Source organism: Acutalibacter muris, from assembly GCF_002201475.1.
GTDB classification, from domain to species: Bacteria; Bacillota; Clostridia; order Oscillospirales; family Acutalibacteraceae; genus Acutalibacter; species Acutalibacter muris.
The window spans coordinates 1299968-1354627 of record NZ_CP021422.1 but is presented as its reverse complement, the minus strand read 5'-3'; the positions used below and the strand labels follow the sequence as shown (position 1 = coordinate 1354627).

The window sequence follows — 54660 nt, the reverse complement described above, 5'->3', positions numbered from 1 at the left end:
CGGGTGCAGATATATTTTTTGCCCTGCTTGCTTACCACTCCGATGCGGCCGCCGGGGACACTGGCCATGCTCATGATCGTTTCATTGTCCATCAGACCAATGGCCCTGCCATCCTGGACTGTATAAACTGAGCCGCGAATGGCGGTTTCATCGGTGCGCAGCACGATCAGTTCCCTTATTCCATCACTATCGACGTCGTACAAGAAATAATCTTTGTTGCTCAAACCCTTGAGGATATCCTGGTATGCCGTGTCCTCCGGCTTGGGTGGTTTCACATCGGTGGCTTGCACATAATGACGGTATAGGAAAGTAACAATCTGTCCGCGGGTGCAGGTCTTACCGGGGCTAAAAGCTGTCTTGCTGGTGCCAGAGGTAATACCATTCGCAACGGCCCAATTCACTGCTTTCTCATAGTAACTTCCCGCCGCCACGTCTTTAAATGAATTTCCTGTAGCTGAGTTAGGACTCCCCGCAGCCCGCCATATGAATGTTACTGCTTGGCCACGAGTGCAGGAGTTGCCTGGGCCGAACTTGCCATTTCCAATGCCGGAAGTAATATTGTTCTCTACCGCCCACAAGACCGCCTTGTAATAGTAGTCTGAGGGCTTCACATCGGTAAATGGATTTGTAGCTGTTTTGGGGCTGGGACTCCCCGCAGCGCGCCAAAGGAAGGTTACGATTTGCCCACGGGTGCAGGAGCTTTCCGGGCCAAACTTGCCCGTGCCAATACCGCTGGTAATTCTATTCTCAACGGCCCACAAAACCGGCTTGCAGTAATACTCTTGTTCCTTCACGTCTAGAAAACCGCCGGTTTTAATAGGGTCCTGGCCGTCCTTCAGCTCGGTATTATAGTGCAGGGACCAGTAGCCCTGGCCGTCGATGACCTTCCACTCCACGATGGCGTAACGCGGGCGTCCGGTAGTTTCATACATACTCTTGAGGCTGTAGGTGACTCGATACTTCCCATCATAAGGCTGGATATTCGTGACAGACGCGCTGAATCCGCCGCCAACGCCGCCCAGTTTATTGTAATAATACCCATCCAGGTAATAAATCGTTGGGTTCTCTTTCAGCACAGAGGACTTCAGTGCGGCAATATGGGAGTCGGAGCAGTTGAATATATGGCTCAAGATCCATTCCATCTTTTGGGCGTTGGTTTTCCGATACCCATTCCACTTGCCCCAAGGGTCCTTTCCGTCCCATACTTCCTGGCGGGCCTCTCCTGGGTAGAGGGTATCATTGTAGCAGTAGCCGGAGCCGGTGGACAGCATGGCCTCAAAAATATTCTTGGCTCCATACTGGGCAGGGCTGCTTGCTGTGGCACGCTGGGCGTCGTAGGAGGAGCCGCCGGCCCACCAGCCAAACTGAGCCAGGAAGTTTTCCAGCGCTTTGATATCCGGCGTACTGCTTGGGGGTGGCGCGGTGGTGGGCTTTGCGGTGGGTGTGGAGGTTGGAATAGGCGTGGGGCTTTGGGTCGGAGCCGGACTGGGCGACGAGGTAGGCGCGGGGCTGGATTCCCCTCCGGCGCTGACATAGAAAACATAGGTGTTTGTGGAGTAGGTGTAAGAGCTATAGGGGGTGATTTTCACATAATAAGTCCCGGCAGCCAGATTGCTGGGGCCGAATAAATTGCGGGTGTCCGTACCCTTGGAGTCGTACTGGCTTATCTGCTTGAGCGCATTATTATACAGATAAACCCGCCAAACCGTACCGGAGTTGTCCAAATAATCATGCTTAAACGTAATGCTGACCGGCCCCTGTTCATCCAGTTCAAACCGGCAAAAATCTTCGTCTGAGTCGCTCATGATACTGCCGCCGACAGACTGATTCACTGGAATGACGTCCGCGTCGGCAAATTGGTCGTTGAACTCCGTTTCCCACGGACCCGCCTCCGGGCCTGATTGCGTGTAGTTTACGGTCAGGCGGTAGGGGATGGTCTTGTATGTATAGGAGCTATACGGTCGAACCCGCACATAATATGTTCCAGCAGGTAGTCCGATGATACCGGACTTACCGTCAACGATATCACCGGTACTGCGGTATTCATTCAATAGCTTATACTCGCTGTTACAGATATCTATATACCACAAGACGCTTGAATTATCCACATAGTCGTGGGCAAAGGACAGAATAACAGCGCCGTCAGAGGGCAGCTCAAAGCGGTAGAAGTCCTTGTCGCTGCTATTCATAATCGCGCCATGGACCATCTGATTTGTCTGTATGGCGTCAGCAAGGTCAAAGGCATCGTTAAACTCTGTTTCCCATTCTGCCGATGGGGTGAAATTAACTTTCATTTTGTACGGCTTTGTGGAATAGGTATTTAAACTATATGGGCTTATCCCCACATAGTATGTCCCCGCGGGCAGGCCCACATAGCCATATTCATTTTTTATGTCCTCTCCAGCGGCGCTGTAGCGATTGATCAGCCGGTATTCAGCGTTGTACAGATTGATGTACCAGAGGGTAGAGGAATCGTCTATATACTCGTGGTCAAACGAGAGGTTGATATACCCCGGTTGGGATAGGCTGAACTGGAATAAATCGGTATCGCTGTTGTGAATCATGCTGCCATTAACGGTTTCATTCACGTCAATCTGGTCCGCCCTGCTAAACTCCCCGTTGTCCTCTGTTTCCCAATCACCAGCGGGGGTGTAATTCACCGTCAGATTGTAGGGAACCGTAGAGTAGGTGTTATGGCTGTACGGCGCGACCTCTATGTAATAGGTTCCAGCGGGCAGGCCAACTGGGTCGTATGTATGGTTGACATCCTTGCCAGAGCCAGTCTTCTGATTGATGGCTCCGCAGTTTGCGTCAAATAGGGTGAGTTTCCATAGGGTTGAGGAGTCATCCACATATTCGTGCCGGAAGGAGAGGCGGATATAGCCGTCCCTGTCCAGCCGGAACGTGTAGAAGTCCAGGTCGCCGCCATCTGGTATTGCCCCCGTCAGAGCTGCATTGACGTTGATTTGCTGTGCGGTAGCAAAGGAGTTGTTCTCCTCCGTTTCACTGGCTGCAGACGAATAGACCGGCAATACACCTACTGTCAGGCATACTGCCAGCAAGATAGCTAAAACTTTTTTCATGTTTCACCCTCCTTAGCTCATTTTGAAATCAAAAGAGTAAAATGATAGCGTTTTCTGCGTGGCTTTTCACCTCCCAAATGCAGAAAAGTTTAACTTATTGATAGCATACATATTTTGTATATATTACCACAATTATCTTAATGTTGCAATAGGCTTTCGTTAAACTTTTCTGTTCTACTTCCACTTTTGCGGTAAACATCAGCATTTCTCAAAAGGAAACTTTTTGAGAGTATACACTTCTAGATTCTGTTCTCACTATAGACAACTCAAGGAAAAAGTGATAAAATAGGAATATGGAAATCACAAAAGAGCAATACAGGAAAATAGAGAAATATCTGCCGAAACAGAGAGGAAACGTGAAAATTGAGAATCTCCAACTGATAAATGCGATCCTGTATGTGGCCGAAAATGGGTGCAAATGGAGGGCGCTGCCGGAACGGTATGGGAAATGGCATACAGTATATGAGCGGATGAACAGGTGGAGTAAAAACGGTGTGCTTCAGCGGGTGTTTGAAGGACTGCAGGCAGAAGGCATCATCAGGATCAAGATGGAAAACGTGTGCCTGGACAGCACTGCAGTGAAAGTGCACCCGGATGGGACGGGTGCTTTAAAGCAAGTGGCCGGCAATCTATCGGACGCTCCAGAGGGGGACTCACCACAAAAATTCATATGGTCACCGCGTCTGACCGGGCTGTAGTCGGCTTTTCCTTGTCTGGCGGCCAGGCCCACGATGCGCCGGAAGGAATAGCGTTGCTCTCGGAGATCAGTCGGGCAGAGGAGCAAAAATACTTACTGATGGATCGGGCCTATGAGGGCGAAAACGTGCGTGTGGCGGCGGTGGAGATGGGCTTTGTGCCTGTGGTTCCGCCGAAGAGAAACCGCAAGGACCCATGGGGCTACGATAAGGAGCGCTACAAGCGCCGCAATGAAATTGAGCGATATTTCCTGCGGCTAAAGCGTTTTCGCAGAATATTTACCCGATACGATAAGTTGGACATCCTTTTCTGCGGCTTTATTTATGTCGTCATGATTTGTGATGCTGTTTTGTGAGAACAGACTCTAATACCACCTTTACAATTTGCAAATTATTGCGAAAAATGTTGTAAAATATCGGCAATCAATATCCATTGCGCCTGTGTGTCAGTTTGTCACACAGGCGCTTTTGTTTTTCTTTTAGACACTCTAAAACTTCTTGAATTTGATATTTTCCCACGGTGCCGCGCACCGCCTTCATTCGATTCGCCCATCACCTAAGACCTGTGAATCGAAATGGAGGTACATAATGCAGAAAATCAATCTTTCTGGTACATAACCCATGCACGAGCGAATCAGGCGCGCCGCCAAGAAGGACAAGCCAAGGAGGTGATGAACTGGCTGTCCTGAGCGATCAACGTAAGCCTGAAACCCGGAGATGGCACTCCGGGGCGCGGTGACTGCATGGGGGCTTAAAGATACTTCCTCACGGCCTCCTAAAGACTTTGGGGGAACCCTGCGGCGCACGAGAAAAACGACGCTGCGGAGTTATGACAGCCGCGCCAGCGGAGACCAGGAATGTCCCTATCGTCAGGGGCGCATGGCAAATGTGACGAAAGCAACGGAAATAATCTGAAAGGCTGCGTCCATTTGCTGTTAGCAATAACAAGGCATCATTTGGGTGCGGTCCTTTCTTTTCAAAGTCAGATACCATGAGCTGGCAGCTCCGGTTCTTGGCGTTGAACGCCCTGCTGTTGTGTTTCACCGAACCTTGCCCCACCATCGCACTAATCGTCCTTTTCAAATCAACTCTCCTTTCGCCGCGCCAGCGGCGGCCTTTGTTACTTTCTGCGAAAGTAACGCAAAAGCACTTTTGACGGCCTTGCGGCCATCAAAAGCGCATTTGCGCCCTACGGGGTGGAGCGGGGGCGTTGCCCCCGCCGTCTGCGGACGGCTCCCCCAGCAGGGCCGCCCTTTGAAAAGGACACCCTGCACCCCGCCTAAACTTTGACACTCGCCGTTGGGCAGGGGGGAAAGGCACAGCCTTTCCCCCCAACCGGCCAGTGTTTTCCGTGGGCCAAAAGTCAAGGGGTTCGGGTTGTATTGCCTTGCGGCAATCTCCACCCCCAGGTATGGCCCCTTGACTTTTGGCCCCGCTCCCCGTGACGCCTGGGGCGGTTCCAGGGTGAGGGTGATACTTCTCCCGGCGTGGCTCCTGCTGTTCTCATAGCGGATATGGTACTCCGCCGCCAGCCTCCCGGCCCGGACATTCAGCCGCATCGCCAGGGCGTTGGGCTTCATGTCGGTCTGGATAGCCGCCGCCAGCTCCGTGGCGGTGCCGCCCCAGGCGGGCCTGTCCGCCGTTACAAGGGCGGCAACGGCCTCCAATACCGGGTCGGGCGGTTCCACCCACGGCTCCGTTTCCAGCCGCTCCAGCTCCCACACAAGGCGCTCTCTGTCCTTGGTGAGATACATCCGCTGGTCTTGCTGGTCACGCCCTGCCACGTCCAGAATGGCGCTGCCGTCCGTCCGCTTCTCCTTTTGAAGAAGAAAGGCCCCGTCCGCCGCCCCCAACAGGCCGTTGGTGCCGGAAATCATGTCAAACTTATCATCTGCCTGTTGCTTTCGGGTGTGGTGTACCAGCAGGAGGCAGATACCGCAATCATCGGCAAGGCGTTTCAGCTTGCCCACTACCTCGTAATCGTTGGCATAGCTGTACTTGTCCCCGCCTACCTCCCGGACTTTCTGGAGGGTGTCAATGATAATCAGTTTGGTGCCTGGGTGTCGGTGGACGAACTTCTTTAGCTGTTCCTCCAGGCCCAGGCCGAGCTGTTTGGCGTAGATCGCAAAGAGCAGGTCGTTGGTGCCGTCCATGCCGAACATCCGATACAGCCGCCCCCGCAAGCGGCGGTGGTCGTCCTCCAACGCCAGATAGAGGACGGTGCCCTTGTGGACGGGGTAGCCCCACAGGGGGAGGCCCATGCTTACATGGTAGGCAAGCTGGGCCATCAGGAACGACTTGCCCACCTTGGGCGCTCCCGCAAAGAGGTATGTCCCAGGGTAGAGCAGACCGTCAATGATTGGCGGTCTGCTCTGGTAGACGTTCTGGTAAAGCTCGTTCATGGAAACCGTGTGGAGGTAGGCCGGGTCGCTTGTCCGTTGAAGCTCCCGAAGAATATCCTCCATACTTTCATCCTGGGACTTGTTTTCAGCTGGTTCCTCTGCTATACTTGGGGTGGTTGTTTGTGAAATGGGCTGTTCCCCGTCTGCGCCAACAGACGGAATCGGGACAGTCCTTTTCGTCTCTCTGGAATCCATCAATCTATCAATCCTCCTTCATGCCGTCCAGCGTCACGGCGATAAGGCGGATGGTGGCGAGAAGTTCATCATCCACCCCGCCCCCGGCCTCCATGCGCCGCAGCTCCCCCAGGACGGCGGCGAGCTGGTTACGCAGGGCCTTGTAGACCCTGGGATTGCCCTGCACCACAATGTCCCGGTTCAGCAGACGTCGGGTGATGTAGTCCTGTTTGGTCAGCCCGGACAGACGGACGGCAATCTCAATCTGTTCGTTTTCCTCCGGGGACACCCGGAACGCTATGGTCTTGCTTCTCCATCGGTTGTGGTTGTCGAGATTTTTCGCAGACATGATTTAAGCCCCCTTTCGCTCCATGTTCAGCTTGTCCGCCATCTCCGCCTGCCGGGTGGGGAACAGGTGAGCGTAGCGGTAGGTGATGTCAATGCTTTCGTGCCCCACCCGGTCAGCGATTGCCAGGGCGGTAAAGCCCATGTCAATCAGCATGGAAATGTGGCTGTGCCGTTACGGTATAATAACGACAAACGGAAAAAGCCTTTATTTTCAAGAGGTTTGAGCGTTTGCCGTCATTTATTCAATTCCTTTTCCAAGTTGAAATCTGACGAGAAAAATATCGAAAAAAAGGAGGCTGTTTCATTAACGACAAAATTTAATAGCGCCAGCGGTCCGGTGTATGCCTGGCCGCTGATTGCCGTGGGCGTTTCACTTTTATAGGTGGGCGTCCTTTTTTTGTACTCATTTTCAGGAGAAAGGAGATTCACATGGAACTGAACGAAATGGAAAAGCGCCTGATATTCCAGACGGAAGGCTATGGGAAATCAGATGTCACATATGAGCTGCGCATGTGTCTCCCCTATATACCGGACCCGGTAAGGAGGAAAACGGCGGCGGAGCTTGTGCGAAAGCTGGATGCCATGCCGGAAAAAGACTGCCTGGCTCTTATTCAGGATATTCGGAAAAACTACCGGATTCCGGCAGGCCCTAAGACGATGGGGGAACTACTGGCGGAGGCCAGGCAGAAATCCGGTGCGGAGAAATTGAAGGGGCATGACATCATGGCCCTGGAACGCTTCGACCCGGAAGTAAAGCACATGATCGTCTTTGACGTGCTTTCAGGTAATGCCCCTGTCGGGGATAAAGGAGATAAGATGCGCCTGTTCCTTACGGATGCCGGCTATCAGAAATTCTTAGACAGCCAGGAACGGGGCGAAGTCAAATTGAAAAACCATGCGAAGGTTGCGCCGGGCGGCCATCTGCACTATGACCGCAAGGACCGCGCCTTCTCTATTGTAGGTATCTACGAAATCAAGGAACCACAACTTAATGCGGGGCTTGTACCGCCACCCTCTCTTTATCAGAACCGAATTTTCATTGACGATTCCAATGGGGAATCAGGAGAATATCAGCGACTGGAATTTTATGTGAAAGATCCGGCTCAGCTTAGTAATACCATTGAATCTGCAAAAGAAAACGCCAATATTGCATGGGATGATTTTGCGGTAGAAACTGCCGATGAAGAATATCAGCGAACAGCGGCACCTTTGGAAAATATGTCTGTCCTGGTATCGTCCTTGTTGATCTGCTTAATTATTGGCAGTGCCCTGGTGTTGTCTTTAATTCTAAGTCTTTGGATTAAGGGCCGTATTCATGAAACAGGTATATTGCTGGCTATGGGATACCGAAAGACGCAGATATTTCTGCAACATTTTGCAGAGGTCATGATGATCGCTGTGCTGGCATTTGGCATTTCTTTCTTTGCTGGCCAAGTCGTTGCGGATGTAACGGGTGATCTTCTCCTGCAAAATGTCTCCGCGCAAACCGAAACAATCGCCAGCGATACCGCCTCTTCTCTGGAAGTGGAAATAACTGTTCGTAACTTTGCGGCTGTTTGTGGAATTGGAACCTTAGTTGTAGCCTTCTCTGTGGGAATGTCTAACATCCCAGTGTTTCGCTTACAGCCCAAAGAGATATTAAGCAAAATGAGCTAAATGGAGGATTTAAGATTATGAGCATTTCGGAATTACCAGAATTGTCAAATTCATTTGATAAAAAAAGCAGCTCCCAAATCGGAGCGGGAAAAAGGTATGCCGTTTCCGGCCTTTCTGGATGTGGAAAGACTACTATGAAGCGCACAAGAAGAATAGTTATGCTGCTTTGTTCGGCTCTGATTTTCACATTGATCTTATCTGCCTGTGGAAATTCCTCATATAATGATCGCAACTTGATCCTTTCTAATGAGGATAGTTATACCTACCAAAAATGTGTAGACACCGGAAGTACGGACACTTCTCTGAAAAGAGAATTTCAAGGGTTCAACGGAAAAGACACCATTTGGATGCTCAATGCAGCAGAAGATACATCTATTTCTATTGACCTTTCGGCAGATTTGTCCAGCGGTAAATTCAAAGTCCTGCTTGTTTCCGAGGACAATAAAATTACCACCCTTTTAGAAGGTGATGATACGCAAAGCACTTCCGTCGATTTGAAAAAGGGTACAGCAAGAATCATACTTGTTGAGGATGGCATAAGCGGATCGTGTGAAATCACTTTAAGCGATATAAACAATGTAAGCGTGGATTCTCCTTCTGGGGGCTTAGATTCCGAAGAATGGATGAACGATTTTTTTGATGACTGGATGTAAGGAGATGTATGTTGATATGAGCATTTTAGAATTTTCCAATTTGAAATATATTATTCCTGAAAAACGACCTAGAAAAAAGCAGTAGAAAGTGGTAAAATAGGGAGTATGGAATACATAGATTTACGAAAACTGAAAAGTGGAGAGCTCAAGCAGGTACGCCGTCAGGTCGTACGCCTCAAACAGATGGGAAAAGCCGGGAAAGAAATTGAGGAATTAACCGGAGTGCGGCAGAGTCGCGCCAGCGAAATATGGACGGCATATAAGCGAGAGGGAGACAAAGCGCTGGAACCGAAGAAACACGGATTCCAGAAGGGGACGCATCTGCTTCTGACACCGGAGGAGCAGGCGGAAATACGGGAAACGATTGTTACCCGCCGCCCAGAGGAATTCGGCATTCCTGGGAGTCTGTGGACGCTGAAGAAAGTGTGTGCATACGTCTGGAAAAGGTATTACCCCCGAACAAGAATATAGGAAATCTGATTATGTTGAAAGAAAGCGGAGACCTTATCAGGAGAATGTTGTAATGTTCGCATGAAGGAAGTAGTTTTATGGCGGATATCGTATATGGTCCGAGGTAAGTCGCCAGAATGGACCGAAAGTTTCAGCGCGTGATTGAGATATTCGTCCGGATTGCTCTCGGGAGCATAGGGCGGCAGAAAGAACAGCTCGATTTTATCCCGATGCTTGTCTAGCCAGGCTGCGGCTTTCTTCCCGTGGTGCACCTTTAAGTTGTCCAAAATCAGGAAAACCTTTTGGTTGGAGGTCCGAATCAACCGGTCCATAAATTGGATCAGGCGCTGCTGGTTCATGGAATCCTCGTACATCATAAAGCGAACGTCCCCCTGCCTGCTCAGGGCGGAAAGCATATTCAGCCTCTCTCTTTTCGTTTCCACCGACAGAACAGGAGGCTGTCCTTTGGGTGCAAACCCGCGCTCACAGTTCGAGCAGTTGTCGATTCCAGTCTCGTCTCCCCAGTAAATCACGGCATTTTCTGCCTTGGCCCGCTGGTCGATGGCCGGATATTCTTCCTCCCGCCACCTTTAGATACGGGAAGGATTCTGTTTCCGGGCACGCTTGACCGGACGCTGGCACGTCAAGCCCCAGCGCCGCATATAATCCGACACACTGCCGTCCGAGATCTTTTTCCGATACCTTTTCCAGACGTATGCACACACTTTCTTCAGCGTCCACAGACTCCCAGGAATGCCGAATTCCTCTGGGCGGCGGGTAACAATCGTTTCCCGTATTTCCGCCTGCTCCTCCGGTGTCAGAAGCAGATGCGTCCCCTTCTGGAATCCGTGTTTCTTCGGTTCCAGCGCTTTGTCTCCCTCTCGCTTATATGCCGTCCATATTTCGCTGGCGCGACTCTGCCGTACTCCGGTTAATTCCTCTATTTCTTTCCCGGTTTTCCCCATCTTTTTGAGGCGTACGACCTGCCGGCGTATCTGCTTGAGTTCTCCACTTTTCAGTTTTCGTAAATCTATGTATTCCATACTCTCTATTTTACCACTTTCTACTGCTTTTTTCTAGGTCGTTTTTCAGGAATAATAACCATTTGAATTGCTCGTTCACGTCATGATTCATGGTTCTTATGCTTGCTTTCTTTCCGCAGTACAACGCTGCTGATAACGCTGATGCCGCCCAATAACGCACAAGATTTTGACGGGAAAAGGATTCCTGCCGCCACAAGACCAGCGCCGACAACTAAGTTACATACCGCTGCCGTTTTTAACGCTTTCTTTTTCGGGTTGGGAAGCTCTACGGATATTCCCAGTGTGTCATTCAGCTTTTCGCAAGCCCTGTTTACTTCTTTAATCATTTTGCCCTCCTAAAATAATAACTGTATGCCGTGATTTGCAATGAGTAACACGCCAATGCCTATGACAACCCATAAGGCTGTGGCTTTCTTTTCTTTCCCTTTTTTCTTGTTCAGAAACAGGAAAAGCAATCCCACACCCACAAGGCAGATACCGACAATCAATGATACGATTGAAATAGTATGCATGATTTCCGCACTTGGAACGGGTACAAAGTCGGGAATTGGAAAGTTCATTTTATAGCCCCCTCGTATTATAAAGTAGTAGTGTTTATAGTCCCTCTCCAAGGACTGTATGCTATACTGTTGGAGATACTGTGGATTGTTTTTCACCCCCTACCACCTGATGGTTTAAGAAAGGCTACAACCACAGTCTCTTTGTATAGTTGTTAATCAGTTAGATACCGCATGACGGTTTATTTAGAACGAGGTTACAATCGCAAGGAGTACCTGTGGCTCTAAACAGTATCAAATTTATTCAAAGGAGATTTCTTATGATTTACGTTGGAATTGACGTTGCCAAAGATAAGCATGACTGCTTTATTACGAACTCAGATGGCGAAGTATTATTTAAGCCCTTTACCATCTCTAATAATCGCGAAGGTTTTGAAACCTTATTTCAAAGAATCTCATCCATATCAGATGATTTAGACAAAGTAAAAGTAGGACTGGAAGCCACCGGACACTACAGTTACAATCTTCTGGGATTTCTTCTTGATAAAGGTTTGCCGACCTACGTTATCAATCCGTTACATACCAATCTTTACAGAAAAAGTCTCAGCCTTAGAAAGACGAAAACGGATAAAGTTGATTCCCGTACCATTGCTACTATGATGATGTCTGACATGAACTTACAGTCCTACTCAGATACATCTTATCACAATGAGGAGCTAAAGTCACTCACTCGTTATCGTTTTGATAAAGTCAAAGAACGGGCAAAACTGAAAAGTTCTGTTTCAAGACTTGTGTGTATTCTTTTCCCAGAACTGGAAAAACTCGTTCCTACACTTCATATGGTGTCCGTTTATGCGTTACTTTCTGAATTTCCAGGTGCAGATGCTGTTGCAAACGCACACCTTACAAGACTTTCCAACCTGCTCTCTGAAAGTTCTAAAGGCAGATATGGGAAAGATACTGCTGTCATGTTTCGTGACGCTGCAAGAGGTTCTATCGGTTCTCATATGCCTGCAAAGTCCTTGGAACTAAAACACACCATCAAGCTCATTCAGGAATTAACGGTTGAGATTGATGAAATCGAAGCAGCCATCAAACGAATTATGGACGAAGAAATCCAGTCTCCCCTCCTTACCATTCCTGGTATCAGTTACCGGATGGGTGCAATGATCATCGCTGAGATTGGGGATTTCTCTCGTTTTGATTCCGCAGATAAGATACTCGCATATGCTGGAATGTCTCCTTCCACTTATCAATCGGGACAGTTAGATAACTGTTATTCCCATATGGAGAAACGAGGTTCCAGATACCTTCGGTATGCCCTTTACAACGCTACGAAATATGTCTGCCACTGGGATAAATCCTTTGGTGCATATCTTGCAAAGAAACGCTCGGAAGGCAAGCACTATAATGTCGCATTATCTCATGCCACAAAGAAGCTTGTCCGATTGATTTTTGCAATGGAGAAATCCGGTAGAGCATATCTGCCAACAACTTAATTCTTTTCTGTAAATATCTCCTTTTAGAGTGCCAGCAATGACACTCTGTTTGTCATGCAGTTTTCAAGGTTCAAATGTATCTGAACTGCATTTCTGCAATTCATTCAAAAAACTTTCATTTTGGACTTGACTTTTAATAGTTAGTCTTTCTTTTAATTACTCAAATCTGATAAAATCATTTTTCTCATTGCGATTGCTGAAAAAATGATTCCTATGGTACCGAAGATAATTGCCGCAACGGGAATTGACATCAATCCTGCGCTGCTTCCCTGTGAGTTTGACGCTATGGCAACAATGATGATAGACGAAACAACGGTTGCAATCGCTGACTTCTTTATCATTCCAACATACAGCGGGAGAAGCCCCAATAGGATTGCGGATATTGTTGTAACTGCCTGTGTCATTATGTTTCCAAAGCTGAACGTGACAAAATCAAAACATTTTGCCGCAAGAAAGATTGTGGCATATTGGAAGATATTTGATAGTACATGGAACAGGAACATGATACCACATATCAAAATGAGTTTTGCCGTAATCAGTTTTGTGCGACTGATTGGGTAAGTGAAAAGCAAACAGATTGTTTTGTTTCTGTATTCTTCAATCACAAATACGGAAATCAGTACCGCTTCCCATACAATCAGAGTAGCCCTTACAAGCATTGCCGCTAACGTAACTGTATCTAACTGGACAGGGGCAAATCCCGGAAGCGTGGATATATTGCCGCTTGCGGTTAAAAGGCTGGACGTAAAGACGGAAAGCAGAAAGATAATAAAGTTAGCGATTAACAATCCGGCAATATGCGGCTTTAACGGTACTTTCTTAATTTCCATGCGGATAAGGTTCCACATTTTTTTCACCTCCTCCCAATAAGCCTAAATAATAGGTTTCAAGGTCTATCCCTTTGGCTGTGAGTTCTTTCATTGATACTTCCGCAAGCATAGCCCCGTGGTCAATAATTCCGATTGTATCGGCAATTTTAGATAGTTCGTCAAGGATATGGCTGGATATTAAAATGCTTGTGTGGTATTCATGGTTGATTCGCAACAGCAGCTCCCGCACTTCAATAATCCCCTGTGGGTCTAAGCCGTTTATTGGTTCGTCTAAAATAAGCAAATCCGGCTTCGTGAGCATTGCCCTTGCAAGCGCAAGCCGCTGTTTCATTCCCAAAGAGAATTTCCCTACGGCTTTTTTGCCCGTTTCTGCAATCCCTAACAGTGACAGCGTTTCCATGATGTTTTCATAGCCTGCGCCCATGTACCGGCAATGGAGTTCCATGTTCTCGTATGCGCTTAAATGGCTGTAAAAAACAGGGCTTTCAATAATGCTGCCGATACGGGAGAAAACGGGATTGTTCCCCTTGTTGATAGTTTCGCCTAATAAACATACCGTACCTGTATCGGGGAAAATGATGTGGTACAGCGTTTTCATCAGCGAAGTTTTTCCTGCGCCGTTCGCGCCCAAAAATCCGTACACTTCCCCTTGCCTTACATTCATGCAAATATCATTCAGTATGGGGCTGCCCTCTATGGATTTTGATAAGTGCCGGACTTCAACCGCATTTGTCATTCGCCCGCCCCCTTTTTGGGGCATAGCCGCCTTTTGAATATCAGAGTTGCTTTCTGTGCGATTCCGATAAGAGAATATTGGGAGCTGCCTATACACGGATAGGCGAAACAAGTAACCAGCTCCCAACCGTCCTTACCGTAATGATTCAGTTTATCAGACAGCGACTTTTCGGAATGTTCTGTTTCCTTGCTGTCAATTACTATCGTTTTGTACTCAAATTCTGTCATAACAATCTCCTTTACTCAAAAATATCTGCCACAAGGCTATCCACCATAAAATCAAAAACAGCGAAATAATCACAAGTGACGGAAAGCGTTTCTTTTGCATTGATTGTTGACAGCAGCGCACTCAAAATTCCATATGCCTGTGCTTCCTCCATTTTCAGATTGAGGTTTGCGGCATGGATAACCTGTCTGAAAAAATCGAAACTGTCAAACTTGATTTTCTTAATCGTTTCTTCCGGCAGCTTTGTTACAAAAGACTGAAAATCCGGCGTATTGACATTGTAGAGGAACGGCTTGCTGTCGTATTCCCGGAAAAGCCTTTTCATGGACTGTGCAAAGCCCTCTTTCGTCCGGCTGTTCCTGTTTATGTCGATAATTTTTTCTGTCAACCTCCTTTGTATGTCTGTGATTGTTTCAAGGAATAAATCTTCCTTTGTCGGGTAGAGCGTATAAAAAGTACCGATAGATATAACTGCCTTGTCGCATAGATTCTTAATGCTTGTCTTTTTGTACCCTTGCGCTATCCAACATTCCTCGCATAGTTCTTCCAGCTTTTTGCGGATTGCTTTTTTATCAGCGTCCGAAAGGACTGGCTTTGACGGCATAGCTTCACTTCTCCTTTCTTATGAATTGTATTTACGAATATTCGCAATAAATATTTACAAAGCAAATAATAGCACGATTGATAGCTGTTGTCAAGTAGGGAACTTGATTTAGCAATGCCGTATTTCTCGACAAAAAATAAGTTTTTTTATAAAGATAGAATGAGTGAGAGGGATTCCGTAGTAGTCGGCATTGTGGGAATGTGTATAACTGGCTATCTTATGGAATTGTGGGTAACTCTGTTTGCAGGACGTGGGAAAGCTGCACTTTAGCTTTTCCATGTGCTGTGAATAGAGTTATCCATGATTCCATAGCCTGTTATGCACATTTCCATAATGCTTGTCTTTTGGTCTTTGGTTTCTTTGGTTCGGAATAGTGTGGTGCTGGCGGTCTATCTCTTGTTTTCGGTTGCTTGCTTCTTTACCGTACATGAGCATTCGCGCCAGGGTTATCATTGCCGTAACCTTCCGGCAGGTTGATGACGCCCCAGATTCCAAGGCCGGCTCCGAGTGCGATAACGAGGGTCTGCAAAACGTCGATTGCGCTGTTGAAAAATTCCATACTTTAATTTAGCCGGAATCGCTTTGTGGTTAGTGTTGGTTCATAGGCATACAAAAGCCGGACAACAAAACCGCCCTGAATTTTGGGCGGCTCGATTCCGGCTATCCTCCTTCTTCATTTTTTTGTTGAGCTGTCCGCTTTGTACGCCAATGGCCTCAACCGAGGCAGGTTTCAGGGACCCTGGCGGGTAGATAAGATCACTCCTTTCTTGCGGAACGGGATTATTCGCCCTCGGTGTCTACGTCAACTTCAAACACATCGTAGACCTCGTTGGGTTTTGGTTTGAGCCGGGTGGACAATCAGGAAGTTAAAGCTGTCATCGGTATCGCTCATAATAAGGAACAGGGCGGTTTTTTTGTCCCCCAGGGTGTCCAGTTCCAGCTCATCATAGGCTGTGACCTCCCGTAGCTCGGCAATATCGAATACCGCCAGCCGCGCGCCGCAGGAAATCAGTATAGATTTTGCGGTTTTGCCTGTTGCTTGTTGTCAAGGACTTTTTCATCATGTTTACAGAATGTTCACAAAATGGTGCAAAAATGGCCGGGAGCCTGTTACGGTTCCCGGCCTGTCTGCGCTGTCACTCGTTTTCCATCGCCTGACGGACTTCCTCACGAAGCAGGCGCTTGATTTTGTCCTCCATCGTCTCGGTGCTGGTGGTGCTAAAATGTACCCGCACCCGGTAAGTAGTCTTGCCGATTTTCTTCACCAGCGCGGGCGGGGTTTGCGGCGTGGCCTTGGGGTAGGTGATCGTTTCGGTGGTGCTGGTTTCGTTGCTCATAGTTCTCCTTTCTCGGTGGCGGTCTGCCGATGGCTGGCCGCAGTTGATGTGATAATCTGCCGCGCCGCCGCCTTGGTGCTGGCGGCATTGTCCTCCCGGAAGTTCTTTCCAGCAAAGAGGATGGGGGCGCAGCGTTCTAAAATCCGGTCATAGATACGGGCGTGGGCGAGGTCGGGCGGGTGTTTCAATTCGTCCAGCTTCAGATTTGTGGTCACGATCAGCGGCTTGTTACAGCGATACCGACTGTCGATGATGCTGAACATCTGCTCAAGGGCATACTCGGTGTTGCGCTCCGCGCCCAGGTCGTCTATAATCAACAGGTCATAGTCCCCCAGGCTATCCAGAAAGCCCGTCCTGTCCTCACCGAACGTCCCGCACAGGCGGGCCAGGATGGTGGGGAAGTTGGTCATGAGTACGGGTATATCCCGGTCGAGAAGGGCGTTTGCGATGCACCCGGCCGCGAAGGATTTACCAGTCCCCACGTCACCGAACAGCAGCAGTCCGATGTTCCGCTTGAACGCCTGGGGCCAATGGTCAACGTATGCGTGGACTTTTGCCATAGCGGGGTTCCCGCCGTTATCGTTGGCGAAGGTGTAGCCGTAGAGGTAACGCTCTTGAAGTCCCTGGGCCTTTCGCCGCTTGATGCGCTCCATGCGCTGACGGCGTTCCTCGGCCTCCTTACGGCGGCGCTTCGCTTCCTGCTGGCAGGAGCAGACACACCGGGGCTTGAAGCTGCCGCCCTTGAACGGATCGGGAATGACGGCCTGCCGGGGGCCTCCGCACTTCCGGCAATGGAGCAGGCCGTCAGCGGGGTCAAGGTATTCGTCCTCGCGGATCTCCGTCATACCGTATCACCGTCCTTCACGCTGTAATCCCGGTCACGGGCAGGGGGAGCGGCCTTGCGGCGGTCATCCGCTATCCAGCGGCAAATGGTGGCTGCATGGCTCTTGTATGTCCTGCCAGTAGATGCCATGTACTCGGATAGCCGTTCGATGTACTCCTGCCAGACGGTGGGGAAGTCGGCTTGCAGTTCGGACAGTTCACCGGCAGACAGAAAAACATTTTGATACCGGCCCAACGTGCGGGCGTGTTCCCCCTCTCTATTCTCTAAACTCTTATCTCTATACTCTTTATCTCTAATCTCTAATATAGGGGGACATTTGTCCACCTGGTCTATGGGTGGACAAATGTCCACTTTGCCAGAGGGCAGCAATTTTTGACGCTGCAACCGCGTCCGCTCCCGCTTCTTTCTCTCGCCCTCGGTGGAGGACTGACCAATCAGCAGTTGAATGTCAGCCATGTAGAAAGCGCCGTCGGTCAGGACTTCCACAAGGCCAAATTCCATGAAAACTTTAATCGACCTCTCTACCGTCCCAATCTGGTGCCGGGTGAATGTGGCAATGGTCTGGACAGTATGGGGAAGATGCTCGTTGAGCATGAGGATTCCGCCGCTTTTCAGGGACATAAGGTACATTTTCAGCAGCAGATTCGAGTACAGCAGGCCATCCGGCATACTTTCCAGGACGACCATAGTCTCGCTGTTGTAGAAACCTTCTTTCAGTTTGAGATAGTAAAATCTCCTGTTTTCAGCCATAGGATAAAACTCCTTTGTAGAATCGCCGTTACGGGCCGTCTGAGGGCCTTCCGGGGTGCTGGATAGGGAATGTATCAGGCCTCTATCGAGCCACCCTCGGAAAGCCTTGCAAATCAAGGGCTTTTTCGGGCCTAAAGCGTTACATATCAGCCCTATGGCGACGTACCCGGTCACGGGTCTTTCGCCGCCGCTCCTGCTCGGCACACTCCGGGCAGTATTTCGCCCTGTTAGAATTGGGTAGAAAGTATCCGCCACAGATGGCACAGGGCTTCATGCGGTCACGGTACAGCAGGGCGGCGCACAGGCCAGCGTCCAGTGGCATGACAGCAGCGCGGAACCATTTGCAGATCAGCGAGTAGGTGATGCTCTGCGGGCAGATACATTCCTCGCCGTTGTCCAGAAGCAGACAGTTCCCGCAGTCATAATTGCAGCAGCTATGTACCAGCCTCCGGGCGGCGCGGTACTGCTGGTAGTTCATGTGCTGGATCACGGATCGTTCTCTCCTGCCGGTAACTTGATGTAGATGTGATAGGGGGTATGGAGGGCTATCAGCTTCTTCTCCACCAGCCCAACATCCTCCAACTCCCGGAGGGACTGTGCCACGGTGCTGGGGGTACGGTCGATGATCTCCGCAATGGTCTTGTTGTAGAACGCCAGATACCGCCGCCCGCGCTTGTCGGTCTGCGCGGCCTCGGAGTTCAGTGTCATATCCAGCATAATTGCGTACACTTCTTTCGCGGTCAGCCGGATATTCATACCCAACAGGAACCGGGGATAGGCCAGATAGGGCGGCAGGGTGGAGCCGTTGGTGATGTAGTCAGCTTTCATTTTCCTTCTCCATTTCGTGTCGGATTTCATGTACTTTCTCAAAAAATTCTTTGATTGCAGTCGTGACAGAATAGGCACTATCGCCCAATGCGTCAAATTGGGAAATTGTCATTCCGGCAAAAATGTCTGCCCGGTGATGGAGGGCTTCGATACCGGAAACATAGCGGGCGCATAGTGCCTTAAACTCGCTCAACGCTGATTCACTGTCCATCATCCCCTGCCGCTTCGGTGCGGGCGGCGCTATGGTCAGAACGGCAGCGGCTTCCTCCTGCTGGTCAGGGGGCAGTCTGGAAATTTTCAGCGCGGCCCCTTTGCTAATCTTATCGCCAGCGTCCCGAATAGTTTTCTTTGCCTCCGGGGTCAAGTCGCGGGCGGTCTGGACAAGCTGCTCCACGGTGCGCTTGCTGACACCCAGCTTGTCAGCGGTGTCCTGGGCAAAGGACTTTGTTTCTAAAAGCGAAAAATTTGCGTTTTTAGCCGTCTGCCCATTTCGCTGGCCTTGCCGTTTTTGTCCCGGTAGTTCAGCATTTCGCTCTGCCACGCCGTGACCTCTTTGGAGTGGATTTCGCTCATTTTCCGCTTTCCGAAGTAGGGCACCAGCTTCTTGTAGAGGATATGCTCTTTCGTCCCCCAGGTGTTCTCCTTGATACGGCCTTTCATGTCTGCGGCGTAGAGCGCCACGAAGCTCTCAAAGGTCATATCCAGGTCGGCGGTCTGCTGTTGCAGGAACGTCCGTTCCCATTCCAGCGCCTCCCGCTTGGTCTTGAAGCCCCGCTTCATCTTCTTTTCCTTTTTCCCTGTCCAGTTCTCAAAGTAAAAGGACGCATACCATGTCCCCTTGGCCTTGTCTTTGTACGCTGGCATTTTCTTCCCTCCTTACTGATTTTCCCGCAGTCCATAGAACTTTTCCTCGAAGTAGCGCCTGCTCACCCGTCCGGGGATGGTGAGGAAACCTTTCTGCTTCAGCTCCTCGTTCATCTCCCGCACCAGCTTGTAGGCGTAGGGCTTGGAGATACCCAGCGCCCCGGCCACTTCCTCGGCACGTACAAACAGCTCTTTGCTCAAATACAACACCTCCTTATTGTTAATGCTGACATCCTTATTATACATTCGCATGGTTGTTAATATCAAGAGTTTATTTCGCAATTTTGTTAATTTTCTTCTTGCATATTTCGCTTATTTGCGCTATACTATTTTCAAAGGCGGTGGAACATATGACAGTAGGAGAAAAAATCAAGAAAATCCGCACATTTCGAGGTATGACGCAAAAGGAATTGGGGCTGGCTATCGGCTTTGAAGAAAAGGGAGCGGATAACCGTATTGCCCAGTACGAAACAAATTACCGTGTGCCAAAAAGGGAGCTGCTGGACAAGATTGCCCAGGCCCTGCGAGTAGACCGCCAGAACTTCTATACGGTTCAACCCGGCTGTGCCGAGGACTTCATGCGGACGTTCTTCTGGCTGGACGAGGACAGCCCCGGTTCCATCCGCCTGTTTCAGCTCGTCCGCAACCCCGGCAAGACGGGGGCCTCCGATGATACCGCCGTCCGCTACAACGATACGGACGACTGGCCCGTTCAACCTCCCGTGGGTATCTACTTCAACTATGGCCTTGTGGACGAGTTTATGAGGGAATGGCTCTTGCGCCAGCAGGAGCTACACGCCGGGGAGATTACCAGGGAAGAATACTTTGAATGGAAAATCAACTGGCCGAGTACCTGCGATGACGGGAAAGAATCGAAATACTATGTACCCTGGAGAAAAGAAAAATAGGGCAAGCAAAACCGCCCTGCTGAATTTGTCGTTCAGCAGGGCGGTTCGCTTGCCCTTTGCAATCATTCTCTTGTGTGACCGGGTTGAAACGAATAGTATCAAACCAGTATCACAAGGCAAAGTGACAGGTCAAAAGCCCTGTATTCATGCGGGTTTGCGCCGTTTTGACGGTCATTCCCACTCAATAGTAGCCGGCGGCTTACTTGTCACATCATAAACCACCCTGGTCACCCCCGGCACCTCATTCACAATCCTATTGGACGCTCTTCCCAGCACCTCATAGGGCATCTGGTACCAGTCCGCCGTCATAAAGTCTGTGGTGTTCACGGCCCTGAGTGCCACGGTTTCCCCATAGCTGCGGCCGTCGCCCATGACTCCTACGCTCCGGGTGCCGGTGAGCACGGCGAAGTATTGGCCGATTTCACGCTCAAGCCCGGCGTTTGCGACCTCCTCGCGGAAGATGGCATCCGCCTCCTGGAGGGTCTTCACCCGGTCCTCGGTTATCTCGCCGATGATACGCACCGCAAGGCCCGGTCCCGGGAAGGGCTGCCGCCATACTAGCTTCTCGGGGATCCCCAGTTCCATGCCTACCCGGCGGACCTCATCTTTAAACAGGTCCCGAAGGGGCTCCACTATGCCCTCGAAGCCCACGTCCTCGGGCAGCCCCCCCACATTGTGGTGGCTCTTTATCACTGCGGCCTGACCGCTGCCGCTCTCTACCACGTCTGGATATATTGTCCCTTGGCAGAGGAGCTCGACTTTGCCCAGCTTTGCCGCCTCAGCCTCGAATACACGTATAAACTCCTCGCCGATTATCTTCCGCTTGCGTTCCGGGTCGGTTACCCCCCGGAGCTTTGAAAGGAACCGCTCCCCGGCGTTCACTCGGAGGAGGTTTATGTCAAATTCTTTTTTAAACACCTGCTCCACCAGGTCCCCCTCGCCCTTGCGCAGCAACCCGTGGTCCACAAATATACAGGTGAGGTTTTTCCCCACGGCCCTGTGCACAAGCATTGCCGCCACGGAGGAGTCCACGCCGCCGGAGAGTCCGCAGAGCACCTTTTTATCTCCGATAGTCTCCCGAAGGCTCTCGATGGTGTCTTTGGCAAAGGAGCCCATTTCCCAGTCCCCAGCGCAGCCGCAGACCTTATACAGGAAGTTTTCCAGCATCCTATTGCCGTGCTCCGTATGGGCCACCTCCGGGTGGAACTGCACGGCGTAGAGTTTCCTTCCCGGGTCCTCCATGGCGGCCATCGGGCAGTGGGCGGAGCGAGCACTGGGGGCGAAGCCCTGGGGCGCTTCGGTGATGCCATCGTTATGGCTCATCCAGACCACACTATCCGGCACACCGTCAAACAGCGTGGATTTCTCGGAGAACGCCATCTGCGTCTTGCCGAACTCCGGGGCCTCCATGGGCCCGACTCTGCCACCCAGCACCTGGGCCATGACCTGGGCACCATAGCATATTCCCAGGACAGGCACCCCCAAGCTGAAAAGCTCCGGCCGACAGAGGGGCGCGTCTTCGGCATATACGCTGCCGGGGCCGCCGGTGAATATTATCCCCATGTACCCGGAGAGCTCCCGGGGATCGGTCCAATAGGGCTTTATCTCGCAGTAAACTTTCCGGTCACGCACGCGGCGGGCGATGAGCTGGGCATACTGCCCGCCGAAGTCCAGCACCACCACCGCCTGATGGCCTTTGCCAGCTTGAGGCATGATCTCACGACCTTTCTGAAAATATAGTATATAATAGCACAGAAGCGTTCTTTTTGCAACAAAAATCGCTTTCAAAGGGCCCTAAAAATCTTTTTTGTTCCGGGCTTGTAATCCCGCTGGAACTGTGTTATAGTGGGAGAATATGCGAAAGCAAGGAGGAAAATAGATGAAAAGCTTTAAAGGGCTCAAAGACCCCTTCTACGGCCAGATAGCAAAGCTGGTCATACCCATTGTGCTGCAAAACCTATTGAGCTCCCTTGTGAGCTCGGCGGACGTGGTAATGCTGAACTTCGTGGGCCAGTCGGCCATCTCGGCGGTGAGCCTTGCCAGCCAGTATGCCCACGTGCTGTTCATGCTGTTCTACGGCCTGGGCACCGGGGCCACCATGCTCTGCGCCCAGTATTTCGGCAAAAAGGACTTCAAGGCCATCGAGGTGGTCCAGGGCATAGCCCTGCGCTTCTCTTTAAGCGTGTCCATAATAGTAGCCCTCCTGGCCCTGACTATCCCGGAGTATATGATGCTGGTCTTTACCAATGACCAGGAGCTAATAGCCCTTGGGGCCGGGTACATAAGGATACTCAGCGTGTGTTACCTGTGCTGGGGGGTTACGGAGGTGTACATCGCCATACTCAGAAGCGTAGGTCGCGTGGCTATAGGCACAGTGCTCAACTCCATCGCCGTGGGGCTCAATGTGGTACTGAACGCTATATTCATTTTCGGCTGGCTGGGCGCGCCGAAGATGGGTGTCATGGGCGTGGCCCTTGCCACCTCCATCTCCCGGCTGGTGGAGCTGGCCCTCTGCTTTGTGGTCTCGGCCCGGTCGGAGCATATCAAGCTGCGCTTTCGCACCATATTCATCAGGAACAAAATACTCTTTGGGGACTTTATAAAGCTTTCTCTTCCCGCCATTGGCAACGATGTGGTCTGGGGCCTGGCCTTCTCCATGTATTCGGTGATTATCGGACACCTGGGCACGGACGCAGTGGCCGCAAACTCCCTAGCCACAGTTGTGCGCAACTTCGGCACCATACTCTGCTTCGGCCTTGCAAACGCGGGCGGCATCCTTCTGGGCCAGAAAATGGGCGAGGGCAAGCTGGAGGAGACCCGCTCCGACGGGCGCAAGGTGCTCTGGCTGACGGTGGCCGCCGGGGCCATAGGCGGCGTTATCGTGCTGATAGCAAGGCCCTTTGTTCTGATGTACGCGGGCTCCGGCAACTTTACACAGACAGCCTTGGAATACTTGGGAGTAATGCTGCTTATCAACAGCTACTATGTAATGGGCGCCGCAGTGAACACCACCCTCATAGCCGGCGTGTTCCGTGCCGGCGGAGACAGCCGCTTCGGGCTTATCTGCGACGCGATAGTTATGTGGGTCTATGCCGTGCCGGTGGGTTTCCTTGCGGCCTTTGTGCTGAAGCTGCCGGTGCTGTGGGTGTACTTCATCCTCTGCCTTGACGAGTTCGTGAAATGGCCCGCGGTCATACACCGCTACCGCTCGGGCAAGTGGCTGAAGAACATAACCCGGGACAACCTGTTCGAGAGCTGAGACGGTATATTGAGATGGTATATATCACCTCCCTGCCCCCGGGAGAACCCCGCCGCCGGGAGCACTATGCCGGTTGGGCCCTGCTGAGGTATGGGCTCGTTAAGCTGGGCTTCTGCGGGCCCGGCGAGACCGTAGAGGAAATAATGGACCGGGCGCTTAAAGGGGCGCACGGCAAGCCCTATCTGCCCGGCGGGCCCCATTTCAGCATTGCCCACAGCCGGGGGCTCATAGCCTGCGCCATAGAGGACGTGCCGGCGGGCCTTGATATAGAGCGGGTGCGGGAATTTTCGCCGGCCATGAGGGAGAAAATCTGCACCCCCGGAGAGCTCTCCCTGACCGCCGGGGACAGCCGCCTTTTGACACAGCTCTGGACCTGCAAGGAGAGCCATATGAAGCTGACGGGCCGGGGTCTCTCCCAGGGGCTTCATGAGACGGAATTTTCCTCTCTGGGCGGGAGGCCGCAAAGGACAAATGAGAGCGGAGTCTGTTTTTACAGCATACCTATAGAGCGCGCCGGGCAGGAGTTTTGGCTGACCCTCTGTTCCGGCGGGACGGTGAAGTTTAGGACAGAGTGGACAGATTATAATATTCTTTAAGTATACCGGCCTTCCTCACTGCATACAAATTGAGCAGGAACCCACAGAGAGGAACGGTGTATATGTTCGTATCTTTAAAAGCCAACAAAAAACGTATTATTGCCTTTGCCCTCCTTGCCGCCGCAGTAGTGGCCGCGTGCCTGTTCCTGCGCTGGCAGAAGCAGGGTGAGCCCCAGAAGCCCCAGGAGATCGTTGGCGAGACCAACGAGGAGCGGCTTGCCTTCCTTGCCAGCTTCGGCTGGCAGGTGGAGGGGGAACCCGCCGAGACTCGGGAGGTAATGATCCCCCGGGAGTTCAACGACGTGTACCAGAACTACAACGCTATGCAGCAGGCCCAGGGCTTTGACCTTGCCCCCTACTCGGGAGAAGTGGTCACCCAATACAAGTACCTCATCACCAACTACCAGGGTGAAACCGAGGTCTATGCAACGCTGCTGGTGTACGGCCGGCTTATAATCGGCGGGGACGTGGCCTGCGGCAAGGTGGACGGCTTCATGCACGGCTTCGCAAAGGACAGCGCCCGCTATGGCGAAGCCACCCCTGCCCCCCAGCCCACCGCCGGCCCGGACTCCCAGCCGGAGAGCGAGAGCAGTTATGTAACCCCGGAGGCTGTGGAAAGCGGCGCCCCGGAGAGCGCCTCCGCCGATGACGCCAACCCGCCGCAGGAGAGCCAGAGTGAATCCGGCGTCCAGTCAGAACAGGCCTCGGACGATACCGCCGCCACACCCGAGGAGGCATGGCCGACAGATTGAGGTTTTCCACTTTTTTGTGTGGAAAACTATGTTGAAGATGTGAAAAAGCCGGTAAATGTAAACCCGCGCGGCCAGGACGTCACCCGGCCGCGCAGGTTTTTGCTCGGGGAACGCCACGCTATATAGAGTGCATTAAAGCCCATATAACCCAATGGATATGATGCAAAATTTTTATTCGTCAAAATACACATAAATGAATTAAGAAAATTGTTTTTTGGTAAAAGCGTCTAAAGCTGGGGATAAATCTTTGGATATATCACGACTTTTCAAGAAGGTTCTTTTCTGGTATAATACAGATAAATCATTAAGGCTCCCATAGCCTGACAGGAGGAAAACATATGGCAAGCTTGAGTTTGAGAAATATCTATAAGATCTATTCCGGTGGCGTAACTGCTGTTACGGACTTTAACCTGGAGATCGAAGACAAGGAGTTTATAATCCTGGTCGGCCCCTCCGGCTGCGGCAAGTCCACTACCCTGCGCATGATCGCCGGCCTTGAGGAGATCAGCAAGGGCGAGCTGTACATTGGCGACACCCTTTCTAACGACATCGCCCCCAAGGACCGCGATATCGCCATGGTGTTCCAGAACTACGCTCTGTACCCCCATATGACTGTGTATGATAATATGGCTTTCGGCCTGAAGCTGCGCAAGACCCCCAAGGACGAGATCAAGCGCCGCGTTGAGGAGGCTGCACGCATCCTTGACATCGCCCACCTGCTGGACCGCAAGCCCAAGGCTCTGTCCGGCGGCCAGCGTCAGCGCGTGGCCCTGGGCCGCGCCATCGTCCGCGACCCCAAGGTCTTCCTGCTCGACGAGCCGCTGTCCAACCTGGACGCTAAGCTCCGTGCTCAGATGAGGACCGAGATCTCGAAGCTCCATATCAAGCTGGGCACCACCTTCATCTACGTTACCCACGACCAGACCGAGGCTATGACCATGGGCGACCGCATCGTGGTCATGAAGGACGGTTTCATCCAGCAGGTGGACACGCCCCAGAACCTGTATGAGTTCCCTGTAAACGAGTTCGTGGCCGGGTTCATGGGCTCTCCCCAGATGAACTTCATCGACGCCAAGGTGGCAAAGTCCGGCAGCGACTATACCCTGACCTTCGGGGCCTGCACCATCACCGTGCCCCAGAAGAAGGCCGAGGGCACCGACATCGGCAACTATGTCGGCAAGGAGGTTGTCTTTGGCATCCGTCCTGAGGACGTACATGACGAGCCCGACTTCATTGAGAAGGTCGGCGGGGCCCACGTCACCTGCGAGGTGGAGGTCACCGAGCTTATGGGCGCCGAGACCTATCTGTACCTGAACTGCGAGGGCAACGCTGTCACCGCCCGCGTGGAGCCCACCTCCACCGCCAAACCCGGCGACAAGTGCAAGATTGCTTTCGACCTGAACAAGATGCACGTCTTCGATAAGGAGACCGAAGTCACTATTCTGAACTAAAATCTGCCATATGTTTGGGCCGGCGGGGAAACCCGCCGGCTCTTTTTTGCTGCTTTAGAGTAAAGGAAAGCACAATTTACCCTTTAATTTCCCGTCTTGGGAAGTTTTTATTATTTTCCCCCTTGACATACGCGAACACATGTTCTAAAATAATATAGAAGGGGGGCGGCTCTATGGAAAACGGCATACTGCATGTGGACATGAACAATTTCTACGCCTCTGTGGAGACCCTATATGCACCGGAGCTAAAAGACGTGCCTATGGCCGTGGCCGGGGATAAGGAGAGCCGGCACGGTATAATACTCGCCAAAAATATGCTGGCCAAAAAGCGCGGCGTGCAGACCGCCGAGCCCATCTGGCAGGCTATGCGTAAATGTCCTGGGTTAAAGCTCGTGCCGCCCCACCACGAGCGCTACTCCATGTTCTCGGCCCTGGCGAAGAAAATATACTGCGATTATACCGACCTGGTGGAGGCCTTCAGCCTGGACGAGTGCTGGCTGGACGTGTACGGCAGCCAGCGGCTCTTTGGCTCCGGCCGGGAGATAGCCGAGCAGATACGCGCCCGGGTGAAGGAGGAGCTGGGGCTCACGGTGTCCGTGGGAGTTTCCTTCAACAAGGTCTTTGCAAAGCTGGGCAGCGACTATAAAAAGCCCGACGCCGTTACAGAGTTCGGCCGCGCCGAGATGGAGAGCATTATCTGGAAACTGCCCGCCGGTGAGCTGCTGCTGGTGGGCCCCACCACCCGGAACACTCTGAAGAAGTATGGGATCAACACCATCGGGGATATCGCCAAAATGGAGCTTACCACCCTTCGCCGGCTTATGGGCCGCGCAGGCGAAACTCTGTGGAGGTACGCTAACGGCCTTGACGACACCCCTGTACAGAGCGTAGACGCCCATGAGGACCCCAAATCCATCGGCAGCAGCACCACCCTGCCCCGGGACATCACCACAGACAGAGAGGTTAAGGAGACCCTTTATAGTCTGTCGGAGACAGTGGCCGCAAGGCTGCGCAGAAGCGGGCTCAAGGCCGGAGAGGTCCAGATAACCATACGCAACCCGGAGTTCCAGGAGATCCAGCGCCAGCGGCAGCTGGCGGCGCCGGTATGCGACTCCCGGTCCATATATGAGGCTTCCTGGGAGCTGTACCGCCGGGAAAATAAGCGCTGGGCCATAAGGCTGCTTGGTGTGCGTGCGGGAAGATTGGTCCCCGCCGGGGAGAGCCAGATAAGCTTCTTTGAAGACAGCGACGGCATAAAACGCCGGGAACAGCTGGAAAGCGCTGTGGACCGGGTGCGGGAAAAGTACGGCAGCGGCAGCATAAACCGGGCCTTTGCGTTAAAACCCCATAGGGAGGACAGGCATGAGTGAATATGACATCTTCCAGAAGCTTGAGATACTGACGGACGCGGCCAAGTACGACGTGGCCTGCACCTCCAGCGGCGTGGACCGCCCCGGCATGGAGGGCAAGCTGGGTACCGCCGCCAAGGCCGGCATCTGCCACAGCTTCGCCGCCGACGGCCGGTGCATCTCTCTTTTAAAGGTGCTCATGAGCAACGACTGCGCTTTCGACTGCACCTACTGCGTCAACCGCCGCTCCACCGACTGTAAGCGTGCCAGCTTCACCCCAAAGGAGCTCTGCGAGCTTACCATGCAGTTCTACCGCCGCAACTACATCGAGGGCTTGTTCCTGTCCTCGGCGGTGGTAAAGAACCCGGACTACACCTGTGAACTGATGCTGTCGGCCATAAAGATGCTCAGAGAGGAATGTGGGTTCTGGGGGTATGTGCATATCAAGGCCATACCCGGTGCCAGCCCAAGGCTCACGGAGCAGCTGGGCCGCTATGCCGACCGCATGAGCGTGAACATTGAGCTGCCCTCACAGACGAGCCTGAAGCTTTTGGCCCCACAGAAGTCCAAGGAGAAGATACTCACCCCCATGGCCCAGATCCGGGACGGCATCGCCCAGAACAGCAAGGAGATCGTGAAGTACAAGGCCGCCCCCCGCTTCGTCCCGGCGGGCCAGTCCACCCAGATGATAATCGGCGCCAGCCCCGAAAGCGACCGGCAGATACTGAACCTCACCGAGGGGCTCTACAAGAAATACAGCCTTAAGCGAGTTTTCTTCTCGGCCTATATGCCCGTGGTCTCTGACAGGGCGCTGCCCGCCCTTGACACCCCTCCCCCGCTTCTTCGGGAGCATAGGCTCTATCAGGCGGACTGGCTCCTTCGGTTCTACGGCTTCTCTGCCGGGGAAATACTGGATGACGAGCACCCGGACTTTAACCCGCTTCTGGACCCCAAGTGCAACTGGGCCGTGAACCACATGGAGCACTTCCCCGTAGAGATAAACGCCGCCCCCTATGAAATGCTTCTGCGGGTGCCCGGGATAGGCGTAAAGTCCGCCATGCGTATACGCTCCGCCAGGCGGCAGGGAAAGCTTGACTTTGACGGCCTTAAAAAGCTGGGCGTGGTGCTGAAACGCGCCAAATACTTTATAGTGTGCAATGGCAAGAGCGCCTCTCCCCTGCCCACAGACAACCCCGCGGTGATAGCCGGAGCCATCAGCGAGCGGGGACTTGGCCAGCGGAGGATAGACCCGCCGGAGCAGTTATCCTTTTTCGCTCCCATAAGAGAGGACGGTGTAAAATGTCTGACAGGGCAAATCTAGTCTACCGCTATGACGGCAGCTATCAGGGCTTTCTCTGCTGTGTGGCCCAGTGCTTTAAGGATAAGGCGCTGCCCCAGGGCGTCCAGCTGCTGGACGAGCCCCAGGGCACACTGTTCGGTACAAAGGCCGTAGCCACGGATAATGAGCTTGCCGCCCGGGTGGAGCGGTCCCTTTCGGAGAAGATATCCCCCCTGGCCCAGGGTATGGTGCGAAGGGGTTTCCTTACCTGCATGGAGGAGAAGGAGCTTCACCTTATACGCTTCATATTAAAGGGCTACCGCCACGGCTCCAGGGTCACCAGAAGGAGCGTGGACCCGGACGTGCACGCCATAGATAAGGCCCTTCTGTACCTTAAAAACGAGGCCCACTACCACGTGGAGTTCATGCGCTTTTCCGACTGCGGGGGCTTTCTGGCCTCTATGATAACCCCCAACAACACCGTCCTGCCCCTGGTCGCTCCCCATTTCTGCGAGCGGTTCAACACGGAAAACCTGGTAATATTTGACAAGTCCCACGGCATGGGCTTTTTGTACCAGTCCAAGGGGCACAAGCGGGAGTTCTTCCAGGCCGACAGCTTAGAACTGCCCGAGCCCTCTGAGGAGGAGACGCGCTTTCGGGAGCTCTGGCGGCTCTTTTATGATACCATTGCCGTGGAGGGACGCATAAACCCCAAGCTGCGCCGGGGGAATATGCCCATGCGCTACTGGCAGAACATGACCGAGTTCCAGCGGGACAGCTTCATTTGACCTCCTCCGCCCTCTCCGTCCCCGGCTCTGCCTGGGGCCGTTTTGGCAGCCGGGCATATACCTGCTCTCTAAAGAGCCTGTAGAATACCGCCGTCAGGGGCGTGCCTATCCATATGCCCACTATGCCCATCACCCCGCCCCAGAAGGTCACGGCGAAGATGGTCCATATTGGAGGCAGGCCGATGGAGGACCCCACCACCCGTGGGTATATGAGGTTGCCCTCCACCTGCTGGAGTATCACCAGGAACACCACAAATATCAGCGCGTCGATGGGATGCACCAGCAGCAGTATAAAGGCCCCCACTCCGGCCCCGATGTATGCGCCAAGTATGGGTATCAGCGCCCCCAAGGCCACCACCGAGGATATAAGCAGGGCATAGTCCAGCTGAAGCAGGCTCATGCCGATATAGCAGAGCACCCCCAGGATGACGCACTCGGTAAGCTGTCCCCGGATAAAGGAGAAGAACACCCGGTTTGCGAGCCTTGCCACCCGGGCGACAACTGTCGCTGCCCGCTTTGGCAGAAAGGCCCTCAGAGAGTCCTTCACGCCCCGGATAAGCTTCTCCTTGCCGGAGAGCATATATACCGAGAAGATGAAGCCCATTATCATGGCGAACACGCCGGAGGCTACGTTCGCCGTCATATTGAACACCTCGGAGAGTATCTCCGTTGTGAATTTCGTGGCGTCCCCCAGCACGTTCAAAAGAGAGCTCCAGTTGAATTCGTTCAGGAACTCCTGGATAAAGGTCAGGTCATACCTTTGGGCTATGTCGTTGGCCCAGCCCATGGCCTGGTTTGCGTATATGGGGAGGTTGCGCTGTATGGTAACCGTCAGCACACTCATGGAGTCCACAAGGCTTGGTATGATGAAGCATACTATAAACACCACCAGGAGTATCACCACAAGATACGCCAGGGTCACCGACACCGGCCGCCGCAGCTTTTTCCACACTTTTGACTTTGAACTTTCAAAGGGCTTGAAGGCAATATCCTCGAAAAAGTGCACGAACACGTTCAAAATATAGGCTATCACAAGCCCCCCCACCACCGGCGAGAGGGTATTGCCCAAGGTGTTTATCGCCCCCAGAACCTTGTCAAAGTGCAGCACGGCCATTGCAAGCAGCGCTGTCAAAACCAGCAAAATGCTGCCCACTTTAAGCCGGTCCCGGCTTTTTTCATCTGTAAACCTCATTTTCTCCTCCCTCTCTCACGGTCAGGTCTTTGTGCGGAATACGTTATGGCATTTCTGACAGGTGACCTCTATCTTTCCCCGGCCCCTTGGTGCACGCAGCTCCTGACGGCAGCTGGGGCACTTGAAGTATTTGTACTGTTTGCGCTGGGAAAAGCGGACCTTTCTTGTGCGCAGCCAGCCCTCTATGGGCGACCAGAAGCGCAGGAAAGCGGCATACTCCCGCTGGCGGGCGGGTATGTTCCGGGAAAAGGTGCGGAAAAGGGCCCAGATATAGAGCGCGTCGGCAAGAAATGTCACCGGCCAAAACAGAAGGCTGCCGATAAGGGACAGCAGGAGCCCGACTATGAGCAGGGCGAGGTTCAGCTTATCCGTGCCGTAGCGGCCGTAAAGGAAACGCTGTAGACGTTCATACATAAAAACACGACCTTACATAAATATATTTTATGTTTAGTATACTCCCTCCTCCCGGGATTTTCAACACCTCGGCAGGGCTTCACGATAATTTTACAATTTTTCCCGGCTCCCATGGACTTTTGGGGGAAATCGGGCTATAATAACCTAAGAGCAGCAAATAACTTATTCCACAGGAGGTACGCAATATGCCAGAGCTAAAGGGCAGCAAAACAGAGGCCAACCTGCTCACCGCCTTTGCCGGGGAGAGCCAGGCCAGGAACAAGTACACCTACTTTGCCTCAAAGGCCAAGAAGGACGGCTATCAGCAGATAGCCGAGATATTCCAGGAGACCGCCGACAACGAGAAGGAGCACGCGAAGATGTGGTTCAAGCTCTTGAACGGCGGCATAGGCACCACCGAGGAGAACCTTAAGGCCGCCGCCGAGGGGGAGAACTACGAGTGGACGGATATGTACGCCCAGTTTGCCAGGGAGGCCAAGGAGGAGGGTTTCGACCAGATAGCCGCCCTTTTTGAGGGTGTGGCGAAGATAGAGAAGGAGCACGAGGAGCGCTATCGCAAGCTTCTGAAGAACCTCGAGGATCAGGTGGTTTTCTCCAAGGACGGGGACGCCGTCTGGCAGTGCATGAACTGCGGCCATATCTGCGTGGGCAAAAAGGCCCCGGAGGTCTGCCCGGTGTGCGCGCACCCTCAGTCCTATTTCCGCGTGAAACCCGAGAACTACTGACAGCAAAAGCCGAGCTGGAAAACCAGCCCGGCTTATTTTTTATCCGTTCACTTCCCAGTACATCCTGGTCTTGGTGTTGACCTCGCCCTCAGCCAGCTCGAAGCTAAGTTCCGAGTTCTCCACATCACCAAGGCTCATGGGCTCAGGCAGGGTGGGCGTGCCGGTCACGTTCAGCCTGCTACCGCTGAACTTAAACAGGAACCGCTTGCCTCTGACCATCCTGGTGTTCACCAGGTGCACCTCCAGGGTGTCATGGGCCCGCCAGCTGGAGTTGGCCCCAAAGGGTACGCCGTGGACCAGGGTGGTGGCAAAATGCCCCTCCATGCCAAGGTCCAGGACGTACTCGCCACGGTCCTCTTTGCAGACGAGCCGGGCTTTCGTGCCCTCAAACTTAAAGGCTATGCTCTGAAGCTCGCCGCCCTCCGGGATAAAGCAGCCGGGGCCGCCCACTATATCCCGAAGCCCTGGCGCCGGGGTCTTGGGCACATACACGGCGCCGTTTAGGGAGGCCTCCGCGCCGGGATTATGCATACCCAGCATAGAGTTAAGCTCCAGTTTTTCCAGCCGCTTTTGAAGCCGGTGGTACGCAACCTGGTCCTCGGGCAGGGGAGCCTCCTGCACATTGGGCAGGATATTCTCCCATACCGCCGTCAGCACCGCCTGTAGCTTCATGGAGGCGGAATGTATCACCAGCACAGCGTCCTGCTTTGTCATCACAACGCCGTACTGGCCGTAGGCCCCGTCCCCGCGGAAGACACCCTCCGGAGCGCAGCGCCAGAACTGGAAGCAGTACCCCGCCTGCCAGTCCGGGTCGCCGCCCCAGCCGGCCCCGGCGTTGCCTATCTGCTTCCTGGTAGCCATATCAAACCACTCCGGGTTCAAAAGCTGCCTGCCCTCCCAGCTGCCCCTATTGGCGACAAACTGCACGAAGCGGGCCATCTCCTCGATGGTGACGGACATACCAGCGCCGCCCATCTCGATGTCCCCGAGCATCTTGACGCAGTGGATCTCCCCCATCCCCAGTGGCTCGAAGAGGCGTGGCTTCAAAAACTCGGTCATGTCAAGGCCGGTCTTTTTCTTAAGTATGGCGCAGAGCATATTTGTTCCCGCCGTATTGTACATAAAGTGGGTCCCCGGCTCGTACACAAAGGGGTGATGCAGGAACTGGCTCACCCAGTCGCCGTCGCCGCCGTTTGTCCAGCTTATCTCCGTCTCGTGGCCGCAGCCCATCATCAGAAGGTGCCGCACTTGGCACTTTTTCAGGTTCTCGCTGGGGTTTTCCGGGGACTTCTCCGGGAAGATGTCGATGAGCCGCTCGTCAAGGGAGATGATGCCCTCTTGGACGGCGAAGCCGATGGCGGTGCTTGTAAAGCTCTTGCTGAAGGAGAACAGTATATGCTGTGTCTCCGGGGTGTAGGGGGCCCAGGAGCCCTCGGCGCAGACCTTGCCGTGGCGCAGGAGCTTGAAGGCGTGCATCTCGATGCCCTCCCGGTACAGCTGGTCCAGCATATCCAGTATTGCCCCCGAGGGTATGCCCACTGACTCAGGGGTGACTCTTTGGAAGTTCATTGTTATTACCTTTTTTCTGTATTTTTATGTGTTGAGCTTACTGTAAATATATGTGTCCTTCCAAAGGGGGCTGCCGCTCTCGTCCGTCCAGAAGTAGACGTTCTGGCGAAGATGCCCCTCCCTCTGAAAGCCCAGGGCCTCCAACAGCCGCCAGGAGCTTTCGTTCTCCGGGTCGCACTCGGCGAAGATCCTGTGCGCGCCCTCCTTAAAGGCCCGGTTGAGTACCGCCCGGCAGCTCTCGGAGGCGAAGCCCCTCCCCCAATACTCCCGGTTGAAGACAAAGCCCAGCTCCTTTGTCTGGAAGTCACGCTCCCCCAGGTATACGTTGCCGATGAGCTTGCCGCTCTCTTTAAGCTCCACGGCTATCATCTCGTCTGAGCTTGCGCGCCGTTTGAGCTCCTCCCCTGTCTCCTCACGGCTCATGGGGCGGTAGGGCTCGAAGCGGACCACCTCCGGGTCGGAAAGGTACTGATACAGGTCCTCAAGGTCGCCGTCTTTATAGCGGCGCAGAATGAGACGTTCGGTTTCTATATGAAAATCCTTCTCTGTCATAAACACCTCCAGGCTGTCTGATGTTTTTAGTTTACCATGGTTTATTTTCCCTGTCAATGTGCAATACTGAAAATACGGAAAAAAATTTGGAGGGTGAAATTATGGTTAGAATACAGAAGGTATACGGCTGTGAGATACTTGATTCCCGGGGCAACCCAACGGTAAGCGCCACAGTACAGCTTACCGACGGCACAATGGGCACCGCCGCCGCCCCCTCCGGGGCCTCCACCGGCAAGTTCGAGGCGGTGGAGCTTCGGGACGGGGACGACAGGCGTTATCAGGGCAAGGGGGTATTAAAGGCCGTCAGGAACGTTAACGAGATAATCTCCCCGGCTCTTGAAAAGCTCCACTGCCTGACCGTGCGGGATGTGGACTCCCTTCTCCAAAAACTGGACGGCACACCCAACAAGTCCCATCTTGGGGCCAACGCCACCTTGGCCGTATCCCTGGCCTGCGCCAGGGCTATCGCCGCCCACTATCGTATGCCCCTCTACCGCTTCTTGGGGGGCGCGGCGGCATATAAGCTGCCGGTGCCCATGATGAATATTTTAAACGGCGGGGCCCACGCGGGCAATAATATCGATATCCAGGAGTTCATGATAGTGCCCACCGGGGCGGAGAACTTTAAAGAGGGCCTGCGCTGGTGCAGCGAGATATACCATACCCTGGGCGCGCAGTTAAAGGCACGGGGCCTCTCCACCGGCGTTGGGGACGAGGGGGGCTTTGCCCCGGACCTTGGGAGCGACGAGGAGGCCATCGAGGTCGTCTTGGACGCCGTGGAAAAGGCCGGCTACTCCGGGCGGGTGCATATCGCTCTGGACGCGGCGGGGAGCGAATGGGCTGTTGACGGCGGCTATCGCCTGCCCAAGCGTGGCAAGAACATGGACCCGGAGGATCTTATCGAGTATTGGACGAACCTTGTGAGCAAATACCCCATCATCTCCATCGAGGACCCTCTGGGGGAGGAGGACTTCCCCGCCTGGACACAGCTTACCGAGCGCATCGGCAGCCGGGTGCAGCTGGTGGGGGACGACCTGTTTGTGACGAATATTGACAGGCTCCAGCAGGGCATAGACGCAGGCGCGGGCAACGCAATACTGATAAAGCCCAACCAGATAGGCACCCTTACAGAGACCCTGCTGGCCATAGACCTGGCCCGCAGGAGCGGGTATAACACCATCATCTCCCACCGCTCCGGGGAGACAGAGGACACCTTTATCGCGGACCTTGCCGTAGCGGTGAACGCCGGACAGATAAAGACCGGAGCCCCCTGCCGGACAGAGCGGGTGGCGAAGTATAACCGCCTGCTGCGCATAGAGGAGTGCTGACGAAGTCAGGTATGGGGGTCAAGCCGACTTTGCAAGCGAAGTCGCAGAGTTTTGCAAAGCAAAACTCTTGGGAACTGTGTTCCCCTTGCAGGGTGTGGGGCGGCGCCCCACGGCCTTGCCGAAGGCCATAAAATAATCAAAGAAAACACCCGCTTCTGCAAAGAAGCGGGTAAATACTTACTGGCAATTATTACTGCGCTGCTCCCAGAGCCACAGCTTTCCTGTTCAGCTCCAGCATGGACGCTTTACGAGGCGGTATGCACTTTGTAATGGCCTCCTCCAAAACCTCCTCAGAGCAGAAGCTCAGCTCATGAAAGAGCTTTCCCACAAGTATCATGTTGGAGAGCCCCTTGAGCCCACTCTCCTCGGCCATGCGTGACGAGGGCACCCGATATACGGTAATATCAGTGCGGGTTATCTCCTTATCGATAAGGGAGCTGTCAAGTATCACCGTGCCGCCGGGCTCAACAGCGTCAATAAACCGCTCCAAAGAGGGCAGGTTCATGGCGATAAGGTAGTTCGGCGCGGTGATGAGGGGCGAGCCGATGGGCTGGTCGGAGATGCAGACACTGCAATTAGCCGTACCGCCGCGCATCTCCGGGCCGTAGGAGGGCAGCCAAGAGATCTCCTTGCCCTTTATGAGCCCGGCGTAGGCGGCAACCTTGCCCGCAAAGAGCACGCCCTGGCCGCCGAAGCCCGCGAATACCATGTTCAGGTCCTTCACTCTGACGCGCCCCCCTTCTTCACACCGGCATCTATGTCCTTATAGACCCCCAGGGGGTAGTAGGGTATCATGTTCTCCCGGAGCCACTGGAGGGATTCCACCGGGGTCAAACCCCAGTTTGTGGGGCAGGTGGAGAGCACCTCGACAATGGAGTAGCCCTTGCCGTCCAGCTGGTTCTGAAAGGCCTTCTTTATAGCCCTCCTGGCTATGTTCACGTTCTTCACGCAGTCCACCGTCACTCGCTGGGCAAAGGCCACGCCGTCCAAGGTGGACAGCAGCTCGCAGACCTTCACCGGGTAGCCGGCGGTGTCCGTGTCCCTGCCGTAGGGGGTGGTCTGGGTTATCTGCCCCGGCAGGGACGTGGGGGCCATCTGACCGCCGGTCATACCGTAGATGGCATTGTTTATGAAGATGACGGTGATGTTCTCGCCCCGGGTTGCCGCGTGGACGGTCTCCGCCGTGCCGATGGCGGCAAGGTCCCCGTCGCCCTGATATGTAAATATCACGTTCTGGGGCTTCGCCCGCTTGAGCCCGGTAGCCACCGCCTGAGCCCTGCCGTGGGGGGCCTGGACCATGTCGCAGGCGAAATAGTCGTAGCACATCACCGAGCAGCCCACCGAGGCCACCCCCACCGTGCGCCCCTCGACCCCCAGCTCGTCGATGGCCTGGGCCACCAGTCGGTGCACAATGCCGTGGGTGCAGCCCGGACAGTAGTGCAGGGGGGCGCTGGTGAGCGCCTTTGGCTTTTGAAATACTGTTGCCATATATCAATACCTTCTTTCCTTATATTCCTTACAAGAGCTTTTCGGCCTGGGCCAGCACCTCTGCGGGTGTTGGGAGGATGCCGCCCGTGCGCCCGAAGAAGTGGACCGGCACCTTGCAGTCGATGGCCAGCTTCACATCGTCCACCATCTGGCCCATGCTCATCTCCACGGTCAGGAAAGCTTTGGCGTGGTCCGCCGCTTTTCTCAGGGCGTCCACCGGGAAGGGCCAGAGGGTCACGGGCCGCAGCAGGCCCACCTTCTCCCCCTTCTCCCGGGCCTTGTTCACGGCGCTGCGGGCCACTCTTGAAGACGCGCCATAGGCCACGATTATCACCTCCGCGTCGTCGCAGAGGTACTCCTCCGCCCGCTGCTCCTGGGCCTTTACCTGCTCGTAGCGCTTATAGCGTTCAACTACCAGCTCCTCCAGCTTGTCGGGGGTCAGGTACAGAGAATTTATCACGTTGTGCTCGCGCTTATCCTGATGTCCGCTTGCCGCCCAGGGCTTGTCTGCCTGGGCGCTCTCCCCCTCCTCGGGGAGCTCCACCGGCTCCATCATCTGGCCCAGCATACCGTCGGCCAGGATCATGGCGGGCATACGCCAGCGGTCCGCCGCGTCAAAGGCGTCTGACACCAAGTCCACCATCTCCTGCACCGTGGACGGCGCGAAGACCAGTATCTGGAAATCCCCGTGGCCGGTGGCCTTGGTGGCCTGCCAGTAGTCGGCCTGAGAGGGCTGTATGCCCCCAAGGCCCGGGCCGCCCCGCTGGACGTTGATTATCAGGGCCGGTAAATCAGACCCGGCCATGTAGGAGATGCCCTCGGACTTCAGGCTTATGCCCGGGGAGGACGAGGACGTCATGGCCCGCACCCCCGCCGCCGAGGCCCCCAGCACCATGTTCACCGCCGCAAGCTCCGACTCGGCCTGGAGATATGTACCCCCTATCTTGGGCATACGCTTCGACATATAGGCGGCAAGTTCCGTCTGGGGAGTAATGGGATAGCCGAAGAAATGGCGGCAGCCCGCCCGGAGGGCGGCCTCCCCCAGGGCCTCGTTGCCTTTCATTAACACTTTCATCTGGCTCTGACCTCTTTTCTCTATTATTTTTCAATTATTTTTCCACAGTTATGGCCGTGTCCGGGCACATGGCCGCGCAGGCCGCGCAGCCCACGCACTTTTCGGGCTCCATAAGCCTTGCGGGGTGGTAGCCCTTGGGGTTCAGCCTCCCGGTATCCAGGGAGATGATCTTTTGCGGGCAGGCGTTGGCGCAGAGCCCGCAGCCCTTGCAGACGCTCTCGTCCACGATTATCCTTGGCATGATGTTACCTCCTTAATATATAAATCTTGCTTATTCCCACGCGAATTTTACCAGCCGCCTGACAGTCCTGAAACCCTCCGGCGGTTCCTCACCGTTCAGCGCGAAGTCCGGCACGGTGGAGTATAAAAGGGGCAGGCCGGTAAGCTCCGCCGTTCTTTTTGCAAAGTCCAGCGCGTCCAGTACATGCTCCATTTTCGTCTCCACTCCCAGGTGGGAGTTGTTGACTATCCCGGAGGCCCGAAGCCGCGCGGCCCCCTCTATCTCGGAAAGCAGCGCCGCGCACTCCTCCGGGGTCTGTGACAGCGCCCTATAGCGGTTTATCACGTATATCAGCTCGTACCCCGCCTTTATCAGTCCGGGGCTCAGCCCCCCCAGGGCCGTGGCTCCCGCGTCGTCGCCGCCAGCGTCGATAAAGATCCTCCCGGCCTCCGGGGTGAAAACAGACTGTACCTCCGGCGGCAGCGTCGGCGTGTCCAGGGTGGTCCCGGCGAAGACCGGCGCTATCAGGCGCACGCCCTTATTCTTTAATATGGCGGCATAGTCTGAGGAGCGGAAGTAGGGGTTCACTATGTCCAGGTCCACAAGGGTTACTGTAGTACCCTGGGTTACAGTAGTACCCTGAGTGGCTGGCCCGTCTCCGGCAGCCTCCAGGGCAAGGTTTAGGGCAAGGTTGGTTTTACCACAGCCGTAGTGGCCGCAGATAACGGTGATGGGCATAATGCGCCTCCTTTCGCGATTTTGTGCGGTTCTGTGATAGTATAGCACATATCGGGGAAAAATTCAACTGCTGCGGCCTTTACCATTGCGCCTTGACATATGGTCCGGGGGAGGTTATGATTTATATATTAATATTATATAAAAAAGGAGATACAGTTATGCTTGACAATAAGGGCTTCGACCTGTGGGCCGACGGCTATGATAAGGCCGTGGGGCTCTCGGACGAGGAGAAAAGCTATCCCTTCGCGGGCTATAAGGAGGTTCTCGGAAGGATATACCAGCTTGTAATGGTTAAGGGCCGGGCCAAGGTACTTGATATAGGCTTCGGCACAGGCACCCTTACGGCGAAGCTGTACGAGGGCGGCTGCGAGATATGGGGGCAGGATTTCTCGGAGAGGATGATAGAGCTGGCAAAGGCCAAGATGCCCGGCGCCCGCCTGTTCCAGGGGGACTTCTCCCGGGGACTTGCCGGACCGATACTTTCGGAGCGCTATGACTTTATCATCGCAACGTACTCTCTGCACCACCTGACGGACAGCGAAAAGATAAGCTTTATAAACACCCTGACTGGGCTTTTAAAGGAGGGCGGCGCCATACTTATCGGCGACGTGGCCTTCGAGAGCAGGCAGGAGCTGGAGCAGTGCCGCCAGCAGGTGGGCGAGGGCTGGGACGAGGACGAGATATACTTTGTGTACGAGGAAACACTCGAGGCCTTCCCGGCAATGGAGTTTGAGAAGTTCTCCTATTGTGCCGGTCTGCTATCTTTGCAGGGATAAGCTTTGTGATTTTTGGCGGACATATTCAAAAACCGTTCATAAAAAACACACAATTCTTTTATATGGTCTTGATACGTTTTTCATAATTCTGCTGTATACTAAGACCATCGAAAGGAAAGAAGGTGATAAGAAAAGAGAGACGATAAAAGCCTAACATACTTTGTCTAATATCATCGTATACTTATTTTATGCAAGTTTACTGTCCCTTCTACCGGGCGAGACCGGCAATAGCCGGAGCGCGGGCCCAAGAGTTTGCTCATTGGCATTCGCGAACTCTGCGGGATTGCCACCGCTGTGCCCGGTAGTTGCGGCAGACCAAAAATTCTCGCTTCTGCCTTCCTTGTGCATAAGAGCACATGGAATACAGAAGCGTTTTTAATTTCCATCATAAATCCTTCTCCCTGTGGCAAATTAAACTCGGGGCCGAAAGCCGGATTTTTTCGTTAAACCCTTTCAGTCTTGCCTCGGAGGGCAGGTGAAGCATTTGGAAAAACAAGAAAAACAGAAAACTCTTATAAGCAGGTCACAAAGGCGGTCCTTCTGCGGGGCTCTTCACACCTTTGCCATGAGCGTTGGCATAACCGCAGTATGTATGCTCATGACAATAGGGGTGCTGGGCCTGGAGGAGCCTGCCGCTGAAGCCGCCGTACAGGAGGCCGCAGCCTTTAATACCGCCAGCCAGACTCCGTCAGAGCCCGCGCCCCCTGCCGCAAACGGCCAGGTGATACCCATGGGCAAAGCCTTTGGCATAAAGCTCTTTACCGATGGGGTTATTGTTGCCTCGCTCTCGGATATTTATACCACCGGCGGCATATGCTGCCCCGCCGCCGAGGCGGGACTGCGGCCGGGGGACTATCTTGTCCAAGCAGACGGCATGGAGATCCAGAGCAACGCGGCTCTTGCTGCCTATATCGGCCGCAGTCAGGGTGAGGGCGTGACCTTCCTGGTGCGCCGGGGAGATGAGGAGTTCGAGGCCACGGTCACCCCGGTGTTCGGCGAGGGAGCCTTTAGGACCGGCATGTGGGTGCGCGACAGCGCGGCAGGCGTGGGGACGCTGACCTTTTACGACCCCGGAACCGGTATGTTCGCCGGCCTGGGCCACGGCATCTGCGACTCAGACGCAGGCAGCGTAATGTCCCTTAAAACAGGCGAGCCCGCGGCCATTACCCTGTGCGGCATCGTCAAGGGTATCCCCGAGGAGCCCGGCCAGCTGCGCGGATATTTCTCCTCAGACGATTCCATGGGCGAGCTGCTGGCAAACAACGAGACCGGCGTTTACGGGAAATTGGCAGAAGTCCCGGAGGGCACGCCTATTGACGTGATGGCCCGAGAAGAGGTAAAGGCCGGACCGATAGAAATAATTGCCAGCATCGACGAATCAGGCCCCCATGCCTATGCGGCGGAGATACAGAAGGTGAGCAATACCGACCAGCCTACCAAGAATCTGGTCATTAAGGTGACGGACCAGAGACTGCTGGAATCCACCGGGGGGATTGTGCAGGGCATGAGCGGCGCTCCCCTCCTTCAAGATGGCAGGCTATGCGGAGCTGTAACTCATGTGTTTATGGACGACCCCACAAGGGGGTATGGAATTTTTGCCGAGACCATGGTGGAACAGTGCCGGAATATAGAAGAAGCGAACAAATCAGAGAAGGACTGACCCAGATAGCGATAATGAGCAAGCGGAAGGAATTGCACTACGTTGTCCGCTTGCTCATTTCCTATATAGGCTTCTACAGAAAGCCGCCCAGCTTCGGCGGATATCCCGAAGGTGGGCGGCTGATATTAAGTACGCGGTTTTTATACCTCCTCTACCTTGTGTATCCCATAGAGCTTGCGTAAAAAGAAGCCCCAAAAACCTTTCCGTTTTTCAACAATTACGACCTTCATCCTGCTGCCTCCCATTCAAATACGTAGTAACGAGAGTCCAAGGGCCACCAAAATCACCGCCGAAAGAAACAGCGCAAAGCCCACGGGACAAAAGCAGGCAATGGACATACCCAGGCCAAAGCTGACGATACAAAGGTTCCTGCAATTTCGATCCTTTATACAGGTACAGTTGAATTTCCGCTTTGACATGGCAATACCCTCCCGCCGTTTTTCAGTGGGCCCGGTCAAGCCGCGCTCACTTAACTCGTTATTCCAGTATACACAGCAGAAGAAAATATGTTACTGCCCCACCACTACCAGCGCGCAGCCGCTATGTACCCGGACCTCTGCCGGGTCACCGGTCACCTGGTTGCTTACCCCCATTGGAAGGCCGCCGCAGGAGAGCTGGCCGCGGTTTAAGGGGTATTTCAGCCCCGAATAGCTCACTATGCAGTTTGAGCCATTATATGGGAACACTGAGACTATGGCCCCGGCCATGCCTGTCATCTTCAGCCTTTCCTCCTGTAGGAGGAATATTTTTGTGTGGTCGCCGGCCATTATCCCATGCCCCCCGTGCTCCCGGATATACTGTAAGACCTCCAGGTTGGCCAGAGAATGGTCAAAGCGCTTTCCACCAAGGCAGCCCAGCAGCAAGAAGCTGTGCAGCCCCAGGTTAAAACCCTTCATAACCGCGAACATGGTGTCGGTCACATCCTTGTCTACCGGCAGGCTGACGCACTTTATTTCCTTTGGCGGCGGCTCCTTGGCAGAGTCAAAGTCCCCCACCACCAGATCCGGCTTTATCCCGGCCTTCATGGCTGTCTCATAGCCGGCGTCTGCGCATATAACATAGTAGTGCCTTGGGTCAAACTCCTTGAAGACCTTGCGGCCGTCCAAGGGCGAGGCCCCAATAATCATACATGCTTGCTTTTCTGCTCCCATTTCTTTACACCCTTTATCTCTTGATACATTGCCCCATAGTTTTCTATGCGCGATCCGGCGATTTTTCCCTCGTTCGCCGCCTTGAGGACCGCGCACCCCTTTTCGCAGGTATGCGAGCAGGAGGTGAACCGGCAGTCCTTTGAGAACCTTTCGATTTCCCGAAAACCCCTCACAAGCTGCTCCTTATCGGTAAGCCTGTAGCGTTCCAGGTCAAAGGTCGAGAAGCCCGGCGTGTCCGCGGCATAGCCGCCCCCCGGCAGAGGATAGAGCTCCACATGCCGGGTGGTGTGCCGGCCCCGGCCCAGCTTGCGGCTTATCTCGCCGGTCTCAAGCCCCAGCCCCGGAAACAGGGCGTTCAGCAGGGTGGACTTCCCCACGCCGGAGTTCCCAAGGAAGGCAGAGACCCTCCCTGCGGACAGCTCCCGCACCTGCTCTATACCCTCTCCCCTCTGGGCGCATACCTTGCAGCATTTTATCCCCGCCAGCCGGTATATCTCCAAAAGGGGCCCCGGGTCGTCCAAGTCCGTTTTGGTGAACACCACCACCGGCTCGATATGGTTTATCTCCGCCACCGCCAGGGTCTTATCCACCAGCGCAAGATTTACCGCCGGGCCCCTGAGAGACGCCACCACGAACAAGCGGTCCAAATTGGCCACCGGCGGGCGGACCAGGTGATTTTTGCGAGGCAGCACCTCTGAAAGCGCCCAGGAGCCGTCCGTCTCCCTCTGCACCCTCACCCGGTCCCCGGCACAGGGGGAAACCCCCTCCTTGCGGAAGCGTCCCCTGGCCCTGCATATGACTGGCTCCTGCGCTGTGTTCACTGTATAGAACCCGCCCACGCACTTTATTACAAGTCCCTCAAGCTCCATATTTTCCATCAGTTTTCAAAGTTATTGCTTATTCCGCCGCCGCCGGTACCCAGACCCTCGCCGCCGCTGTTGTCGCCGCCGCTGGTGTCGGGCTCGTCACCGCCGCCGCTGCTTGGCGGTGTAAACTCAAAGGTCTGGGTTATAGTGGCCTCCTTGGCGTCGTAGTCGAAGGTCAGGTACATATAGTCCTTGCCCTCCAGCTGCACCACTACGGACTCCTGGCCGGAGGTGCCGGTATAGGTCAGATTATAGGTGCCGCTGTAGGCGGGGTTGACGGTGCGCTCATCCACCAGGGTGCCGTTCTTATACACCTTAAGGTTCAGGTCCATATTCACCCCCGAAGGCAGGGAGATATCTTTGCTTACGGTCTTTGTAGAGCCCTTGCCGGAGCTTATCACTATATCCACCGCGGCCCCCTCTGAGACCTCGGAACCCGGGGCGGGGTTGGTGCTTACCACCGTATCGGCGGGCTGGGTGCTGGTGTCGTCGGTTATGACGTTCCCCACCACTAGCTTCCTCTCTTTAAGCACCGACTCCACGTCGTATCGGGTCTTGCCCACAAGGTCGTCGGGTATCTTTACCTTCTTTGTGGCGGGGCCCTTGCTTATTTTAAGGGTCACCGTGGTGCCCACGTCCACCATGGTCTTTTCCTGGGGGTCAGAGGATACTACATAGCCGACTTTAATCTCGTCGTGGGCGACCTCCTCACACTTGACCTTTAGCTCAAGTTCCTTCAAGAGTGCCGTGGCGTCGGCCCGGGAGTAACCCTTCATGTCGGGCACCTCCACCTGCTCCACCTTGCCGTTGACCAGCAGCGTGACTTCAGAGCCCTTCTTCACCATGATCTTCTGGTTGGGGTTCTGCTGCATGACCTCGCCGGGCTGCAGGTCCGGGTTATTGCCCTCTGTGCGCTTGAACTTGAAGTTATCGCTGTATTCGGGGTTGTTGAGGATATCGTCGTAGATCATCCCCACAAAGTTCGGCATCTCTATCTGCTCCTCCTCTTTTGGCTCGAAAAGGGCGTCGCTGTTGTTCCAGAGCCATACGGCCCCCACCGCCAAAAGCACGATAATGGCCGCCGCGATAACGCCCTTCACGGCCATGGCCCCCCGGGCCCCCCGCTGGGAGCGCACGTATTCCTCCTCATACTCGTAGCTGTCGTTATAGCTGGGCTTGAACCGGGCGGAGTCGTAGGAATCTATATTCCGGGAGGAGTCGTAGTCCGCCCTTCCGGCCTGAAGGTCATAGTGGAACACTATCCCGGGGTTGCGGCGGAAACGGTCGATATCGTCCAGCATCTCCCCTGCGGACTGGAAGCGGTCCACTGGGCTCTTTTCCATGGCCCGCATGGTGATCTGCTCAAGACCTCTTGGCAGGCTGGGATTCAGCTCTCTGGGCATGACCGGCTTTGCCTGCAGCTGCATAAGGGCCACGGACACGGCGTTATCCGCCACGAAGGGCAGGCGGCCCGTGGTCATCTCGTACAGCATCACGCCCACGGAATAGATATCGGCCTTGTCGGTGATATAGTCGCCCCTGGCCTGCTCCGGCGCGATATAGTGCACGGAGCCGATGGCCTTGTCGGTCATGGTCTGGGTCTCGCTTTGGGAGAACCGGGCGATGCCGAAATCCGTCACCTTGATGGAGCCGTCCTGTAAGAGCATCACATTCTGGGGCTTGATGTCCCGGTGGATTATCCCCTTTTCGTGGGCGTGCTCCAGGGCCATTAGTATCTGGGTGGTAAAATGCAGGGCCTCGTCCAGGCGGATAACGCCCTCCTGATCGATATACTGCTTAAGGGTTATTCCGTCGATATACTCCATGACGATATATTGCAGCCTGTCACCAAAGCTCACGTCGTACACATCCACAATGTTGGGATGGGACAGGACGGTTATGGCCTTGGCCTCGTTGCGGAACCGCCTTAGGAATTCGCTGTTGTTTGAAAATTCGTCCTTGAGTATCTTGATGGCCACCCAGCGGTCCTCTACCCTGTCGTAGGCCCTGTAGACGCAGGCCATGCCGCCCACGCCCACCAGATTGTGTATCTCATACTTTCCATCCAAACGCTTGCCAATATACTTATCCATAAACGCTTATCCCCAACTTTCTATCATATATTGTTTACCACGGCAATGGTGATATTGTCCGAGCCGCCGCATTTTAAGGCAAATTTAATGAGTTCCTTCGCCAGGGCGCCGCCGTCGCCGCTGTGCCTGTTGATATACTCCTCCAAAAGGTCCTCGTCCATATAATTTGTCAGCCCGTCCGTACAGGCCAGGGCGATATCCCCGGCGGCGAAATCCCAAACGGCATAGTCCACCTTCACGCCCTCGTGCACACCCAGCACACGGGTGATGATATTTCTGCGCGGGTGGGTACGGGCCTCCTCCTTGGTTATCTGGCCGAAGTTCACCAGGTCCTGTACATAAGAATGGTCCATCGTCAGCTGCCTTATGCCGCCGCTGTTCTTTAAATATGCCCGGCTGTCCCCCACATGGGCCACGTGCAGCCGGCCGGCCACCGCCAGCATAACCACCGCCGTGGTGCCCATGCCCTGGAGCTCTCTGGCCTTCAGGGCCCTCTCATATATCGCCCCATTTGCACGGTATATGGCGTTGATAATCATGCTTTTGATGTTGCCCGGGCTCATATTCTCCCTATAGCCGCTCCTCAAAAGCTCCTCAATGCTCTCCACGGCGATGGCGCTGGCCACGTTTCCTCCGTTTGCCCCGCCCATACCGTCGCAGACCACGGTCCAAGCCCCTCCTCCCGGGAATAACCCGCATTTGCAGGCGTCCTGGTTCGAGCTGCGCACCGCGCCGGTATCCGTAGCGAAATCAACCCTCATATCCGTTCCCTCCTTTATGTTTTCTGCGAAGCTGCCCGCAGGAAGCTTCGATGTCCGATCCAAGTGTCCTCCGTACCGTAGCCGTACAGCCGCCCTGCTCAAGGATACTTATAAACCGTTTCTGACTTAGAAGGCCGCTTTTCTTATAACCCGCGCCCGTAACGTCGTTTACCGGGATAAGGTTCACGTGTGCGGGCATACCCCGGAGCCTTGCTGCAAGCTCCCCGGCGCACCGGGCGCTGTCGTTTACCCCGCTTATCATGGCGTACTCAAAGGATATGCGCCGCCCGGTCCTTTGGGCGTAATACCGGCAGGCCTTAAGAAGCTGCTCAATATTCCAGCGCCTGTTCACCGGCATGGTGCGGTTCCTTATTTCATCGTTCGGCGCATGAAGGGAGACGGACAGGGTAAGCTGCAATTTTTCCTTCGCCAAATCATAGATGCGGTCCACCAGACCGCAGGTGGAGAGGGAGATATGCCTCATGCCGATATTCATGCCCTCTGGGCTTGACACAAGCTTCAAAAAGCGCAGCACATTCTCATAGTTATCAAGGGGCTCTCCCATGCCCATGAGCACCACGTTCGATATTCGGATATTCCCGTCAAGCTGGGCCGCCTGTATCTGGCTGAGCATCTCAGAGGGGAGCAGATCCCGGGAAAAGCCGCTTTTGCCTGTGGCGCAGAAGCTGCAATTCATTTTACACCCAACCTGGGTGGAAATGCAGAGGGAGTATCCGTGGTGATAACTCATGAGCACCGATTCTATCAGTTCTCCGTCGTTCATCTGAAAGAGATATTTTACCGTGCCATCCTTCGACACCCTTTTCCGCACCGCCCGGGCACAGGCGATTTCATACGCCTCTGCAAGCCGCAGGCGCAAATCCTTCGGTATATCCGTCATTTCCTCAAAACACGACGCGCCCTTATGCAGCCAGCTGAACACCTGTCCCGCCCGGAATTTTGGAAACCCTGCGGACCCAAGCTCTGCTTGCAGCTCTTCGAGTGTCATAGATTTGATGTCCCTTTTCTCCAAGCTTTTGCACCTATCCTGTCTTTTTTCGGAAACCCGCCACAAAAAACCCGTCCGAGGCCTCCGCGAAGGGCATCATGGTTAGCATATTTTCCGGCTCCTCTATAACCCGCCGGAGGCCAATATCTATTGTCATCGGCTCAAAGCCGTTATTTTCCTGTAAAAACCTCTTTGCCACAGCGGAATTCTCCGCCGGGTTAAGGGTACAAGTGGAGTACAGCAGCAGGCCGCCGGGCCTTACGTACCGTGAAGCGTTCTGTAGTATATTATATTGCAGCTTTGGCAAATCTTGCAATGATTCTAAATTCTTATATCGTATCTCGGGCTTTCTCTTGATGACCCCAAAGCCGGAGCAGGGCACGTCGCACAGCACCTTGTCGGCTTGAATTACTCCTTCAAGCACATCTGTAGCGTCGCCAACCCGGGCGTATATATTGTCAAGGCCCAGCCTGGCGGCCCCTTCTTTAATAAGGCCCACCCTTTTTTCATGCAGGTCAAAGGCGTATATCCTGCCTTCAGTACCCACCTCCTGGGCAAGGGTAAAGGCTTTTCCACCGGGGGCAGCACAGCAGTCGCAAATCGTCTCGCCCGGTCTTGGGTCCAGGGCCCGGCACACCAACTGGGCCGAGAGGTCCTGTACATGGAACATACCCTTTTTGAACTGCTCAAGGCCTTGGGGCGCGCCGCAGTTTTCCAGAACCGCCGCATACTGCGGGTGCTGTAACGAGCACATTTTTACGCCGCTCTCCTTTAAGGAGGCTTCAAGCTCCTCCGCAGTGCACCGCGCTCTGTTGACGCGAATAAACAGCTCTGGCTTTTCCGATAGGCTGTCCAGTATCTGAACTGTAGCCCGCCTCCCATAGCCCTCCGTCCAAAGCTTAATTAAATCCTCCGGGACAGAAAACCTGACGCTGAGCGCTTTCAGGCTGTCGCCGCCCGGCAGCTCTATCTGCCCCTTCTTTCTTACGAGCCCCCGAAGGACACCATTCACAAATCCGGCCAGCTGAGCTCTGCCAGCCGACTTTACTGCCTGGACCGTCTCATTTACTGCGGCTGAGTCGGGGACCCGGTCCATATACAGTATCTGGTATGCCCCGCAGCGTATTGCCTCAAGGGCCATGGGGTCCGGCTTTCTCCCGGGGCTGCTAAGACACCGGACAATATAGTAGTCCAGAGTCAGCCGCTTCTCCAAAACCCCATAGAAAATAGCCGCAGCCAACGCTTTATCCCTTCTGTTCAGGCCTATGTCCTCCAGAGAATGATCCAAAACGATATTTGAATATCCAAAGCCCTGTTCGACCTGTATAAGCGCCTGTAAGGCGACGGCCCTGGCAGTTTGATGTGGTTTTGGCATTTTGTACTATAGTCCTTTCCGTGTCCTTCTGCAAATTAATGTGGCCCTCCGGCGGCCCTATTCAAACCTTGCGCCCTCTTTAAGGGGGTGCCCTAAAAGATAGTCTTTGCCGCTCATGCGCTTTCCTGTGTCCGCCTGCAGCTCTGTTATCCGAAGCATTCCCCGGCCGCAGGCCGCTGCCAGCTCTCCGTCAAGATTATATGCCGTACCGGGTACACCCTCGCCCTCTATGACCTGAGAGGCCAGCAGCTTCACGCGCTTTCCGTCTAAATCAGCCGCCGCGCAGGGCCAGGGGTTCAGCCCCCTTATCCTGTCATGTATACGCTGTGCCGGCTCGCTCCAGTCGAGGGCAGACATCTCTTTTTTCAGCAGGGGAGCCAATGTCGCCTGTGTCCCGTCCTGGGGTATCGCCTTTAATTCGCCCTGCTCCAGCTTATCAAGGGTCTCGGTAAGCAGCTTTGCACCCAAGAGCTTCAGCCGGTCGAACAGTTCCCCTGACGTCTCCTCCGGGCCCACCTCCGTCTCCGATTTTAAGAGCATATCCCCGGTGTCCATACCCTCTGCCATAAACATAGTGGTGACCCCTGCGGTCTTCTCCCCATTGATGACCGCCCACTGTATGGGGGCCGCGCCCCGGTACTTGGGCAACAGCGAACCGTGCACGTTTATGCACCCAAGCCTTGGCACAGAGAGCACCTTCGGCGGCAGCAGCTTACCGTATGCCACCACAATTATTGCGTCGGGTTCAAGCTCCGCTATGGACTCCTGTACGGCTTCGTCCCGCAGAGTATCCGGCTGGAGCACCGGCAGGCTGTGCCGCAGCGCCAGCTCCTTTACCGGCGGCGGCTGTAACTTATGCCCTCGCCCCTTGGGCTTGTCGGGCTGAGTAAACACCGCGCATATGTCGTCCCCCCGGTCCAAAAGGGCCTGTAGGGAGGGTACGGCAAAGTCCGGCGTACCCATAAAAATAACCCGCATCGCTCTCCTCCTCTACTGCTGTTCCTTTTGAAGCTGCTCGATCTCCTCGGGAGTGAGCATCCTGCTTGCCTTGTCCGTGAACACCGTGCCGTGCAGATGGTCCACCTCGTGGCAGATGCACCGGGCGAAAAGGTCCTCAGCTGTGGTCTTGAACCACTTTCCCTTTCGGTTCTGGGCCCTTACCGTCACCTTCTGCGGCCTTGTCACCATACCCCACTCATTTGGCAGGGACAGGCACCCCTCGGCCCCGGTCTGCTCCCCCTCTACGGATAAAATTTCCGGGTTGATGAACTCCACCAGGCCATCGCCTACGTCGATGACGCATATCTGCCTTAATACTCCCACCTGGGGCGCGGCAAGGCCAGCTCCGTTGGCCTCGTACAGGGTATCCTGCATATCGTCCAGCAGCTGGCGGAGCTTATGGTCAAACTTCTCCACCGGGCGGCATTCCTTCTTCAAGATATCCTCCCCAAACTGGACTATGTTCCTGATTGCCATTACAATGGTCACTTTCCTTTCTCAACTTGATCCTCTATATGATGCGGTTCGGGTTCGGGTCCGCATAGACCGTCACCTGCCGAAACTCCCTGAGCCCCGCGAAGGCGGTAAGCAGCCTTGCGATCATCTCCCGGAACCTTGGGCCGTTTTGGCACTTTATTATGAGCTTATAGCGGTATTTGCCGCTCACCCTGGCTATGGCCGCCGGGGAGGGTCTCAGCACCCGCAGGGGCAGGCCCGCGTATTCGCCCCTTGCAAGGCCCTCCAGCTCCTGTAAAAAACGTTCTGCGGACCGGCGCGTAAGCTTTTCGTCCCCGCCCACAAAGCCGATGACCAGCAGGTCCACAAAGGGCGGGTAGAGCATGGCCTTTCTATAGGCAAGCTCCCTTTCGGCAAAGCCGAAATAGTCCTGCTTCGCCGCAAGCCCCAGCACCGGGTTTTCCGGCGCGAAGGTCTGTATCACCGCCCGGCCCGGGAGCCTGCCCCGTCCCGCCCGGCCCACCACCTGGGTCAGCAGGTCAAAGGTCCTTTCGCCGCTTCTGAAATCGTCGCTGTAAAGGGTCTGGTCGGCCGATATCACCCCCACCAGGGTCACGTTTTCAAAGTCGAGCCCCTTGGCCACCATCTGGGTGCCCACCATAACGTCGTACTCCCCCCGGGCGAACTCATGAAGGCTCCGCTCCAGGGAGTACCGGCCCGACATGGAGTCGGTGTCCATCCGCAGGATCCTGGCCTTTGGCAGCAGCTCCCTTAACTGTTCCTCGGCTTTCTGGGTGCCCAGCCCCCTGAAAGCAAGTCCCTCGCTGCCGCAGGAGGGGCATTTTTTCATAAGCGGCGCCGAATACCCGCAGTAATGGCACATAAAACGGCGGTTGGCCGTATGATATGTCAACGAAATACTGCAGTTTGGGCAGCTTACTACCTCCCTGCAGCTCCGACAGCTGGCAAAGGTGTGGTAGCCCCGGCGGTTCAGCAGCACAATAGACTGCTTGCCCCGCCGGAAATTTTCTATCAGCGCCTCCCCCAGAGCCATGCCCACCGCGTGCTCGCTGCCCGGGTGGTCCTCCCAGTTCATATCCACCAGCTGGACCTCCGGCATTACGGCCCTGCCGAAGCGGTCCTCCAGCTTATGAAAGCGGAACCTCCCCTCCCGGGCCATATGGAAGGTCTCCACCGAAGGCGTTGCCGACGAGAGCAGGCAGAAAGCGTCGGACCTGGCGCAGCGGTAGCGGGCCACCTCCCTGGCGTCGTAGCGGGGGCTGGCTTCAGACTTATAGGTGTGCTCCTGCTCCTCATCGATGACGATAAGGCCCAGCTTTTGCACCGGCGCAAAAACCGCCGAGCGGGTCCCCACCGCTATCCTGGCCCTGCCCTGACGCACCCTCCTCCACTCGTCCATGCGCTCGCCCAGGGACAGGCCGCTGTGGAACACGGCCACCTGATCCCCGAAGCGGCTCTGGAACCGGCGCAGGGTCTGTGGGGTCAGGGATATCTCCGGCACCATCACGATAACGCCCCGGCCTTTTGCCAGCACATGGTCTATAAGCTTAAGGTACACTGAGGTCTTGCCGCTGCCTGTCACACCGTACAGCAGGGCGCAGCGGCTGCCCTCCCTGGCGTTCTCATATTCTTCGGTCAGTTCCTCCAGCGCCTTCTGCTGGCTTTCGGACAGTATCAGATCATCATTGTCCTCCTCCGCGGCAAGGGCCTCGGGCCGCCGGTAGATCTCGTACTGGAATACCTCCGCCGCGCCCTTTTCGCAGAGGGCCTTGACTACCGCCGGAGATGCCCCGGTAAAATAGCACAGCTCCTTCTCAGAGACCTCGCCCACGTCGCAGAGCACACCGTACACCTCCCTCTGCCTGGGGGTCAGCCTGCCGTCAAAGCCCGGTATGGGACGCACCATCTTGGAGACGGCGTCCTTTACCCGGTTCATGGCAAGGTTTACCCGGCATACAACGCCCCCGGCCTGTAAGGCCTTAAATTCCGGGCAGTCCCGGGTTATGCCCAGAGCCGCCGAGAGCTTTTCCATGGGCATCGCCCGGCCGTGGGAGCGAAGGGCCATGATTATTTGCCAGGACAGTCCGTCATAGTTCTCCCGGTCAAAGTCGGTAAAGCCGGCGCTTAGCACATAGCTGTCCTTCAGCCTGAAGTGCAGCCCCGCCGGGATCATCAGCTTGACCGCCTCGAAAAGGGTGCAGTAGTACCTGTTCTTCATCCACAGAGCCAGCCCAAGGCCCTCCCGGTCCAGGACAGGCTCGCGGTCCAGCACGGATAAAACCGTCTTTATGCCTTCGCCCTCTTGGCCGTCCAGATCGAACACCATGCCCACCCTCTCGCGGCTCCCCGCTCCAAAGGGCACCGTCACACGCACGCCGGGCCGTACCGTCTTGTAAAGTTCCTCGGGCACCAGATAGGTGAACAGCTTATCAAAATGATAAACCGTATTTTCCACCGCTATTCGGGCAAGCGTGCTCATTCCTCCTCTGGGTTCTCCGGCTCGACGATACGGTAGCGCTCCTGAATAAAATCCTGCACAGCCATGTCCACCGGCTTGTCAATAAGCTTGACCCCCTCGTTCTCCGCCTTTTCGGAAATCTGCCGGGCCCGTTTGGCCACGGCGATAACCAGGGAATACTGGTTCATATGCGGAGTCTTGATAATATTCGCGGATGGTTTTAGCATACCTGCAACACGTTCCTTTCACAAATAGTTTTATTCAGCCTGCCTTATAGGCTATGCCTTCGGGCCGGCTAATAATCCTTTTATAAAGTCTGGATCTCTCATATACCGCAGCTTTTCACTGCGCAGTATAGCCTGCATATCGTCAACAGCGTCCTCCAGGCGGTCGTTTATAACCACATAATCATAGTTTTCCGCCTGTGGAAGCTCCCGGCGGGCCGTCTCAAGGCGCTTTCTGATGGTCTCCTCGTTCTCCGTGCCCCGGCCCCGCAGGCGCTTTTCCAGCACCTCCATAGACGGCGGCGTGATGAATACCGACACACAGTCCGGCGCCAGCTTTTTGATCTGGGCCCCGCCCTGCACCTCTATCTCCAGCACCACGTCGTGCCCCTCGGAGAGCCACTGCTCAACGGGCCCCCTGGGCGTGCCGTACAGGTTTCCCACATATTCGGCGTACTCCAGCATACTCCCGCTGTCGATAAGCCCCCGGAACTCCTCGCGGCTGATGAAATAGTAATGCTTACCGTGCTCCTCGCCCTCCCGCGGCCGGCGGGTGGTGGCGGAGACGGACATCCTGAGGTTCCCGTCCCGATTAAACAGTTCCCCCAGTATGGTCCCCTTGCCGCCCGCGGAGGGCGCGGACACCACCAGCAAAATCCCTCTACTCATTTTCTTCCCCTCCCATATCCTCCCGGCCGTTAAAGCGACCGGCCACTGTCTCCGGCATAATGGCCGACAGCACAATGCTGCCGCTGTCCATAATTATCACGGCCTTTGTCTTCCTTCCAAAGGTGGCGTCGATAACGGCGCCCCGCTCCTTGGCGTCCTGCACCATGCGCTTTATGGGGGCCGACTCGTTGCTGACCACGGCCACCACCTTTGACGCCGAAACCATATTGCCAAAGCCGATATTTATAAGCTTCATATGCTGCCGCCCCTCTCCCTGCCGTCACTCAATATTCTGTACCTGTTCCCTGATCTTTTCTATTTCCGATTTTATATCCACCACCAGGTAGGCTATCTCGGTATTCTGTGACTTGGAGCCGATGGTATTGGCCTCGCGGTTCATCTCCTGCACCAGGAAGTCTATCTTCCTTCCCACAGGGCCGTCGGAATTTGCAAGCTTTTCAAGCTGGGCAAAATGGCTGCGAAGGCGCACGGTCTCCTCGTCCACCGCCACCTTGTCCGCAAAGACCGCCACCTCCGTAAGGACCCGCTGCTCGTCAAACCTGCTGTCAGAGAGAAGCTCCTGTATCCTGCCCTGCAGCCTCTCCCGGTACTCGGCCACCGTGCCCGGGGCCAGCTCCTCTACCTTATCCACCAGGGACAGGATATTCCCGGCCTTCTCCATGATATCGGCCCTAAGCCTTTCGCCCTCGGCCTCGCGCATACGCAGGAAGGAATCCACCGTGGGGGCCGCAATCTCCAGCACCTGCCGCCAGACGGTCTCCTCCTCAGGGGCCTTGTGCACGGTGAATATGTCCTGATAGCGGCAGAGCAGCTCCAGGCTTGGGCCGTCGGGAAGGCTGTAGCGCTCCTGCAATTCCGAAAGCGCCCTATAGTACCCCGCCGCCAGGGAGTGGTTTACCCCTACCTCCACCGACGACTCC

At 54.7% G+C, this 54660-nt stretch carries 59 protein-coding genes and 5 pseudogenes (2 of these 64 only partly in view); 18 read left to right on the top strand and 46 right to left on the bottom strand.

What is annotated here, in order from left to right:
• Positions 1 to 3083, bottom strand: the 5' portion of a protein-coding gene (locus ADH66_RS19950; protein WP_066534060.1) for an S-layer homology domain-containing protein. 235 nt of this gene lie to the left of the window's left edge; 3083 of the gene's 3318 nt are visible here — the first part of the coding sequence; the start codon lies at positions 3081 to 3083; its stop codon lies off the left edge, out of view.
• Positions 3084 to 3376: 293 nt separating this feature from the next.
• Here ADH66_RS19950 and ADH66_RS06895 point away from each other — a divergent pair.
• Positions 3377 to 4134 (top strand): IS5 family transposase gene (locus ADH66_RS06895; protein WP_088364387.1). Its coding sequence is split into 2 segments (ribosomal slippage): positions 3377 to 3698 and positions 3698 to 4134, totalling 759 coding nucleotides; the frame shifts between segments, so codons are not numbered across the junction.
• A 1101-nt stretch (positions 4135 to 5235) separates the two neighbouring features.
• Here ADH66_RS06895 and ADH66_RS06885 read toward each other — a convergent pair.
• The 3 genes and pseudogenes from ADH66_RS06885 to ADH66_RS19675 all read right to left on the bottom strand — a co-directional run.
• Positions 5236 to 6375: pseudogene (locus ADH66_RS06885) on the bottom strand (helicase RepA family protein); the annotation flags it as partial.
• 7 nt (positions 6376 to 6382) lie between these two features.
• Positions 6383 to 6703 carry a plasmid mobilization protein gene (locus ADH66_RS06880; protein ID WP_066534061.1) on the bottom strand — a complete coding sequence of 107 codons (321 nt, stop codon included), beginning with the start codon at positions 6701 to 6703 and terminating at the stop codon, positions 6383 to 6385.
• A gap of 3 nt (positions 6704 to 6706) precedes the next feature.
• Positions 6707 to 6874, bottom strand: a pseudogene (locus tag ADH66_RS19675) (site-specific integrase); the annotation flags it as partial.
• A gap of 257 nt (positions 6875 to 7131) precedes the next feature.
• Here ADH66_RS19675 and ADH66_RS21655 point away from each other — a divergent pair.
• From ADH66_RS21655 to ADH66_RS06865, 3 genes are all read left to right on the top strand, one after another.
• A complete protein-coding gene (locus ADH66_RS21655) occupies positions 7132 to 8358 on the top strand; it encodes a DUF5720 family protein (RefSeq protein ID WP_084384194.1) in 1227 nt (408 codons plus the stop codon).
• A gap of 17 nt (positions 8359 to 8375) precedes the next feature.
• A complete protein-coding gene (locus ADH66_RS06870) occupies positions 8376 to 9011 on the top strand; it encodes a hypothetical protein (RefSeq protein WP_088364386.1) in 636 nt (211 codons plus the stop codon).
• A 105-nt stretch (positions 9012 to 9116) separates the two neighbouring features.
• Positions 9117 to 9482 carry a COG3415 family protein gene (locus tag ADH66_RS06865; protein WP_066534064.1) on the top strand — a complete coding sequence of 122 codons (366 nt, stop codon included), beginning with the start codon at positions 9117 to 9119 and terminating at the stop codon, positions 9480 to 9482.
• Here ADH66_RS06865 and ADH66_RS06860 read toward each other — a convergent pair.
• From ADH66_RS06860 to ADH66_RS06845, 4 genes and pseudogenes are all read right to left on the bottom strand, one after another.
• Positions 9461 to 10030: pseudogene (locus ADH66_RS06860) on the bottom strand (IS630 family transposase); the annotation flags it as partial. The gene ADH66_RS06865 and the pseudogene ADH66_RS06860 overlap by 22 nt on opposite strands.
• A 21-nt stretch (positions 10031 to 10051) precedes the next feature.
• Positions 10052 to 10504 (bottom strand): winged helix-turn-helix domain-containing protein, encoded by a 453-nt coding sequence (locus ADH66_RS06855; protein WP_084384191.1) that lies wholly within the window; start codon positions 10502 to 10504, stop codon positions 10052 to 10054.
• Positions 10505 to 10584: 80 nt separating this feature from the next.
• Positions 10585 to 10830, bottom strand: a complete 246-nt coding sequence (locus ADH66_RS06850; protein WP_066534065.1) for a hypothetical protein — start codon at positions 10828 to 10830, stop codon at positions 10585 to 10587.
• 9 nt (positions 10831 to 10839) lie between these two features.
• On the bottom strand, positions 10840 to 11064 hold the full coding sequence (locus ADH66_RS06845; RefSeq protein WP_066541586.1) for a hypothetical protein: 225 nt from the start codon (positions 11062 to 11064) through the stop codon (positions 10840 to 10842).
• 257 nt (positions 11065 to 11321) lie between these two features.
• Here ADH66_RS06845 and ADH66_RS06840 point away from each other — a divergent pair, with 257 nt between their 5' ends.
• Positions 11322 to 12500, top strand: a complete 1179-nt coding sequence (locus ADH66_RS06840) for an IS110 family RNA-guided transposase (protein ID WP_066534069.1) — start codon at positions 11322 to 11324, stop codon at positions 12498 to 12500.
• 152 nt (positions 12501 to 12652) lie between these two features.
• On the opposite strand, the gene ADH66_RS06835 is transcribed toward ADH66_RS06840, so the two are convergent.
• From ADH66_RS06835 to ADH66_RS06770, 14 genes and pseudogenes are all read right to left on the bottom strand, one after another.
• Complete coding sequence (locus ADH66_RS06835) at positions 12653 to 13348, bottom strand: ABC transporter permease (protein WP_066534070.1); 696 nt, start codon at positions 13346 to 13348, stop codon at positions 12653 to 12655.
• Positions 13320 to 14066 (bottom strand): ATP-binding cassette domain-containing protein, encoded by a 747-nt coding sequence (locus ADH66_RS06830; protein WP_016223862.1) that lies wholly within the window; start codon positions 14064 to 14066, stop codon positions 13320 to 13322. The genes ADH66_RS06835 and ADH66_RS06830 overlap by 29 nt, the downstream gene beginning before the upstream one ends.
• Positions 14063 to 14293: a DUF4177 domain-containing protein gene (locus ADH66_RS06825; protein ID WP_016223861.1), complete on the bottom strand. Its 231-nt coding sequence runs from the start codon at positions 14291 to 14293 to the stop codon at positions 14063 to 14065. The genes ADH66_RS06830 and ADH66_RS06825 overlap by 4 nt, the downstream gene beginning before the upstream one ends.
• Positions 14294 to 14304: 11 nt before the next feature.
• Positions 14305 to 14895: a TetR/AcrR family transcriptional regulator gene (locus tag ADH66_RS06820; protein WP_066534071.1), complete on the bottom strand. Its 591-nt coding sequence runs from the start codon at positions 14893 to 14895 to the stop codon at positions 14305 to 14307.
• 430 nt (positions 14896 to 15325) lie between these two features.
• Positions 15326 to 15454 (bottom strand): annotated as a pseudogene (locus tag ADH66_RS06815) (Maff2 family mobile element protein); the annotation flags it as partial.
• A 297-nt stretch (positions 15455 to 15751) separates the two neighbouring features.
• Positions 15752 to 15934: pseudogene (locus ADH66_RS06810) on the bottom strand (VirD4-like conjugal transfer protein, CD1115 family); the annotation flags it as partial.
• 97 nt (positions 15935 to 16031) lie between these two features.
• Positions 16032 to 16232, bottom strand: coding sequence for a transposon-encoded TnpW family protein (locus ADH66_RS06805; RefSeq protein ID WP_066534073.1), 201 nt, complete (start codon positions 16230 to 16232; stop codon positions 16032 to 16034).
• Complete coding sequence (locus ADH66_RS06800) at positions 16229 to 17077, bottom strand: ATP-binding protein (protein WP_066534075.1); 849 nt, start codon at positions 17075 to 17077, stop codon at positions 16229 to 16231. The genes ADH66_RS06805 and ADH66_RS06800 overlap by 4 nt, the downstream gene beginning before the upstream one ends.
• Positions 17074 to 17826: a phage replisome organizer N-terminal domain-containing protein gene (locus ADH66_RS06795; protein WP_066534077.1), complete on the bottom strand. Its 753-nt coding sequence runs from the start codon at positions 17824 to 17826 to the stop codon at positions 17074 to 17076. The genes ADH66_RS06800 and ADH66_RS06795 overlap by 4 nt, the downstream gene beginning before the upstream one ends.
• Positions 17827 to 17965: 139 nt before the next feature.
• Positions 17966 to 18304, bottom strand: coding sequence for a cysteine-rich VLP domain-containing protein (locus ADH66_RS06790; protein ID WP_066541588.1), 339 nt, complete (start codon positions 18302 to 18304; stop codon positions 17966 to 17968).
• 8 nt (positions 18305 to 18312) lie between these two features.
• A complete protein-coding gene (locus tag ADH66_RS06785) occupies positions 18313 to 18654 on the bottom strand; it encodes a hypothetical protein (protein WP_066534078.1) in 342 nt (113 codons plus the stop codon).
• Entirely contained in the window at positions 18644 to 19195 is a 552-nt protein-coding gene (locus ADH66_RS06780; protein ID WP_157767191.1) for a hypothetical protein, read from the bottom strand. The genes ADH66_RS06785 and ADH66_RS06780 overlap by 11 nt, the downstream gene beginning before the upstream one ends.
• The gene (locus ADH66_RS06775; protein ID WP_066534082.1) at positions 19105 to 19518 is read right to left on the bottom strand and encodes a tyrosine-type recombinase/integrase; all 414 of its coding nucleotides are present in this window, start codon (positions 19516 to 19518) and stop codon (positions 19105 to 19107) included. The genes ADH66_RS06780 and ADH66_RS06775 overlap by 91 nt, the downstream gene beginning before the upstream one ends.
• Positions 19519 to 19530: 12 nt before the next feature.
• Positions 19531 to 19764: a DNA-binding protein gene (locus ADH66_RS06770; protein WP_456236489.1), complete on the bottom strand. Its 234-nt coding sequence runs from the start codon at positions 19762 to 19764 to the stop codon at positions 19531 to 19533.
• Between the two features lie 104 nt (positions 19765 to 19868).
• Between ADH66_RS06770 and ADH66_RS06765 the strand changes: the two genes are divergently transcribed.
• Positions 19869 to 20426 carry a helix-turn-helix domain-containing protein gene (locus ADH66_RS06765; RefSeq protein WP_066534084.1) on the top strand — a complete coding sequence of 186 codons (558 nt, stop codon included), beginning with the start codon at positions 19869 to 19871 and terminating at the stop codon, positions 20424 to 20426.
• 171 nt (positions 20427 to 20597) lie between these two features.
• Here ADH66_RS06765 and guaA read toward each other — a convergent pair whose 3' ends face one another.
• On the bottom strand, positions 20598 to 22139 hold the full coding sequence (gene guaA, locus ADH66_RS06760) for a glutamine-hydrolyzing GMP synthase (protein WP_066534085.1): 1542 nt from the start codon (positions 22137 to 22139) through the stop codon (positions 20598 to 20600).
• A 166-nt stretch (positions 22140 to 22305) separates the two neighbouring features.
• On the opposite strand from guaA, the gene ADH66_RS06755 reads away from it, so the two are divergent.
• The 7 genes from ADH66_RS06755 (at position 22306) to ADH66_RS06725 (ending at position 29900) form a co-directional block, all read left to right on the top strand.
• Complete coding sequence (locus tag ADH66_RS06755) at positions 22306 to 23685, top strand: MATE family efflux transporter (RefSeq protein ID WP_066534087.1); 1380 nt, start codon at positions 22306 to 22308, stop codon at positions 23683 to 23685.
• A 14-nt stretch (positions 23686 to 23699) separates the two neighbouring features.
• Positions 23700 to 24281, top strand: a complete 582-nt coding sequence (locus ADH66_RS06750) for a 4'-phosphopantetheinyl transferase family protein (RefSeq protein WP_066534089.1) — start codon at positions 23700 to 23702, stop codon at positions 24279 to 24281.
• Between the two features lie 62 nt (positions 24282 to 24343).
• Positions 24344 to 25033: a DUF4830 domain-containing protein gene (locus tag ADH66_RS06745; RefSeq protein ID WP_066534090.1), complete on the top strand. Its 690-nt coding sequence runs from the start codon at positions 24344 to 24346 to the stop codon at positions 25031 to 25033.
• A gap of 338 nt (positions 25034 to 25371) precedes the next feature.
• Positions 25372 to 26484: an ABC transporter ATP-binding protein gene (locus ADH66_RS06740; RefSeq protein ID WP_066534092.1), complete on the top strand. Its 1113-nt coding sequence runs from the start codon at positions 25372 to 25374 to the stop codon at positions 26482 to 26484.
• Between the two features lie 173 nt (positions 26485 to 26657).
• The gene (gene dinB, locus ADH66_RS06735) at positions 26658 to 27854 is read left to right on the top strand and encodes a DNA polymerase IV (protein WP_066534093.1); all 1197 of its coding nucleotides are present in this window, start codon (positions 26658 to 26660) and stop codon (positions 27852 to 27854) included.
• Positions 27847 to 29154 carry a putative DNA modification/repair radical SAM protein gene (locus tag ADH66_RS06730; RefSeq protein WP_066534095.1) on the top strand — a complete coding sequence of 436 codons (1308 nt, stop codon included), beginning with the start codon at positions 27847 to 27849 and terminating at the stop codon, positions 29152 to 29154. The genes dinB and ADH66_RS06730 overlap by 8 nt, the downstream gene beginning before the upstream one ends.
• A complete protein-coding gene (locus tag ADH66_RS06725) occupies positions 29133 to 29900 on the top strand; it encodes a TIGR03915 family putative DNA repair protein (RefSeq protein WP_066534096.1) in 768 nt (255 codons plus the stop codon). The genes ADH66_RS06730 and ADH66_RS06725 overlap by 22 nt, the downstream gene beginning before the upstream one ends.
• On the opposite strand, the gene ADH66_RS06720 is transcribed toward ADH66_RS06725, so the two are convergent.
• Both ADH66_RS06720 and ADH66_RS06715 read right to left on the bottom strand, forming a co-directional pair.
• Positions 29893 to 31092, bottom strand: coding sequence for an AI-2E family transporter (locus ADH66_RS06720; protein WP_066534097.1), 1200 nt, complete (start codon positions 31090 to 31092; stop codon positions 29893 to 29895). The genes ADH66_RS06725 and ADH66_RS06720 overlap by 8 nt on opposite strands.
• A gap of 21 nt (positions 31093 to 31113) precedes the next feature.
• Positions 31114 to 31506 (bottom strand): zf-TFIIB domain-containing protein, encoded by a 393-nt coding sequence (locus ADH66_RS06715; RefSeq protein WP_066534099.1) that lies wholly within the window; start codon positions 31504 to 31506, stop codon positions 31114 to 31116.
• Between the two features lie 185 nt (positions 31507 to 31691).
• On the opposite strand from ADH66_RS06715, the gene rbr reads away from it, so the two are divergent.
• The gene (gene rbr, locus ADH66_RS06710) at positions 31692 to 32231 is read left to right on the top strand and encodes a rubrerythrin (RefSeq protein ID WP_066534101.1); all 540 of its coding nucleotides are present in this window, start codon (positions 31692 to 31694) and stop codon (positions 32229 to 32231) included.
• Between the two features lie 39 nt (positions 32232 to 32270).
• Here the strand turns inward: rbr and ADH66_RS06705 are convergent, their stop codons facing one another.
• A complete protein-coding gene (locus tag ADH66_RS06705) occupies positions 32271 to 33800 on the bottom strand; it encodes a serine hydrolase domain-containing protein (protein WP_066534106.1) in 1530 nt (509 codons plus the stop codon).
• Positions 33801 to 33824: 24 nt separating this feature from the next.
• Positions 33825 to 34352 carry a GNAT family N-acetyltransferase gene (locus tag ADH66_RS06700; RefSeq protein WP_066534107.1) on the bottom strand — a complete coding sequence of 176 codons (528 nt, stop codon included), beginning with the start codon at positions 34350 to 34352 and terminating at the stop codon, positions 33825 to 33827.
• 101 nt (positions 34353 to 34453) lie between these two features.
• Between ADH66_RS06700 and eno the strand changes: the two genes are divergently transcribed.
• Positions 34454 to 35680: a phosphopyruvate hydratase gene (eno, locus tag ADH66_RS06695; RefSeq protein ID WP_066534108.1), complete on the top strand. Its 1227-nt coding sequence runs from the start codon at positions 34454 to 34456 to the stop codon at positions 35678 to 35680.
• 190 nt (positions 35681 to 35870) lie between these two features.
• Here the strand turns inward: eno and ADH66_RS06690 are convergent, their stop codons facing one another.
• From ADH66_RS06690 to ADH66_RS06670, 5 genes are read right to left on the bottom strand one after another with little or no spacing between them, the layout of a single operon-like run.
• Positions 35871 to 36389, bottom strand: coding sequence for a 2-oxoacid:acceptor oxidoreductase family protein (locus tag ADH66_RS06690; RefSeq protein WP_066541590.1), 519 nt, complete (start codon positions 36387 to 36389; stop codon positions 35871 to 35873).
• Positions 36390 to 36400: 11 nt separating this feature from the next.
• Positions 36401 to 37168 carry a thiamine pyrophosphate-dependent enzyme gene (locus tag ADH66_RS06685; RefSeq protein ID WP_066534110.1) on the bottom strand — a complete coding sequence of 256 codons (768 nt, stop codon included), beginning with the start codon at positions 37166 to 37168 and terminating at the stop codon, positions 36401 to 36403.
• 28 nt (positions 37169 to 37196) lie between these two features.
• Complete coding sequence (locus ADH66_RS06680) at positions 37197 to 38243, bottom strand: 3-methyl-2-oxobutanoate dehydrogenase subunit VorB (RefSeq protein ID WP_066534112.1); 1047 nt, start codon at positions 38241 to 38243, stop codon at positions 37197 to 37199.
• A gap of 34 nt (positions 38244 to 38277) precedes the next feature.
• Entirely contained in the window at positions 38278 to 38484 is a 207-nt protein-coding gene (locus tag ADH66_RS06675; RefSeq protein ID WP_066534114.1) for a 4Fe-4S binding protein, read from the bottom strand.
• A 30-nt stretch (positions 38485 to 38514) separates the two neighbouring features.
• Positions 38515 to 39201: a hypothetical protein gene (locus tag ADH66_RS06670; RefSeq protein WP_066534116.1), complete on the bottom strand. Its 687-nt coding sequence runs from the start codon at positions 39199 to 39201 to the stop codon at positions 38515 to 38517.
• Between the two features lie 158 nt (positions 39202 to 39359).
• Between ADH66_RS06670 and ADH66_RS06665 the strand changes: the two genes are divergently transcribed.
• The 3 genes from ADH66_RS06665 (at position 39360) to ADH66_RS20590 (ending at position 41819) form a co-directional block, all read left to right on the top strand.
• Complete coding sequence (locus ADH66_RS06665) at positions 39360 to 39977, top strand: class I SAM-dependent methyltransferase (protein WP_066534118.1); 618 nt, start codon at positions 39360 to 39362, stop codon at positions 39975 to 39977.
• A gap of 484 nt (positions 39978 to 40461) precedes the next feature.
• On the top strand, positions 40462 to 41637 hold the full coding sequence (gene spoIVB, locus ADH66_RS06660) for a SpoIVB peptidase (protein WP_088364385.1): 1176 nt from the start codon (positions 40462 to 40464) through the stop codon (positions 41635 to 41637).
• Between the two features lie 14 nt (positions 41638 to 41651).
• Positions 41652 to 41819, top strand: a complete 168-nt coding sequence (locus tag ADH66_RS20590) for a hypothetical protein (protein ID WP_207653045.1) — start codon at positions 41652 to 41654, stop codon at positions 41817 to 41819.
• Between the two features lie 63 nt (positions 41820 to 41882).
• On the opposite strand, the gene ADH66_RS19945 is transcribed toward ADH66_RS20590, so the two are convergent.
• The 14 genes from ADH66_RS19945 to ADH66_RS06595 form a co-directional block, all read right to left on the bottom strand.
• The gene (locus ADH66_RS19945; RefSeq protein ID WP_157130570.1) at positions 41883 to 42056 is read right to left on the bottom strand and encodes a hypothetical protein; all 174 of its coding nucleotides are present in this window, start codon (positions 42054 to 42056) and stop codon (positions 41883 to 41885) included.
• A 90-nt stretch (positions 42057 to 42146) separates the two neighbouring features.
• The gene (locus ADH66_RS06655; RefSeq protein WP_207653044.1) at positions 42147 to 42764 is read right to left on the bottom strand and encodes a thiamine diphosphokinase; all 618 of its coding nucleotides are present in this window, start codon (positions 42762 to 42764) and stop codon (positions 42147 to 42149) included.
• Positions 42761 to 43666: a ribosome small subunit-dependent GTPase A gene (rsgA, locus tag ADH66_RS06650; RefSeq protein ID WP_236757206.1), complete on the bottom strand. Its 906-nt coding sequence runs from the start codon at positions 43664 to 43666 to the stop codon at positions 42761 to 42763. The genes ADH66_RS06655 and rsgA overlap by 4 nt, the downstream gene beginning before the upstream one ends.
• Positions 43666 to 45747: a Stk1 family PASTA domain-containing Ser/Thr kinase gene (gene pknB / locus ADH66_RS06645; protein WP_066534122.1), complete on the bottom strand. Its 2082-nt coding sequence runs from the start codon at positions 45745 to 45747 to the stop codon at positions 43666 to 43668. The genes rsgA and pknB overlap by 1 nt, the downstream gene beginning before the upstream one ends.
• Before the next feature lie 23 nt (positions 45748 to 45770).
• Entirely contained in the window at positions 45771 to 46508 is a 738-nt protein-coding gene (locus tag ADH66_RS06640; RefSeq protein ID WP_066534124.1) for a Stp1/IreP family PP2C-type Ser/Thr phosphatase, read from the bottom strand.
• A complete protein-coding gene (rlmN, locus tag ADH66_RS06635) occupies positions 46498 to 47517 on the bottom strand; it encodes a 23S rRNA (adenine(2503)-C(2))-methyltransferase RlmN (protein ID WP_066541594.1) in 1020 nt (339 codons plus the stop codon). The genes ADH66_RS06640 and rlmN overlap by 11 nt, the downstream gene beginning before the upstream one ends.
• A 34-nt stretch (positions 47518 to 47551) precedes the next feature.
• Entirely contained in the window at positions 47552 to 48892 is a 1341-nt protein-coding gene (rsmB, locus tag ADH66_RS06630) for a 16S rRNA (cytosine(967)-C(5))-methyltransferase RsmB (RefSeq protein WP_066534125.1), read from the bottom strand.
• A 57-nt stretch (positions 48893 to 48949) separates the two neighbouring features.
• A complete protein-coding gene (gene fmt, locus ADH66_RS06625) occupies positions 48950 to 49870 on the bottom strand; it encodes a methionyl-tRNA formyltransferase (RefSeq protein WP_066534126.1) in 921 nt (306 codons plus the stop codon).
• 12 nt (positions 49871 to 49882) lie between these two features.
• Positions 49883 to 50368 (bottom strand): peptide deformylase, encoded by a 486-nt coding sequence (gene def, locus ADH66_RS06620; RefSeq protein WP_066534127.1) that lies wholly within the window; start codon positions 50366 to 50368, stop codon positions 49883 to 49885.
• Between the two features lie 34 nt (positions 50369 to 50402).
• Positions 50403 to 52847 (bottom strand): replication restart helicase PriA, encoded by a 2445-nt coding sequence (gene priA / locus ADH66_RS06615; protein ID WP_066534129.1) that lies wholly within the window; start codon positions 52845 to 52847, stop codon positions 50403 to 50405.
• Positions 52844 to 53053 carry a DNA-directed RNA polymerase subunit omega gene (locus ADH66_RS06610; RefSeq protein WP_066534130.1) on the bottom strand — a complete coding sequence of 70 codons (210 nt, stop codon included), beginning with the start codon at positions 53051 to 53053 and terminating at the stop codon, positions 52844 to 52846. The genes priA and ADH66_RS06610 overlap by 4 nt, the downstream gene beginning before the upstream one ends.
• 51 nt (positions 53054 to 53104) lie before the next feature.
• Positions 53105 to 53719, bottom strand: coding sequence for a guanylate kinase (gene gmk, locus ADH66_RS06605; protein WP_066534131.1), 615 nt, complete (start codon positions 53717 to 53719; stop codon positions 53105 to 53107).
• Complete coding sequence (locus ADH66_RS06600; protein ID WP_066534132.1) at positions 53712 to 53975, bottom strand: extracellular matrix/biofilm biosynthesis regulator RemA family protein; 264 nt, start codon at positions 53973 to 53975, stop codon at positions 53712 to 53714. The genes gmk and ADH66_RS06600 overlap by 8 nt, the downstream gene beginning before the upstream one ends.
• A 24-nt stretch (positions 53976 to 53999) precedes the next feature.
• Positions 54000 to 54660, bottom strand: the 3' portion of a protein-coding gene (locus ADH66_RS06595; RefSeq protein ID WP_066534133.1) for a YicC/YloC family endoribonuclease. Its footprint extends 215 nt past the window's final position; 661 of the gene's 876 nt are visible here — the last part of the coding sequence; its start codon lies off the right edge, out of view — the gene reads right to left on this strand; it ends in the stop codon at positions 54000 to 54002.

Coding starts and splice junctions, on each gene's coding strand:
- rbr (WP_066534101.1), top strand. CDS start 31,692: ATGCCAGAGCTAAAGGGCAGCAAAACAGAGGCCAACCTGCTCACCGCC.
- eno (WP_066534108.1), top strand. CDS start 34,454: ATGGTTAGAATACAGAAGGTATACGGCTGTGAGATACTTGATTCCCGG.
- ADH66_RS06730 (WP_066534095.1), top strand. CDS start 27,847: ATGAGTGAATATGACATCTTCCAGAAGCTTGAGATACTGACGGACGCG.
- ADH66_RS06690 (WP_066541590.1), bottom strand. CDS start 36,389: ATGGTATTCGCGGGCTTCGGCGGCCAGGGCGTGCTCTTTGCGGGCAAG.
- rsmB (WP_066534125.1), bottom strand. CDS start 48,892: ATGCCAAAACCACATCAAACTGCCAGGGCCGTCGCCTTACAGGCGCTT.
- ADH66_RS06750 (WP_066534089.1), top strand. CDS start 23,700: ATGGTATATATCACCTCCCTGCCCCCGGGAGAACCCCGCCGCCGGGAG.
- pknB (WP_066534122.1), bottom strand. CDS start 45,747: ATGGATAAGTATATTGGCAAGCGTTTGGATGGAAAGTATGAGATACAC.
- ADH66_RS06655 (WP_207653044.1), bottom strand. CDS start 42,764: ATGATTATTGGGGCCTCGCCCTTGGACGGCCGCAAGGTCTTCAAGGAG.
- ADH66_RS06755 (WP_066534087.1), top strand. CDS start 22,306: ATGAAAAGCTTTAAAGGGCTCAAAGACCCCTTCTACGGCCAGATAGCA.
- ADH66_RS06640 (WP_066534124.1), bottom strand. CDS start 46,508: ATGAGGGTTGATTTCGCTACGGATACCGGCGCGGTGCGCAGCTCGAAC.
- def (WP_066534127.1), bottom strand. CDS start 50,368: ATGGCAATCAGGAACATAGTCCAGTTTGGGGAGGATATCTTGAAGAAG.
- ADH66_RS06805 (WP_066534073.1), bottom strand. CDS start 16,232: ATGAGCAACGAAACCAGCACCACCGAAACGATCACCTACCCCAAGGCC.
- ADH66_RS06775 (WP_066534082.1), bottom strand. CDS start 19,518: ATGCCAGCGTACAAAGACAAGGCCAAGGGGACATGGTATGCGTCCTTT.
- ADH66_RS06795 (WP_066534077.1), bottom strand. CDS start 17,826: ATGGCTGAAAACAGGAGATTTTACTATCTCAAACTGAAAGAAGGTTTC.
- ADH66_RS06870 (WP_088364386.1), top strand. CDS start 8,376: ATGAGCATTTCGGAATTACCAGAATTGTCAAATTCATTTGATAAAAAA.
- ADH66_RS06665 (WP_066534118.1), top strand. CDS start 39,360: ATGCTTGACAATAAGGGCTTCGACCTGTGGGCCGACGGCTATGATAAG.
- ADH66_RS06880 (WP_066534061.1), bottom strand. CDS start 6,703: ATGTCTGCGAAAAATCTCGACAACCACAACCGATGGAGAAGCAAGACC.
- ADH66_RS20590 (WP_207653045.1), top strand. CDS start 41,652: ATGAGCAAGCGGAAGGAATTGCACTACGTTGTCCGCTTGCTCATTTCC.
- ADH66_RS06725 (WP_066534096.1), top strand. CDS start 29,133: ATGTCTGACAGGGCAAATCTAGTCTACCGCTATGACGGCAGCTATCAG.
- ADH66_RS06740 (WP_066534092.1), top strand. CDS start 25,372: ATGGCAAGCTTGAGTTTGAGAAATATCTATAAGATCTATTCCGGTGGC.
- ADH66_RS06855 (WP_084384191.1), bottom strand. CDS start 10,504: ATGGAATACATAGATTTACGAAAACTGAAAAGTGGAGAACTCAAGCAG.
- ADH66_RS06785 (WP_066534078.1), bottom strand. CDS start 18,654: ATGAAAGCTGACTACATCACCAACGGCTCCACCCTGCCGCCCTATCTG.
- ADH66_RS06845 (WP_066541586.1), bottom strand. CDS start 11,064: ATGAACTTTCCAATTCCCGACTTTGTACCCGTTCCAAGTGCGGAAATC.
- ADH66_RS19945 (WP_157130570.1), bottom strand. CDS start 42,056: ATGTCAAAGCGGAAATTCAACTGTACCTGTATAAAGGATCGAAATTGC.
- ADH66_RS06600 (WP_066534132.1), bottom strand. CDS start 53,975: ATGAAGCTTATAAATATCGGCTTTGGCAATATGGTTTCGGCGTCAAAG.
- priA (WP_066534129.1), bottom strand. CDS start 52,847: ATGAGCACGCTTGCCCGAATAGCGGTGGAAAATACGGTTTATCATTTT.
- ADH66_RS06770 (WP_456236489.1), bottom strand. CDS start 19,764: ATGTATAATAAGGATGTCAGCATTAACAATAAGGAGGTGTTGTATTTG.
- ADH66_RS06820 (WP_066534071.1), bottom strand. CDS start 14,895: ATGCCGTCAAAGCCAGTCCTTTCGGACGCTGATAAAAAAGCAATCCGC.
- gmk (WP_066534131.1), bottom strand. CDS start 53,719: ATGAGTAGAGGGATTTTGCTGGTGGTGTCCGCGCCCTCCGCGGGCGGC.
- ADH66_RS06745 (WP_066534090.1), top strand. CDS start 24,344: ATGTTCGTATCTTTAAAAGCCAACAAAAAACGTATTATTGCCTTTGCC.
- ADH66_RS06680 (WP_066534112.1), bottom strand. CDS start 38,243: ATGAAAGTGTTAATGAAAGGCAACGAGGCCCTGGGGGAGGCCGCCCTC.
- ADH66_RS06865 (WP_066534064.1), top strand. CDS start 9,117: ATGGAATACATAGATTTACGAAAACTGAAAAGTGGAGAGCTCAAGCAG.
- rsgA (WP_236757206.1), bottom strand. CDS start 43,666: ATGGAAAATATGGAGCTTGAGGGACTTGTAATAAAGTGCGTGGGCGGG.
- ADH66_RS06675 (WP_066534114.1), bottom strand. CDS start 38,484: ATGCCAAGGATAATCGTGGACGAGAGCGTCTGCAAGGGCTGCGGGCTC.
- ADH66_RS06700 (WP_066534107.1), bottom strand. CDS start 34,352: ATGACAGAGAAGGATTTTCATATAGAAACCGAACGTCTCATTCTGCGC.
- ADH66_RS06835 (WP_066534070.1), bottom strand. CDS start 13,348: ATGTGGAACCTTATCCGCATGGAAATTAAGAAAGTACCGTTAAAGCCG.
- ADH66_RS06670 (WP_066534116.1), bottom strand. CDS start 39,201: ATGCCCATCACCGTTATCTGCGGCCACTACGGCTGTGGTAAAACCAAC.
- dinB (WP_066534093.1), top strand. CDS start 26,658: ATGGAAAACGGCATACTGCATGTGGACATGAACAATTTCTACGCCTCT.
- guaA (WP_066534085.1), bottom strand. CDS start 22,139: ATGCCTCAAGCTGGCAAAGGCCATCAGGCGGTGGTGGTGCTGGACTTC.
- ADH66_RS06765 (WP_066534084.1), top strand. CDS start 19,869: ATGACAGTAGGAGAAAAAATCAAGAAAATCCGCACATTTCGAGGTATG.
- ADH66_RS06610 (WP_066534130.1), bottom strand. CDS start 53,053: ATGCTAAAACCATCCGCGAATATTATCAAGACTCCGCATATGAACCAG.
- ADH66_RS06830 (WP_016223862.1), bottom strand. CDS start 14,066: ATGACAAATGCGGTTGAAGTCCGGCACTTATCAAAATCCATAGAGGGC.
- ADH66_RS21655 (WP_084384194.1), top strand. CDS start 7,132: ATGGAACTGAACGAAATGGAAAAGCGCCTGATATTCCAGACGGAAGGC.
- ADH66_RS06790 (WP_066541588.1), bottom strand. CDS start 18,304: ATGAACTACCAGCAGTACCGCGCCGCCCGGAGGCTGGTACATAGCTGC.
- rlmN (WP_066541594.1), bottom strand. CDS start 47,517: ATGACACTCGAAGAGCTGCAAGCAGAGCTTGGGTCCGCAGGGTTTCCA.
- ADH66_RS06705 (WP_066534106.1), bottom strand. CDS start 33,800: ATGAACTTCCAAAGAGTCACCCCTGAGTCAGTGGGCATACCCTCGGGG.
- ADH66_RS06800 (WP_066534075.1), bottom strand. CDS start 17,077: ATGACGGAGATCCGCGAGGACGAATACCTTGACCCCGCTGACGGCCTG.
- ADH66_RS06715 (WP_066534099.1), bottom strand. CDS start 31,506: ATGTATGAACGTCTACAGCGTTTCCTTTACGGCCGCTACGGCACGGAT.
- ADH66_RS06825 (WP_016223861.1), bottom strand. CDS start 14,293: ATGACAGAATTTGAGTACAAAACGATAGTAATTGACAGCAAGGAAACA.
- ADH66_RS06850 (WP_066534065.1), bottom strand. CDS start 10,830: ATGATTAAAGAAGTAAACAGGGCTTGCGAAAAGCTGAATGACACACTG.
- ADH66_RS06720 (WP_066534097.1), bottom strand. CDS start 31,092: ATGAGGTTTACAGATGAAAAAAGCCGGGACCGGCTTAAAGTGGGCAGC.
- ADH66_RS06840 (WP_066534069.1), top strand. CDS start 11,322: ATGATTTACGTTGGAATTGACGTTGCCAAAGATAAGCATGACTGCTTT.
- ADH66_RS06685 (WP_066534110.1), bottom strand. CDS start 37,168: ATGGCAACAGTATTTCAAAAGCCAAAGGCGCTCACCAGCGCCCCCCTG.
- fmt (WP_066534126.1), bottom strand. CDS start 49,870: ATGCGGGTTATTTTTATGGGTACGCCGGACTTTGCCGTACCCTCCCTA.